The 57,102-nt window shown below is 67.5% G+C and carries 50 protein-coding genes (2 of these 50 only partly in view); 33 read left to right on the top strand and 17 right to left on the bottom strand.

Features of this window, described 5'->3' with window-relative positions; genetic code table 11:
• The 3 genes from HMPREF3113_RS00505 to HMPREF3113_RS00495 form a co-directional block, all read left to right on the top strand.
• Positions 1 to 2,689 carry the 3' portion of a translocation/assembly module TamB domain-containing protein gene (locus HMPREF3113_RS00505; protein WP_070470074.1) on the top strand. Its footprint begins 1,157 nt before the window's first position, so the window shows 2,689 of its 3,846 coding nt (coding positions 1,158-3,846); its start codon lies off the left edge, out of view; it ends in the stop codon at positions 2,687 to 2,689.
• 99 nt (positions 2,690 to 2,788) lie between these two features.
• Positions 2,789 to 4,936: a S46 family peptidase gene (locus HMPREF3113_RS00500; protein ID WP_070470071.1), complete on the top strand. Its 2,148-nt coding sequence runs from the start codon at positions 2,789 to 2,791 to the stop codon at positions 4,934 to 4,936.
• Positions 4,937 to 5,014: 78 nt separating this feature from the next.
• A complete protein-coding gene (locus HMPREF3113_RS00495) occupies positions 5,015 to 8,464 on the top strand; it encodes a hybrid sensor histidine kinase/response regulator (protein ID WP_070470069.1) in 3,450 nt (1,149 codons plus the stop codon).
• Positions 8,465 to 8,488: 24 nt separating this feature from the next.
• Here the strand turns inward: HMPREF3113_RS00495 and mntP are convergent, their stop codons facing one another.
• The 3 genes from mntP to acs form a co-directional block, all read right to left on the bottom strand.
• Positions 8,489 to 9,067: a manganese efflux pump MntP gene (gene mntP / locus HMPREF3113_RS00490; protein ID WP_046272969.1), complete on the bottom strand. Its 579-nt coding sequence runs from the start codon at positions 9,065 to 9,067 to the stop codon at positions 8,489 to 8,491.
• 365 nt (positions 9,068 to 9,432) lie between these two features.
• On the bottom strand, positions 9,433 to 10,098 hold the full coding sequence (locus HMPREF3113_RS00485; RefSeq protein WP_070470067.1) for a response regulator transcription factor: 666 nt from the start codon (positions 10,096 to 10,098) through the stop codon (positions 9,433 to 9,435).
• 184 nt (positions 10,099 to 10,282) lie between these two features.
• On the bottom strand, positions 10,283 to 12,226 hold the full coding sequence (acs, locus tag HMPREF3113_RS00480) for an acetate--CoA ligase (RefSeq protein WP_070470066.1): 1,944 nt from the start codon (positions 12,224 to 12,226) through the stop codon (positions 10,283 to 10,285).
• A gap of 382 nt (positions 12,227 to 12,608) precedes the next feature.
• On the opposite strand from acs, the gene HMPREF3113_RS00475 reads away from it, so the two are divergent.
• The 3 genes from HMPREF3113_RS00475 to HMPREF3113_RS00465 all read left to right on the top strand — a co-directional run bounded on the left by HMPREF3113_RS00475 (position 12,609) and on the right by HMPREF3113_RS00465 (position 17,348).
• Positions 12,609 to 14,036, top strand: coding sequence for a DcaP family trimeric outer membrane transporter (locus HMPREF3113_RS00475; RefSeq protein WP_070426240.1), 1,428 nt, complete (start codon positions 12,609 to 12,611; stop codon positions 14,034 to 14,036).
• 61 nt (positions 14,037 to 14,097) lie between these two features.
• Positions 14,098 to 15,753 (top strand): MFS transporter, encoded by a 1,656-nt coding sequence (locus HMPREF3113_RS00470; RefSeq protein ID WP_070470064.1) that lies wholly within the window; start codon positions 14,098 to 14,100, stop codon positions 15,751 to 15,753.
• 179 nt (positions 15,754 to 15,932) lie between these two features.
• Positions 15,933 to 17,348: a coniferyl aldehyde dehydrogenase gene (locus HMPREF3113_RS00465; RefSeq protein WP_070470063.1), complete on the top strand. Its 1,416-nt coding sequence runs from the start codon at positions 15,933 to 15,935 to the stop codon at positions 17,346 to 17,348.
• 19 nt (positions 17,349 to 17,367) lie between these two features.
• On the opposite strand, the gene HMPREF3113_RS00460 is transcribed toward HMPREF3113_RS00465, so the two are convergent.
• Complete coding sequence (locus HMPREF3113_RS00460; protein WP_070470061.1) at positions 17,368 to 17,883, bottom strand: PH domain-containing protein; 516 nt, start codon at positions 17,881 to 17,883, stop codon at positions 17,368 to 17,370.
• Between the two features lie 249 nt (positions 17,884 to 18,132).
• A complete protein-coding gene (locus HMPREF3113_RS00455; protein WP_102788713.1) occupies positions 18,133 to 18,366 on the bottom strand; it encodes a hypothetical protein in 234 nt (77 codons plus the stop codon).
• A gap of 258 nt (positions 18,367 to 18,624) precedes the next feature.
• Here HMPREF3113_RS00455 and xth point away from each other — a divergent pair, with 258 nt between their 5' ends.
• A complete protein-coding gene (gene xth / locus HMPREF3113_RS00450) occupies positions 18,625 to 19,395 on the top strand; it encodes an exodeoxyribonuclease III (RefSeq protein WP_070470057.1) in 771 nt (256 codons plus the stop codon).
• Between the two features lie 55 nt (positions 19,396 to 19,450).
• Here xth and HMPREF3113_RS00445 read toward each other — a convergent pair whose 3' ends face one another.
• Positions 19,451 to 19,702, bottom strand: a complete 252-nt coding sequence (locus HMPREF3113_RS00445) for a GlsB/YeaQ/YmgE family stress response membrane protein (protein ID WP_070426235.1) — start codon at positions 19,700 to 19,702, stop codon at positions 19,451 to 19,453.
• A gap of 90 nt (positions 19,703 to 19,792) precedes the next feature.
• Here HMPREF3113_RS00445 and HMPREF3113_RS00440 point away from each other — a divergent pair, with 90 nt between their 5' ends.
• The 13 genes from HMPREF3113_RS00440 (at position 19,793) to HMPREF3113_RS00380 (ending at position 33,579) form a co-directional block, all read left to right on the top strand.
• Positions 19,793 to 20,392 (top strand): 4'-phosphopantetheinyl transferase family protein, encoded by a 600-nt coding sequence (locus HMPREF3113_RS00440; protein WP_070470055.1) that lies wholly within the window; start codon positions 19,793 to 19,795, stop codon positions 20,390 to 20,392.
• Between the two features lie 110 nt (positions 20,393 to 20,502).
• Complete coding sequence (gene rsmG, locus HMPREF3113_RS00435) at positions 20,503 to 21,141, top strand: 16S rRNA (guanine(527)-N(7))-methyltransferase RsmG (protein ID WP_070470052.1); 639 nt, start codon at positions 20,503 to 20,505, stop codon at positions 21,139 to 21,141.
• 201 nt (positions 21,142 to 21,342) lie between these two features.
• Positions 21,343 to 22,140, top strand: a complete 798-nt coding sequence (locus tag HMPREF3113_RS00430) for a ParA family protein (RefSeq protein WP_019185613.1) — start codon at positions 21,343 to 21,345, stop codon at positions 22,138 to 22,140.
• Positions 22,140 to 23,063, top strand: a complete 924-nt coding sequence (locus tag HMPREF3113_RS00425) for a ParB/RepB/Spo0J family partition protein (RefSeq protein ID WP_019185614.1) — start codon at positions 22,140 to 22,142, stop codon at positions 23,061 to 23,063. Before HMPREF3113_RS00430 ends, HMPREF3113_RS00425 begins: the two co-directional genes overlap by 1 nt.
• A 35-nt stretch (positions 23,064 to 23,098) precedes the next feature.
• Positions 23,099 to 23,407 (top strand): helix-hairpin-helix domain-containing protein, encoded by a 309-nt coding sequence (locus tag HMPREF3113_RS00420; RefSeq protein WP_019185615.1) that lies wholly within the window; start codon positions 23,099 to 23,101, stop codon positions 23,405 to 23,407.
• Positions 23,408 to 23,494: 87 nt separating this feature from the next.
• Entirely contained in the window at positions 23,495 to 24,460 is a 966-nt protein-coding gene (locus HMPREF3113_RS00415) for an SDR family NAD(P)-dependent oxidoreductase (protein WP_070470050.1), read from the top strand.
• Between the two features lie 87 nt (positions 24,461 to 24,547).
• Positions 24,548 to 25,270, top strand: a complete 723-nt coding sequence (locus HMPREF3113_RS00410) for a glycosyltransferase family 2 protein (RefSeq protein WP_070470049.1) — start codon at positions 24,548 to 24,550, stop codon at positions 25,268 to 25,270.
• Entirely contained in the window at positions 25,270 to 25,611 is a 342-nt protein-coding gene (locus HMPREF3113_RS00405) for a lipid-A-disaccharide synthase N-terminal domain-containing protein (RefSeq protein WP_019185618.1), read from the top strand. The genes HMPREF3113_RS00410 and HMPREF3113_RS00405 overlap by 1 nt, the downstream gene beginning before the upstream one ends.
• 172 nt (positions 25,612 to 25,783) lie before the next feature.
• A complete protein-coding gene (locus tag HMPREF3113_RS00400; protein WP_070470047.1) occupies positions 25,784 to 27,571 on the top strand; it encodes a DUF885 domain-containing protein in 1,788 nt (595 codons plus the stop codon).
• 100 nt (positions 27,572 to 27,671) lie between these two features.
• Positions 27,672 to 28,049, top strand: coding sequence for a DUF2946 family protein (locus tag HMPREF3113_RS00395; RefSeq protein ID WP_070470045.1), 378 nt, complete (start codon positions 27,672 to 27,674; stop codon positions 28,047 to 28,049).
• A 54-nt stretch (positions 28,050 to 28,103) separates the two neighbouring features.
• Entirely contained in the window at positions 28,104 to 29,384 is a 1,281-nt protein-coding gene (locus HMPREF3113_RS00390; protein ID WP_070470043.1) for a TolC family protein, read from the top strand.
• On the top strand, positions 29,381 to 30,370 hold the full coding sequence (locus tag HMPREF3113_RS00385; RefSeq protein WP_083298662.1) for an efflux RND transporter periplasmic adaptor subunit: 990 nt from the start codon (positions 29,381 to 29,383) through the stop codon (positions 30,368 to 30,370). Before HMPREF3113_RS00390 ends, HMPREF3113_RS00385 begins: the two co-directional genes overlap by 4 nt.
• 35 nt (positions 30,371 to 30,405) lie before the next feature.
• Positions 30,406 to 33,579, top strand: a complete 3,174-nt coding sequence (locus HMPREF3113_RS00380; protein WP_070470041.1) for an efflux RND transporter permease subunit — start codon at positions 30,406 to 30,408, stop codon at positions 33,577 to 33,579.
• Positions 33,580 to 33,621: 42 nt separating this feature from the next.
• Here HMPREF3113_RS00380 and HMPREF3113_RS00375 read toward each other — a convergent pair whose 3' ends face one another.
• Together HMPREF3113_RS00375 and HMPREF3113_RS00370 are read right to left on the bottom strand one after the other, a co-directional pair.
• Complete coding sequence (locus tag HMPREF3113_RS00375) at positions 33,622 to 34,323, bottom strand: NYN domain-containing protein (RefSeq protein ID WP_070470039.1); 702 nt, start codon at positions 34,321 to 34,323, stop codon at positions 33,622 to 33,624.
• Positions 34,324 to 34,483: 160 nt separating this feature from the next.
• Positions 34,484 to 35,716 carry a glycosyltransferase gene (locus HMPREF3113_RS00370; RefSeq protein WP_070470037.1) on the bottom strand — a complete coding sequence of 411 codons (1,233 nt, stop codon included), beginning with the start codon at positions 35,714 to 35,716 and terminating at the stop codon, positions 34,484 to 34,486.
• Between the two features lie 320 nt (positions 35,717 to 36,036).
• Between HMPREF3113_RS00370 and rpmB the strand changes: the two genes are divergently transcribed.
• From rpmB to uvrD, 5 genes are all read left to right on the top strand, one after another.
• Positions 36,037 to 36,273, top strand: coding sequence for a 50S ribosomal protein L28 (rpmB, locus tag HMPREF3113_RS00365; protein ID WP_019185625.1), 237 nt, complete (start codon positions 36,037 to 36,039; stop codon positions 36,271 to 36,273).
• 10 nt (positions 36,274 to 36,283) lie between these two features.
• Positions 36,284 to 36,451, top strand: a complete 168-nt coding sequence (gene rpmG / locus HMPREF3113_RS00360; protein ID WP_172407465.1) for a 50S ribosomal protein L33 — start codon at positions 36,284 to 36,286, stop codon at positions 36,449 to 36,451.
• A gap of 145 nt (positions 36,452 to 36,596) precedes the next feature.
• Positions 36,597 to 38,015, top strand: a complete 1,419-nt coding sequence (gene cls, locus HMPREF3113_RS00355) for a cardiolipin synthase (protein WP_070470035.1) — start codon at positions 36,597 to 36,599, stop codon at positions 38,013 to 38,015.
• 36 nt (positions 38,016 to 38,051) lie between these two features.
• Positions 38,052 to 39,443, top strand: a complete 1,392-nt coding sequence (locus tag HMPREF3113_RS00350) for an FAD/NAD(P)-binding protein (protein ID WP_070470112.1) — start codon at positions 38,052 to 38,054, stop codon at positions 39,441 to 39,443.
• A gap of 63 nt (positions 39,444 to 39,506) precedes the next feature.
• Entirely contained in the window at positions 39,507 to 41,696 is a 2,190-nt protein-coding gene (gene uvrD, locus HMPREF3113_RS00345; protein ID WP_070470033.1) for a DNA helicase II, read from the top strand.
• A 67-nt stretch (positions 41,697 to 41,763) separates the two neighbouring features.
• Here uvrD and HMPREF3113_RS00340 read toward each other — a convergent pair whose 3' ends face one another.
• Entirely contained in the window at positions 41,764 to 42,528 is a 765-nt protein-coding gene (locus HMPREF3113_RS00340; RefSeq protein WP_254665218.1) for a hypothetical protein, read from the bottom strand.
• 81 nt (positions 42,529 to 42,609) lie between these two features.
• Between HMPREF3113_RS00340 and HMPREF3113_RS00335 the strand changes: the two genes are divergently transcribed.
• Together HMPREF3113_RS00335 and HMPREF3113_RS00330 are read left to right on the top strand one after the other, a co-directional pair.
• Entirely contained in the window at positions 42,610 to 42,936 is a 327-nt protein-coding gene (locus tag HMPREF3113_RS00335; protein WP_070470031.1) for a low molecular weight protein tyrosine phosphatase family protein, read from the top strand.
• 137 nt (positions 42,937 to 43,073) lie between these two features.
• The gene (locus HMPREF3113_RS00330; RefSeq protein ID WP_026070161.1) at positions 43,074 to 43,628 is read left to right on the top strand and encodes a hypothetical protein; all 555 of its coding nucleotides are present in this window, start codon (positions 43,074 to 43,076) and stop codon (positions 43,626 to 43,628) included.
• Between the two features lie 4 nt (positions 43,629 to 43,632).
• Here HMPREF3113_RS00330 and HMPREF3113_RS00325 read toward each other — a convergent pair whose 3' ends face one another.
• Entirely contained in the window at positions 43,633 to 44,364 is a 732-nt protein-coding gene (locus HMPREF3113_RS00325) for a ThuA domain-containing protein (protein ID WP_070470029.1), read from the bottom strand.
• Positions 44,365 to 44,578: 214 nt separating this feature from the next.
• Between HMPREF3113_RS00325 and HMPREF3113_RS00320 the strand changes: the two genes are divergently transcribed.
• From HMPREF3113_RS00320 to HMPREF3113_RS00310, 3 genes are all read left to right on the top strand, one after another.
• Positions 44,579 to 44,836 carry a hypothetical protein gene (locus HMPREF3113_RS00320; RefSeq protein WP_019185634.1) on the top strand — a complete coding sequence of 86 codons (258 nt, stop codon included), beginning with the start codon at positions 44,579 to 44,581 and terminating at the stop codon, positions 44,834 to 44,836.
• Positions 44,837 to 44,885: 49 nt separating this feature from the next.
• Positions 44,886 to 45,455 (top strand): sugar O-acetyltransferase, encoded by a 570-nt coding sequence (locus tag HMPREF3113_RS00315; protein ID WP_070426221.1) that lies wholly within the window; start codon positions 44,886 to 44,888, stop codon positions 45,453 to 45,455.
• A gap of 74 nt (positions 45,456 to 45,529) precedes the next feature.
• Positions 45,530 to 45,976, top strand: a complete 447-nt coding sequence (locus tag HMPREF3113_RS00310) for a universal stress protein (protein WP_019185636.1) — start codon at positions 45,530 to 45,532, stop codon at positions 45,974 to 45,976.
• A 112-nt stretch (positions 45,977 to 46,088) separates the two neighbouring features.
• Here the strand turns inward: HMPREF3113_RS00310 and HMPREF3113_RS00305 are convergent, their stop codons facing one another.
• A complete protein-coding gene (locus tag HMPREF3113_RS00305; RefSeq protein ID WP_019185637.1) occupies positions 46,089 to 46,328 on the bottom strand; it encodes a hypothetical protein in 240 nt (79 codons plus the stop codon).
• An 81-nt stretch (positions 46,329 to 46,409) separates the two neighbouring features.
• The gene (locus HMPREF3113_RS00300; RefSeq protein ID WP_070470027.1) at positions 46,410 to 46,691 is read right to left on the bottom strand and encodes a DUF2782 domain-containing protein; all 282 of its coding nucleotides are present in this window, start codon (positions 46,689 to 46,691) and stop codon (positions 46,410 to 46,412) included.
• Between the two features lie 97 nt (positions 46,692 to 46,788).
• Here HMPREF3113_RS00300 and polA point away from each other — a divergent pair, with 97 nt between their 5' ends.
• Both polA and HMPREF3113_RS00290 read left to right on the top strand, forming a co-directional pair.
• Positions 46,789 to 49,560: a DNA polymerase I gene (polA, locus tag HMPREF3113_RS00295; RefSeq protein ID WP_070470025.1), complete on the top strand. Its 2,772-nt coding sequence runs from the start codon at positions 46,789 to 46,791 to the stop codon at positions 49,558 to 49,560.
• Between the two features lie 375 nt (positions 49,561 to 49,935).
• On the top strand, positions 49,936 to 50,412 hold the full coding sequence (locus HMPREF3113_RS00290; protein WP_070470023.1) for a DUF421 domain-containing protein: 477 nt from the start codon (positions 49,936 to 49,938) through the stop codon (positions 50,410 to 50,412).
• 87 nt (positions 50,413 to 50,499) lie between these two features.
• Here the strand turns inward: HMPREF3113_RS00290 and hemF are convergent, their stop codons facing one another.
• Genes hemF through HMPREF3113_RS00265 form a run of 5 tightly spaced genes read right to left on the bottom strand, consistent with a single transcriptional unit; the run spans position 50,500 to position 56,572 of the window.
• Positions 50,500 to 51,396, bottom strand: a complete 897-nt coding sequence (hemF, locus tag HMPREF3113_RS00285; protein ID WP_070470021.1) for an oxygen-dependent coproporphyrinogen oxidase — start codon at positions 51,394 to 51,396, stop codon at positions 50,500 to 50,502.
• A 41-nt stretch (positions 51,397 to 51,437) separates the two neighbouring features.
• Positions 51,438 to 53,075 (bottom strand): hypothetical protein, encoded by a 1,638-nt coding sequence (locus HMPREF3113_RS00280; RefSeq protein WP_070470019.1) that lies wholly within the window; start codon positions 53,073 to 53,075, stop codon positions 51,438 to 51,440.
• Between the two features lie 51 nt (positions 53,076 to 53,126).
• Complete coding sequence (locus HMPREF3113_RS00275; protein WP_139146265.1) at positions 53,127 to 53,726, bottom strand: hypothetical protein; 600 nt, start codon at positions 53,724 to 53,726, stop codon at positions 53,127 to 53,129.
• Positions 53,727 to 53,757: 31 nt separating this feature from the next.
• Positions 53,758 to 54,177: an NUDIX hydrolase gene (locus HMPREF3113_RS00270; RefSeq protein WP_083298665.1), complete on the bottom strand. Its 420-nt coding sequence runs from the start codon at positions 54,175 to 54,177 to the stop codon at positions 53,758 to 53,760.
• A gap of 28 nt (positions 54,178 to 54,205) precedes the next feature.
• Positions 54,206 to 56,572, bottom strand: a complete 2,367-nt coding sequence (locus HMPREF3113_RS00265; RefSeq protein ID WP_070470012.1) for a S9 family peptidase — start codon at positions 56,570 to 56,572, stop codon at positions 54,206 to 54,208.
• Positions 56,573 to 56,891: 319 nt separating this feature from the next.
• Between HMPREF3113_RS00265 and HMPREF3113_RS00260 the strand changes: the two genes are divergently transcribed.
• Positions 56,892 to 57,102, top strand: the beginning of a protein-coding gene (locus HMPREF3113_RS00260) for a cytochrome ubiquinol oxidase subunit I (protein WP_070470011.1). It continues 1,187 nt past the right edge of the window; the window shows 211 of its 1,398 coding nt (coding positions 1-211); it begins with the start codon at positions 56,892 to 56,894; its stop codon lies beyond the right edge, outside the window.

Below are 57,102 nucleotides of genomic sequence, written 5' to 3'. Positions count from 1 at the left end.
CGCCGATACCACCACCCCGGGCGCCGCTGCGCCGGTGCCGGTGACGCTCAAGGAGGCGCGCATGGGCCTGGCCGGCACGCTGAAGGCCTGGGCGGCGGTTGGCCGTGCCTCGGTTGAGCGCGAGAAACAGGTCGCCGACCTGACGTTCGACGTGCGCGGCAACGACCAGGCCGCCGTGATCAAGCAGCTGCAGGCCAGCACGCCGGGCGGCTCGCTGGATGTCACCGGCCAGGTCGCCTGGGCACCGCAGCTGGATTGGGACGTGGCCGCCAAACTGGCCGGCTTCGATCCGGGCTACTTCGCGCCGGGCTGGGACGGCAAGCTGTCCGGTTCGTTCGCATCGAAGGGCCGCCAGTTGCCGCCGCCCGCGGGCAGTCCGGCCGGTACCGCCGGCAGCTACGAAGCCACCGTCGATGTACCTGGCATCAAGGGCACGCTGCGCAAGCGCGCGCTGGATGCCCAAGGCAAGTTCGCCCTGCGCGGCGAGCAGGGCGAGGGCAACCTCAGGCTCGCGCTGGGCAACAGCCGCCTGACCGCCAAGGGCTCGGTCGGTGACCGCCTGGATATCGATGCACAGCTGGAACCGGTGCAGCTGGCGGACCTGTTGCCCAACAGCACCGGCAGCCTGCGTGGGCACGTGCTGATCAAGGGCGCTCGCACCGCACCGGACATCACCGCCGATCTGGTCGGCAGTGGCCTGCGCTGGGACGACTGGAGCGCCGAGGCGATCAGCATCAAGGGCCGCCTGCCATGGCAGGGCGACAGCGGCACGCTGGCGGTGCAGGGCAGCAAGCTGCAGGTGGGCATGCTGCTGGACACGCTCAACGTGGATGCGCGCGGCAGCCTGTCAAACCTGCGCGTGGATGCGCAGACGAAAAACGAACTTGGTGCCGTTGCGCTGCAGGGCGGTGTGCGCCAGCAGGGCCAAGCCTGGCGCGGTGACCTGACTGCGCTGCGCATCGCACCGATGAAGGGCGATGCCTGGAGCCTGCGTGCACCGGCCACCTTCAGCGTGCAGGGCAGCAACGTCACCCTGAGCGATGCCTGCCTGGGCGCGGCCACCGGTGGTGCGCTGTGCGCCAGCGCGAACTGGCCGCGCGAAGGCCTGCTCGTACGTGGCGATGCATTGCCGCTGGCGCTGGTGCAGCCCTGGCTGCCGCCGCAGTCCGGCCGCCGCATCTTCCTGCGCGGTGAAGTGAATCTGGACGGGCGCATCCGCCCCCGCGGCAACGCGTGGGAAGGCAGTGCCTCGGTCACCTCGCGCGAAGGCGGCGTGCGCCTGGGCGACAACGCCCGTGGCGAACTGGTGCGCTACGACCAGTTCTCGGTGAACCTGGAGATGACCCCGCAGCAGATCAACGCCAAGCTCGGTGTCGGCTTCCAGGGCGATGGCTTCGTCGATGCCAAGGTGCAGACCGGCTGGGATGCCAACGCACCGCTGACCGGCGAGCTCTACATGAACATCGCGCGCCTGTACTGGCTCGAACTGTTCTCCCCGGACATCGTGCGCCCGACCGGGCTGATCGAAGGCCACGTCAGCCTGCGCGGCACCCGTGGCACGCCCTCGCTGGGGGGCGAGGCCACGTTGAGCAAGTTCAATGGCGAGTTCCCCGCGCTGGGCCTGACCTTCGCCGAGGGCAAGGGCAGCTTCACCGCACAGCCGGACGGCTCGGCCAAGATCACCGCCCAGGCCAACTCCGGCAAGGGCACACTGTACGTCGATGGCGGGCTGTCCTGGTTCGGTGACGCGCAGCCGCTGCAGCTGCATATCCACGGTGAGAACGTGCTGCTGGCCAATACCAGCGAACTGCGCGTGGTGGCCAACCCCAACCTGGACTTCACCCTGGCCGGCAGCGCGATGCAGCTGCGTGGCACGGTGCATGTGCCCGAAGCAGACCTGGACCTGGAGCGCCTGGATCGCGGTACCTCGGTCTCCGAAGACGTGGTGGTGCTGGACCCGGTCGATCCGGAAGAGGGCCCCAGTTCGCCGCTGGACATGGACCTGACCGTCAGCCTGGGCGACCAGGTCAAGATGGCCGGGTTCGGGTTGAAGGGCGCCCTGACCGGCAAGATGCAGGTGTGGGCGCGCCCCGGACGCGAGATGACCGCCAACGGCGGGCTCGAAGTCAGTGGCCGCTACAAGGCCTACGGCCAGGATCTGACCATCACCCGCGGCAACTTGAACTGGAACTACAACGCGGTCTCCGATCCGCGCATCAACATCCGTGCCCAGCGCACTGTCGGCGACATCACTGCCGGTATCGATGTGACCGGGCGGGCGCAGTCGCCGCGCGTGGACGTGTGGTCGGACCCGGCCATGTCGCAGTCCGAAGCACTGGCCTACCTGGTGCTGGGCCGCAGCCTCACCGGTGCCAGCAGCGACCAGGCCCAGCAGGTCAACGCGGCCTCGGCGGCGCTGTCGGCCGGCAGTGGCCTGCTCGCTTCCCAGCTGGGGGCCAAGCTCGGCCTGGACGATGCCGGCGTGAGCCAGTCGCGCGCGCTGGGCGGCTCGGTCATCGGCTACGGCAAGTACATCTCGCCCAAGCTCTACATCGGCTACGGCGTCTCGCTGGTCGGCAGTGGTTCGGTACTGACGCTGAAGTACCTGCTGCGGCGTGGCTTCGATGTGGAGCTGGAATCGAGCACGGTGGAGAACCGTGGGTCGCTGAACTGGCGGCGGGAGAAGTAAGCCGCGGCCGGTGGTTCAGGTGCCCCTGACCATCGGCCGTTGCCCTGCCGGGCCTCAGTGGCTAAGGTCTCGGGCTGTTCTGACGTACCGGAAGTGCCCATGTCTTCACGCAAACCCCTCACCGCCGCGCTGGCGCTTGGCCTGACCCTCGCCGCCGGCGCCCATGCCGACGAAGGCATGTGGATGCCGACCCAGCTGCCGGACCTGGCCAAACCGCTGAAGGCGGCCGGCTTCAAGGGCAACCCGGGCGACCTGGCCAACGTTACGGCGCCCCCGCTGAGCGCGGTGGTGCGGGCCGGGGGCGGCACTGGTTCATTCGTCTCCGACGATGGTCTGCTGCTGACCAACCACCACGTGGCCATGGGCGTGATCCAGTACAACACCTCGCCCGAGCACAACCTGATCAACGACGGTTTCATCGCCAAGGGCCGCAGCGACGAGCGCGCGGCCAATCCGGATTTCCGCGTGCTGGTCACGGTCGGGTTCGACAAGGTCACCGATGAGGTGCTGCGCGATGCGCGCGGCAAGACCGGGCGGGCGTACTTCGATGCCGTGGACCGCGCCAGCAAGCAGCTGGTGGCCGAGTGCGAGAAGGAAGGCAACATCCGCTGCAGCGTGGCGGACATGTACTACGGCACCGATTTCTACCGCATCCGCCAGCTCGAGCTGAGCGATGTGCGCCTGGTCTACGCGCCGCCGCGCGCGATCGGCAACTACGGCGACGAGATCGACAACTTCATGTGGCCGCGCCACACCGGCGATTTCACCCTGCTGCGTGCCTACGTGGGCAAGGACGGCAAGCCTGCGCCGTACAGCGTGGACAACGTGCCCTACCACCCGCCGGCGCACCTGAAGATGGCGATCGACGGCCCGAAAACCGGCGATTACGCGATGTTGGCCGGTTACCCGGGCATCACCTACCGCCATCGCACCGCCGCCGAATTCGCCAGCCAGATCGATGCGGTGCTGCCGCGCCGCGTGTCGGTGTTCCAGCAGATGATCGACACGATCGAGTCGGCCAGTGCCAAAGACGCGCAGGCGCGTACCCGGTACGCCTCGCAGCTGCAGTCGCTGAAGAACAACCGCAAGCGTGCCGCCGGCGAGCTGGAAGGCCTGCTGCGCAGCGATGCGAAGGCCCAGCGCGCCGCCGATGAAGCGGCGATGCTGCAGGCCACCGATGCGAAGTACCAGGGCGATATCCAGTCGCTGCTGACCTCGCTGTCCAGCGGTGCCTCGGTGGGCGAGCGCGACCTGCTGCTCGACCTGATGGCGGCGCAGAGCCAGCTGCTGCGCTCGGCACTGACCCTGGAGCGCCTGCGCATCGAATCGGCCAAGCCCGATGCCGAGCGCGACAGCGGCTACCAGCAGCGCGATCTGGCGCTGATCGAAGGCGTGCTCAAGCAGGTCCAGCGCCGCTACGATCCGGCCATCGAAAAAGCCCTGCTGACCACGCTGCTGACCCGTTACCAGCAGCTGCCCGACGCGCAGCGCGTGCCCGAGTTCGACGCTGCCTTCGGCCGTACCCCGGCTGCGCTGGCCAAGACCCTGGATACGCTGTACGCCAGCACCCACCTGGGCGACGAAGCCGAGCGCCTGTCGCGCTTTGCCGCGGCCAAGGAGGGCAAGGCGCTGGCGCGCGATCCGCTGATCGACCTGGCCGGCCCGCTGGTGGCCGCGCAGCTGCGCCTGGATGACGAACGCAAGACCCGCGAAGGCGAGCAGCTGCGTCTGCGCCCGGCCTACATGCAGGCGCTGTTCGCCTGGCGGGCCAAGCAGGGCCGCGCGGTGTACCCCGATGCCAACCGTACGCTGCGCATCAGCTACGGCAAGGTCGAGGCGCTCTCGCCCCGCGATGCCGTGCATTTCGACCCGGTGACCACCGTGGCCGGGATCGTGGAGAAGAACACCAACGCCTACCCGTTCGATGCGCCCAAGCCGCTGCTGGCCGCGATCGCCAAGGGCGATTTCGGCTCCACCGCCGATCCGGTGCTCGAGACCCAGACGGTCAACTTCCTGACCAACCTGGATACCACCGGCGGCAACTCCGGCTCGCCGGTGCTCAACGCCAAGGGCGAACTGATCGGCCTCAACTTCGACAGCAACTGGGAGTCGGTCAGCGCCAGCTGGTGGTTCGACCCGCGCTTCAAGCGCGCGGTGCACGTGGACATGCGCTACCTGCGCTGGCTGCTGGCCAAGGTCTACCCGGCGCCGGAGCTGTTGAAGGAAATGGGCGTCCCCGCCGAGTAAGGGACGCAGGCCCGCCCCGTAGCGCCACGACCAACGGTCGTGGCCTACACTGCGGGCTGCTCTTGCGGAAACAACCCTGTGGTTTCTAGCTGGAACCTGCTGCTGGTCTCGGTGGTCTACGCCGCGCTGCTGTTCGCCGTGGCGTGGTGGGGCGACCGCCGCCCGATGTATCCGGACCGGCCATGGCTGCGCCCGGTGGTCTACAGCCTGGCGCTGGCGGTGTACTGCTCGTCGTGGACGTTCTACGGGGCGGTCGGCACGGCGGTGCGCAACGGCATCGGCTATCTGCCGATCTACCTGGGGCCGCTGCTGCTGTGGGTGTTCGGCTGGCGCATCATCGAGCGCCTGGCACTGATCGCACGCAGCCAGAACGTGGTGTCCATCGCCGATTTCATCTCTTCGCGGTTCGGCCGCTCGCGGCGCCTGGCCGCGCTGGTGGCGGTGATCGCACTGATCGGTATCGTGCCGTACCTGGCATTGCAGTACAAAGCCGTGGCGATGAGCCTGCAGGTGCTGACCGGCAACGTCGGCCCGACCGGCTTCTTCACCGACCCGGCGCTGTACGTGGCGCTGCTGATGGCCTTGTTCGCCACGCTGTTCGGCACCCGCCAGGTGGACGCCACCGAGCACCACCACGGCATGATGCTGGCGATCGCGCTGGAATCGATGATCAAGCTGATCGCGATGGTGGCGCTGGGCCTGTTCGCCTACCTGTGGCTCAACGACCGCACCGATGCGGTGATCGAGTCCGCGCATACGCTGTTCACCGGCCTGCCACCGGTCGGCTTCATCTCGCAGACGCTGCTCAGCTTCCTGGCGATCATCTGCCTGCCGCGTCAGTTCCATGTAGCGGTGGTGGAGTGCGGCGACGTGCGCGACATCCGCCGCGCGCGCTGGATGTTCGGGGCCTACCTGGTGATCATCTCGGCGATGGTGATTCCGATCGCCACCGCCGGCGTGACCCTGTTCGGCACCGGTGGAAGTGTCGCCGACGACAGCATGGTGCTGGCCCTGCCGCTGGCCGAAGGCCGCAAGTTCCTGGCGCTGGTCGCCTATGTCGGCGGCTTCTCGGCTGCGACCGGCATGGTCATCGTGGCCTCCATCGCGCTGGCGACCATGGTCAGCAACGATCTGGTGATGCCGGTCCTGCTGCGCCGCAGTGGCGATCATCAAGAGGCGGCGGATGTCGCTTCGCGCGTGTTGTGGATTCGCCGTACCGCGATCCTGCTGCTGGCGCTGGTGGCCTACAGCTATTACCGCGGCAGCAGCAACGACAGTACTCTGGCCTCGTACGGGCTGATGGCCTTCGCCGCCGTGGCGCAGTTCGCGCCGGGCTTGATCGGCGGCCTGTACTGGCGGGGAGCGAGCCGCCGGGGCGTGGAGGTCGGCATGCTGCTCGGCTTCGCCACCTGGGTGTACACGCTGCTCTTGCCCGCGCTCACGCATGCCGGCTGGATGGACGAGGCCTGGCTGGTGCACGGGCCGTTCGGGATCGGCTGGCTGCAGCCACAGCATCTGTTCGGCATGAGCGGCTGGGACCCGTTGACCCACGGCACGTTCTGGTCGCTGCTGGTCAATGTCGCGGCGATGGTGCTGGTTTCCGTGCGCTGGCGCCCGGGCGTGGACGAACGCCTGCGTGCCGCGCCGTTCCTGGACCCGTACGCACAGCGGCCTTCGGTGGCCGGTGTGTGGCCCGGCAACGTGCATGTGGGCGATCTGCTGGCGCTGGCCTCACGGGTTGTCGGTGACCGCCATGCGCGCCGATCCTTCTTCGAGCAGGCGCAGTCGATGGATCGCGAGCTGCAGGCCTCCGCGCCGGCGGACCGGGCGTGGGTGCAGTTCACCGAGCGCCTGCTGGCGGCCTCGATCGGCGCCGCCTCCGCACGCCTGCTGCTGACCAGCCTGCTGCGCGGCTCGGGCATGGACCTGGGGGAAGTGGTGGCGGTGCTCGACGAAGCCGGGCAGGAGCTGCGCTTCAACCGCGAGATTCTTTCCACCACGCTGGAGAACATCAGTGCCGGGGTCAGCGTGGTCGACCCGGACATGCGCCTGACCGCCTGGAACCGCCGTTACCAGCAGATGTTCGGGTACCCCGACGGGATGCTCTACGTCGGCCGCCCGGTGGCCGACCTGATCCGCTACAACGCCGAGCGTGGCGAGCTGGGCGAGGGCGACATCGAGGTGCAGATCAACCGCCGCATCGGCTACATGCGCGCCGGTTCGCCGCACATCTTCGAGCGTACCCGCAGCGACGGCAAAGTGATCGAGATGCGCGGCCAGGCATTGCCCGGCGGTGGCTATGTCACCAGCTACAACGACATCACCGACTACAAACACGCCGAGCGCGCGCTGCTGGAAGCCAACGAGACGCTGGAGCAGCGCGTGGCCGAGCGCTCGCACGAGGCCGAGATGGCGCAGCAGTCCAAGACGCGCTTCCTGGCGGCGATCAGCCACGATGTGCTGCAGCCGCTCAATGCCGCGCGCCTGTTCGCCTCGGCGCTGCGTGAGAGCCACCACAACAACGAAGAGCAGCGGCACCTGGCCGAGCGCGTGGATGCCTCGCTGCGCGCGGCCGAGGAGCTGCTGGATGGCCTGCTGGATGTCTCCCGCCTGGACGCCGGCGGCCTGCACCCGGTGATCGGCGATTTCGATGTCAGCCTGCTGATGCGCGAGCTGGCGGCGCAGTACTCGCCCGTCGCCGCCGGGCGCGGCCTGCGCATGGATCTGTTCGCGCGCCCGGCCTGGGTGCGCAGCGACCGCCGCCTGCTGCGGCGCGTGCTGCAGAACTTCCTGGCCAACGCACTGCGTTACACCCGCCAGGGGCGCATCGTGCTGGCCGTGCGCCATCGCGGGCCGGAAGTGGAGCTGCAGGTCTGGGATACCGGCCCGGGCATCCCCGAGCACCACATGCAGCAGATCTTCGACGAGTTCCACCGCTACCAGCAGCCGTTCGACTGGGGCGAGCAGGGCCTGGGGCTGGGCCTGTCGATCTGCCAGCGCATCTCGCGCCTGCTCGATCACCGCCTCAACGCGCGCAGCCGGGTCGGCAGCGGCAGCATGTTCTCGATCCTGCTGCCGCTGGTGGCCGCGCCGGCCCTGCCGACGGCGACCGCGCTGCCGGCGCCGAGCCCGGTCACCCGCGCCGATTCACTGGCCGGCATGCGCGTGCTGTGCGTGGACAACGACCAGGAGATCCTGGACGGCATGCGGGCGCTGCTGGGGCGCTGGCAGGTACAGGTGATCACCGCCAGCACGGTCGACCAGGCGCTGGAGAAAGTGGTCGAGCGGCCGGATGTGATGCTGGTGGACTACCACCTGCATGACCGCCTGGACGGGCTGGACACGCTGGTGGCACTGGGCCAGAAGGCCGGGCGTGCGATTCCCGGCGCGCTGCTCACTGCCGATGGGCGCGATGAGCTCAAGCGGATGGCACGTGACCGCGGCTACCGGTTGTTGACCAAGCCGATCAAGCCGGCCTCGCTGCGCGCCTTCCTGGCTGCCTTCCACGACACCCGCGGCGATCTCTAGCCGCGGGGCCGTGGCCGCGGCCGGTCAGGCCATGGCGCCGCTGAGATGTTCGTACAGGATGGTCGAGCCGATGATGATCAGGATCAGGCCGCCGATGATCTCCGCGCGCTTGCCGACCATGCCGCCCAGCACGCGGCCGAGCATGATGCCCATCGTCACCATGGTCAGCGTGCACAGGCCGATGATCAGCGCCATCACGCCGATATGCACATCAAGGAAGGCCAGGCCGATGCCCACCGCCATCGCATCGATGCTGGTGGCGAAGCCGGTCACCGCCAGGCGCCAGAAGCCATGGTGTTTGCTGGTGTCTTCGTCCTCGGCACCGTCATCCGGGCGGAGCCCGTTGATGATCATGTGCACGCCCAGCGCACCGAGCAGGCCGAAGGCGATCCAGTGATCGAAGGCCTCCACGTACTGCAGCGCGGCGCGGCCGAGCAGCCAGCCGATCACCGGGGTGATGCCTTCGATGACACCGAAAATGAGGCCGGCGCGCAGCGCGTCGGAGAAACGGGGCTTGCGCATCGCCGCGCCTTTGCCGATCGCCGCGGCGAAGGCATCGGTGGACATGGCAAAGCCGATCAGCAGGATCGAAACAGGCGACATTGGGGTACGCGGCAGGTCGGGCGATTGCGAGCAACGGACCGCGAACGCGCCCAACCTGTCGTTGCGCACGCGGACCGCTGGTCTCGCCAACCAAGATGGCTACCCGCACCACGGCGCACTGGCCGAGTATGTTGATGCGGGCGATTCCTTCAGCAGGAATCCGGCTACTCCCCAAGGGGACGCGAAGCTTAGCACCGGGGTTGTGGCGTGGCGCGTTTACCGGCAATTGCGCAGGTCACGCTGGATTTCATAGCCCCGGCTATAAGCCGTGACGGGTAGAGCCGACCGTTGGTCGGCTGCACCGCGTGATCGGGCTCTGCAGCCGACCAACGGTCGGCTCTACGCCACCGATCCGCGTGGTGCCCTCACTCCTCTTCGGGCGGCAACACGATCTGTTCGTCATCGATGGCCAGCTTGCCGGCCATCAGCACCGCCTGGGTGCGGTTGGTGACGCCCAGCTTGCGCAGGATCGCGGTGACGTGCGCCTTGATCGTCGCTTCGGAGACGTTGAGGTCGTAGGCGATCTGCTTGTTGAGGCGGCCAGCGCCGAGCATCTGCAGCACGCGGAACTGCTGCGGGGTCAGCTCGCGCAGGCGCTGGCCGATCTCGCGCTCTTCGCGGCCGGTTGGCGGCACGTTGTGTGCCTCCGGCGGGGCCCAGGTTTCGCCATCGAGGATGGTGCCCAAGGCGTGGCCGATCGTGTCCGAATCGGCGGATTTGGGGATGAAGCCGAACGCACCATGGTCGAGCGCGCGGCGCATCACGGTCGGCTCCTCGCGCGCGGACACCACCACCACCGGCAGCTGCGGGTGCAGCGCACGCATGTGCACCAGCGCATTGAAGCCCTGCGCACCGGGCATGTTGAGGTCCATCAGGACCAGGTCGGCGTCGGTGTGCTGGTCGGCCAGCTGGTACAGCGCTTCCACGCTGTCCGCTTCGTACAGCTGCACGCCGGGGATGACGCGTTGCACGGCGCCGCGAAGGGCTTCGCGGAACAGCGGATGGTCATCGGCAATCAGGAGGGTCGTCATGGTGGGGGGCCATGTTGCGAGAGGGGTGACACGACGTAACGGAACGAGTGTATCGAGCCGGCAGCCCCCTGAGTCAGGGGGCAGCCGCATAGCGGCGGGGGTGTGGGTGATGGTGAGAAGGGGCCCACGGTCCGCTTGCGGACCGTGGGAGCGACAGCGCGAATGCGATGTGGCGACCGTTACTTCACTTCACTTTCCGCTCTTCCACCAGCGAGGCCACGACCGACGGATCGGCCAGGGTCGAAGTGTCACCGAGCTGATCCGGTGCGTTCTCGGCGATCTTGCGCAGGATGCGGCGCATGATCTTGCCCGAGCGCGTCTTGGGCAGGCCCGGCGCCCACTGCAGATGGTCGGGCGCGGCGATCGGACCGATCTCCTTGCGCACCCAGGCCACGAGCTCCTTGTGCAGTTCATCGCTCGGCGTTTCGTCGGCGATCAGGGTGACGTAGGCATAAATCCCCTGGCCCTTGATGTCGTGCGGGAAGCCGACCACGGCCGCTTCGGCCACCTTGGGATGCGAGACCAGCGCGCTTTCCACTTCGGCGGTACCGATGCGGTGGCCGGAGACGTTGATCACGTCGTCCACGCGGCCGGTGATCCAGTAGTAGCCATCCTCATCACGACGGCAGCCGTCGCCGGTGAAGTAGCTGCCCGGGTAGGTGCGGAAATACGTATCGATGAAACGCTGATGGTCACCGTAGACCGTGCGCATCTGGCCCGGCCACGAATCGCGGATGATCAGGTTGCCTTCGGTGGCCCCTTCCTGGATCTCGCCATCGGCGTTGACAAGGGCCGGCTGCACGCCGAAGAAGGGCAGGGTGGCCGAGCCCGGCTTGAGATCGACCGCGCCGGGCAGCGGCGAGATCAGGATGCCGCCGGTTTCGGTCTGCCACCAGGTATCCACGATCGGGCAGCGGCTGTCGCCGACCACCTCGTAGTACCAGCGCCAGGCTTCGGGATTAATCGGCTCGCCGACGCTGCCGAGCAGGCGCAGCGAACTGCGCGAGGTGCGCTTGACCGGTGCATCGCCTTCGCGCATCAACGCGCGGATCGCGGTCGGGGCGGTGTAGAAGATGGTGACCTGGTGTTTGTCGATCACCTCCCAGAAGCGGGACGTGTTCGGGAAGTTCGGCACGCCTTCGAACATCACCGAGGTTGCGCCATTGGCCAGCGGGCCGTACACGATGTAGCTGTGGCCGGTGACCCAGCCGACGTCGGCGGTACACCAGTAGATGTCGTCCTCGCGCAGGTCGAACACCGCTTCATGGGTGTAGGCCGCATACAGCAGGTAACCGCCGGTGGTGTGCAGCACGCCCTTGGGCTTGCCGGTGGAGCCGGAGGTGTAGAGGATGAACAGCGGATCCTCGGCATTCATGCGCTCGGGCTCGCACTGGGTCGGCTGCGGGTCCACCACATCGTGGAACCAGCGGTCGCGCGGGGCCTGCATGTCCACCGCGCCGCCGGTGTGGCGCACCACCAGCACCGTTTCCACGGTGGTGGTGCCGGGCAGCTTCAGCGCCGCATCGACGTTGGCCTTGAGCGGGATCTTCTTGCCACCGCGCAGCCCTTCATCGGCAGTGATGATCAGCTTGCTGCCGCAGTCGATGACGCGGTCGGCGATCGAGTTCGGGGCAAAGCCGCCGAACACCACCGAGTGGATCGCACCGATACGCGCGCAGGCCAGCATGGCCACGGCGGCGTCGACGATCATCGGCAGGTAGATGGTGACCCGGTCGCCTTTCTTGACGCCGAGGTTGCGCAGCGCGTTGCCGAGGCGGCAGGTGCGCTCATACAGCTCGCGGTAGGTCACGCCCTGGGCGGGTGCATCGGGGCTGTCCGGTTCGAACAGCAGGGCGACCTTGTCACCGCGTTTGTCGAGCTGCCGGTCCAGGCAGTTGACGCTGGCGTTGAGTTCGCCGTCTTCGAACCACTTGATGCGGAAATCATCGAGCTGGTAGCTGACGTTCTTGATGCGGGTCGGTTTCTTGAACCAGTCCAGGCGCTCGGCGGCCTTGCCCCAGAAGGCGTCCGGGTGCTCCACCGATTCACGGTAGCGCTGCTGGTACGTGTTCCTGTCGATCCGCGATGCCGCGGCGAACGCGGCGTCGACGGGGTAAAGATCAGCCATGGCACCCTCACTTGCACGTTGACTTGGGTTGTGCGGTCGCAGCATAAGCGGCGACCTCTCCCCCTCAGTTTGCCGCATCCACCCGCCTGCGCGTTACCGGGGTGGTTAGACCATGGTCGAACGCCGACCACCCCGATATGACATGGCCGTTGACCCCGGTAGCTCACGACCGTTGGTCGTGAGGCACTGCGTACCGACCAACGGTCGGTACCTACGCGGTGCCTGCGGCACCTGCCGGTCGCCTGCCGGCGCCCGGGTCGTACTCGCCCCTTGGGGCGAGTACGACTAATGGCCAATAGCTTCGGTGCGTCAACGCGCCGCACCCTCGGCTCGACCGTGCCCCACGCGCGGCATCACTTTGCCACCCGGGAGAGAGGGCAACATGAGCCACCGTTTGCTGAGGACGACACGCCGGCCGTTGGCCGCCGCCCTGTTCGTCGCACTGATCGCGCCAGGCATGGCGTTCGCTGAAACCGCAAAAGAGAAAGCGCTGGAAGCCCGCGTCGTCGAGCTCGAGCGCCAGGTCCAGCTGCTGCTGAACAACCAGCAGCAACAGCAGGCCCAGATCAGCCAGGCCCAGACCGATGTCACCGCCGTGCGCACGGTGCAGGCGCAGCAGCCGGTGGCAGCCACTGTGCCGGCCGGCAAGCAGCCGATCCAGGTCACCACCATCACCCCCGGCGCCGCGCCGGGCACCACGGTCAAGATCGGTGGCTTCATCAAGGCCGACTTCCTGGCCACCCAGACCGGCGATGGCCAGCTGGCCGACGACGCCACCGGTCGCGCGCTGTACCTGCCGGGCCAGACCCCGGTGGCCGGTGCCGGCGGCAGCGGCAAGCGCTCGGACGTGGACTACAACGCCCACGCCAAGTTCTCGCGCTTCAACCTTGGCATCGACAATGTCAGCGAGGCCGGCAACAAGTCCGGTGCGTTCTTCGAGATGGACTTCTTCGGCAACTCGCTGGGCAACCAGACCGCGACCAATACCTACGGTGCGACGCTGCGTCACGCCTACATGTACTGGAACAACTGGATGGCCGGCCAGACCTGGTCGAACTTCATGGACGCGGCCTCGCTGCCGGAAGCGGCCGACTTCGTCGGCCCGACCGATGGCGTGATCTTCGTGCGTCAGGCCCAGATCCGCTACACCCAGGGGGGCTTCAGTGTCGCGCTGGAAAACCCGGAAACCACGCTGCTCACCGGCACCCGCAACCCGGTCACCGGCGTGTGGACCAACGTGGCCAGCAACTCCGACCGTGGCGCACTGCCGGACCTGACGCTGCGGTATGGCTGGAAGGGTGACTGGGGCACCTTCGGGGTCGGCGGCGTGGTTCGCCAGCTCAAGGTCGACAACCAGACCACCGGTGCCGACGCGGACAAGATCGCCGGCGGCCTGACCCTCGGCGGCAAGTGGGTGATGGGCCCGACCGACACCCTGCATTACCAGGTCACCGGCGGCGAAGGCATCGCGCGCTACATCGGCCTGGGTGTCACCGCCGATACCGCGTACGACATCGCCCGTGACGAACTCAACCCGACCGGCGTGCTGGCCGGTTACGTGGGCTGGCGCCACGCCTTCACCCCGAAGCTGCGCACCAACCTGATCTACGCGCGCAGTGATTACGACAACGACGGCAGTCTCGGCCCGCTGGTCACCAAGAGCGTGCAGAGCATCCGCGGCAACGTGTTCTACACGCCGATGCCCAAGGTCGATGTCGGCGCCGAGCTGATGTACGGCGTGCGCGAGATCGAGGATGGCCGCAAGGGCGATATCAGCCGCCTGCAGTTCACTACGAAGTACAGCTTCTAAATGCGTGCCGACCAACGGTCGGCACCTACCAACAACGATTGCTTCGGAGGGGAAGCGTCCCATGTCAACAACACCTGCACCGGCGAAAGCCCAACTCACCCAGGGACACAAGAAGGTCATCTTCGCGTCCAGCCTGGGGACCGTCTTCGAGTGGTACGACTTCTTCCTGTACGGCTCGCTCGCCGCGATCATCGCCAAGCAGTTCTTCAGCGGTGTCAATGAAACCACCGGCATGATCTTCGCCCTGCTGGCGTTCGCGGCCGGCTTCTTCGTGCGCCCGTTCGGCGCGGCCTTCTTCGGCAGCCTCGGCGACCGCATCGGCCGCAAGTACACCTTCCTGGTCACGATCCTGATCATGGGTATCTCGACCTTCCTGGTCGGCGTGCTGCCCAACTACGCCTCGATCGGGTTCGCCGCCCCGGTGATCCTGATCATCCTGCGCCTGGCCCAGGGCCTGGCGATGGGTGGCGAATACGGTGGTGCCGCAACCTACGTCGCCGAGCACGCACCGGCCGACAAGCGTGGCCTGTACACCAGCTTCATCCAGTGCACCGCCACGCTCGGCCTGTTCATGTCGCTGCTGATCATCCTGGCCTGCCGCTACTTCCTGGGCAATGAAGCGTTCGAAGCCTGGGGCTGGCGTATTCCGTTCCTGGTCTCGATCGTGCTGCTGGGCATCTCGGTGTGGATCCGCCTGCAGCTGAGCGAATCCCCGCTGTTCCAGCAGATGAAGGCTGAAGGCAAGGGCTCCAAGACCCCGTTCCGTGACAGCCTCAAGGACGGCAACCTCAAGCTGATGCTGCTGGTCCTGCTCGGTGCCGCAGCCGGCCAGGCCGTGGTCTGGTACGGCGGCCAGTTCTACGCGCTGTTCTTCCTGAGCAGCATGCTCAAGGTCGACGCCACCACCTCCTACCTGCTGATCGCCGCAGCGCTGGCGCTGGGCGTGCCGTTCTTCATCTTCTTCGGCTGGCTGTCCGACCGTATCGGCCGCAAGAAGATCATCCTCGCCGGCTGTCTGCTGGCCGCGATCACCTACATCCCGATCTTCAAGGGCCTGACCCACTTCGCCAACCCGGCCATCGAAGAAGCCCGCACCAACTCGCCGGCGCTGGTCAATGCCGATCCGAACACCTGCTCGTTCCAGTTCGATCCAGTTGGCCTGCGCAAGTTCACCAGCTCCTGCGACGTGGCCACCGCGGCCCTGACCAAAGCCGGTGTGCCCTATGAAGTGAAGCCGGCACCGGCTGGTACGCTGGCGACGGTCAACGTCGGGACCACTGCGGTGACCTCCTACGAGGCTGCAGGCCTGACCAAGGAAGACCTCAAGGCCAAGGGCGATGCCTTCGGCGGCGAGCTCAAGAGTGCATTGGGTGCGGCGGGCTACCCGGCCAAGGCCGACAATGCGCGCATCAACATCCCCGGCACGATCTTCATGCTCTGGCTGCTGGTGCTGTACGTGACCATGGTCTACGGCCCGATCGCCGCCTACCTGGTCGAGCTGTTCCCGACCCGCATCCGCTACACCTCGATGTCGCTGCCGTACCACATCGGTAACGGCTGGTTCGGTGGCTTCCTGCCGGCGATCTCGTTCGCACTGGTGGCCGGTACCGGCAACCTCTACTACGGCCTGTGGTACCCGATCATCATCGCGTTGATGACGGTCGTGGTCGGTGGTCTGTTCCTGCATGAAACCAAGGACGTGGACATCACCAAGTAACGGTGATCCACACGGCAGGACGAAGGGGCCGCGATGCGAATCGCGGCCCTTTCTGTGTCCTGGGTAGTGCCGGCCGCTGGCCGGCTCTGCATGAGATTCCGGAGACGCGTGCATGGCTGCCGGCCAGCGGCCGGCGCTACCGATCCCGCCATCACGCAGCCTGCCGCTATAGTCGGCCCATGAGCGATGCCCAAACCGATCCTGCCGCGCTTCCCGCGATTCTGCAGCGCCTACGTACCGCGTGGCAGGCCAAGCGCCCGACGCTGGAACAGCGCCGCGATGACCTGCAGCGCCTGCGCGCGGCCCTCAAGGCCCGCCTGCCGGAGATGGCCACGGCGATCTCGGCCGACTTCGGCCACCGCTCCACCCACGAATCGCTGATCGCCGACGGCATGACCGTGCTCGGCGACATCGACCATCTGTGCAGCCACCTGCGCGGCTGGATGCGGCCGCGCCGGGTCGGGGTCGGCTGGCGGTTCTGGCCGGCACGCGCCCAGACCCGGCCGGTTCCTCTGGGTGTGGTCGGGGTGATCTCGCCCTGGAACTACCCGGTCAACCTGGCGTTGATTCCGCTGGCGACCGCGATCGCCGCCGGCAACCACGTGATCCTCAAGCCGTCCGAGCACACGCCGCGCACCAGCGCCTTCCTGCAGTCGCTGCTGGCGGAGGTGTTCCCCTCCGATCGCGTGGCGGTCGTGCAGGGCGATGGAGACCTTGCCAGCGCCGTGGCCGGCTCGCCGCTGGACCACCTGGTGTTCACTGGCTCCCCCGCCATCGGCCGCAAGGTCATGGCCGCGGCCGCCGAGCACCTGACCCCGCTCACGCTGGAGCTGGGGGGCAAATCTCCGGCCATCGTCTGCAGCGATTACCCGTTGGAGAAGGCGGCCGCGCGGCTGGCCACCGGCAAGTTCTTCAATGCCGGCCAGACCTGCATCGCGCCGGACTACGTGCTGATCGACGGCCATCGCCAGCGCGAACTGGTGCAGCAGCTGCAGACGCAGGTGCAGGCGCGCTATGGCGATTTCAGCGACGCCGCCGATTACACCCGGATCATCCACGACGGCCAGTACCAGCGCCTGCGTGGCTATCTCGAGGAGGCCCGCGCGCGGGGCGTGCCGGTGATCGAACTGGCGACGGTCGATCCCGAGCGTGCGCAGCGCGAGCGGCTGATTGTGCCGACCATCGTGCTCGATCCGCCGGCGGACCTGGCGCTGATGCGCGAAGAGATCTTCGGTCCGATCCTGCCGGTCTGCGCGTATCCGGATCTGGACGCCGCCATCGCAGAGGTGCAGTCCCGTGACCGCCCGTTGGCGCTGTACGTCTTCAGTCACGAACGTTCGCAGGTGGAACGGGTGCTGGCGCAGGTCGTGGCCGGCGGCGTCACCGTCAACGACACCCTGCTGCATTTCGCGGTCAATGGCCTGCCGTTCGGCGGGGTCGGCCCGAGTGGCATGGGCGCCTATCACGCGCGTGCCGGTTTCGATGCGATGAGCAAGCAGCTGCCCATCCTGTGGCAGTCGCGCTGGGCCGCCAGCGATCTGCTCAAGCCGCCGTATTCGAAGATCGCCGGGATGTTGAAGGCGATGGTGCGGTGAGGGCCGCCATGGACGCCCGCTACAGACGCCTGAGCGCGGCCAGGAACGCGTCGGGATCCTCCGGGGATACCAGCAGCGTGTAACCGGCCGTCGTCGGCAGGATCACCACCTTCGCGGGATCGGTCACTGCTGCAAATGCTTTCCCCTTGCCGGTGCGGAACCACCCCAGTGAAAGGCCCGGCATGCCGATGCCATTGGTGCGTAGACCCAACGCAGTGTCATCGCTGCCGGGCAGCCGCCGTCGTGCGCCGGCATGATCGATCTGTGCCATCGGAACGGAAACGGAATACGCGCCGCCACCGACGGTCAGGGTCGTGGCGTCCGCCGTCAGCCGGATCGCGCTGAGTTGCCAGACGCCAAGCAGGCCGATGATGACGGCCAGAGAGATGGCGCCGAGCGCGGCCAACTGGGACATCCTGTCCTGCCCGAGGAAGTAGACCGCCGCGCCGACCAACAGTAGCGGGACGACGCCGATCAGCAGCACCGCAGCGAGGGTCTTGTAATTCAACGCGTGGATCGCGAATTCAGTGGGCATGAATGCTCCTTCGGGCATATGTCGCGGTCACGGGCGACATCTCGAGAATCTTCCTCCAGTCGACAGCGATGCAAGTGGGGAAGCTCCTCGCTTTCATGTGCGAAAGCACCTACAGAACTGCGATTCATTTGCAACATTTGCAGTGTGATATTCCCTTGGCCACTGGACAACGTGTTGCGCCGCTGGCCCCGGCGCCTCCGCTAGCGAGTGGCGCTGCGGGTCAATCAGGTCATGTGGCGCAAAGCACCCTCAACCCCCCGGCTGCGGCGATCGGTCTTCGTGGAACCACGCATGGGCCGCAGCTTCCAGATCGCCTTCCTCGGCGATCACCGAACCGTCCTCGTCCAGCAGGGTGTAGTGGCGCTGGTCACCGCCCAGCGCGGCGCTGCCATCCAACCCGAGCAGCAGGGTGTAGAGGGTGTCGGTGGTGAAGACATCGAGCATCTCCCGCAACAGCTGGGTCTGCTCGGGCGACAGGTCCATCGCGGCGATCCTTGCTGCGCACGCCGTGCCTGGGGTCCATGCCATGGCGAGCAGGTTCGCTTTCTCCGCGTACCACCTTGTTACGAAGGCATCTGCGTTCATTGAATATCTGCGCTACCGGGGGTGGGCCACCGCCTAGCGGGGGACGCAGGCGTGTGGCAAAAATCTGGGTGCCCGGACGCGAGAGCCTGCCGGCCAGCAGCCGGCAGGGCGTGCGCCCACCGACCAACGGTCGGTGGCTACCGGTAGAATGCCCGCATGAAAATCGCCTCCTGGAACGTCAATTCGCTCAACGTGCGCCTGCCGCACCTGGAACAATGGCTCACGGCGTTCGCGCCGGACGTGGTCGGTATCCAGGAAACCAAGATGGAGGACCACAAGTTCCCCGACGCGGTGCTGGCCGGGCTGGGCTACCGCAGCGTGTTTGCCGGGCAGAAGACCTACAACGGCGTCGCGCTGCTCTCGCGCGAACCGGCGCAGGACGTGCAGATCGGCATTCCCGGTTTCGAGGATGAGCAGAAGCGCGCCATCGCCGGTACCGTCAACGGCGTGCGCATCATCAACCTGTACGTGGTCAACGGCCAGGACGTGGGCACCGACAAGTACGACTACAAGCTGCGCTGGCTCGAGGCCGTGCATGCCTGGGTCGAGGCCGAGCTGGCCAGGTACCCGGAGCTGGTGGTGATGGGCGACTTCAACATCGCCCCGGAAGGCCGTGACACGCACGATCCGCTGGTCTGGAACGAGAACCACATCCTGACCTCCACTGCCGAGCGCGGCGCCCTGAACAAATTGCTGCAGCTGGGCCTGCACGACGCCTTCCGCCTGCACAGCGAGGAAGAGGGCGTGTTCAGCTGGTGGGACTACCGGGCGGCCGGCTTCCGCCGCAACCTGGGCCTGCGCATCGACCTGACCCTGGTCTCCGACGCGCTCAAGGCGCGCGCGCTGGCCTCCGGCATCGACCGCGAGCCGCGCACCTGGGAGCGCCCCAGCGACCATGCGCCGGCGTGGGTGGAGCTGGCGCCGTAAACAACAAGGCCCGACAGTGCCGGGCCTTGTTGATCGAACGAAGTACGTGAGCGCGTCAGCGGACGCTTCGACGCGTAAACAGATTCACGATCGCAAGCAGAATGACTGCGCCGATCAACGAGAACAGGAACGTGCGGATGGTGATCGCTTCATTGATGCCACCGCCGAACAGCCAACCGGCCAGCAATGCGCCGACGATGCCGACCACGATGTTGAGGATGATGCCTTGCTGCGCGTCTCGCTTCATGATGATGCTGGCAAGCCAGCCCACGATGCCGCCGACGATCAACCAGATGATGATGCCCATAGCGTTGACTCCCTCTGTGCGGATGCGACCTGTGCAGTTGACGGCACACCCCGTGAAGTCGTCGTGCAGCCGGCATGGCGGGGGCGTGGCATGACCCTGCCTGCGACCTTGGACGGCCCCTGGCGCTTCGGCCCGGTCACGGTCTGGCGCCTGCCGCATGTGCCGGGCACCCGCGGCGAGCCCCAGGCCCGGGTCCTGCTGGCCGAGCAGCTGGGCGGGGCGCCGCAGGACCTGCCGCTGCAGCGTGACCCGCGTGGCCGCCCGGCGCTGCATGGCCCGTTGGCCCATGTGGGCACCGGCTGGAGTCACAGCCACGGCCTGCTGCTGGTCGCGATGGGTGAGGGGGTGCGGCTGGGCGTGGACCTGGAACCGCTGCGCCCGCGCCCGCGGATGCTGGAGATCGTGCAGCGCTTCTTCCACCCGGCCGAGATCGCCTGGCTGGAATCGCTGGACGAGAACGCCCGCAACCACTGGTTCTTCCGGGTGTGGTGCGCCAAGGAGGCGCTGCTGAAGGCGCAGGGGCAGGGCATCTCGTTTGGTCTGCACCGGCTGCAGCTGGCCCCCGGCATCGACGGAGGTCTGCACCTGGCCTGGTGCGACCCGGAACTGGGGCCGGCCGAGCGCTGGCACCTGCATGAGTGGCAGGCGGCGGATGATTTCCGCGCGGCGCTGGCCTGGCATGCGATGTGAGATCGAGGGCATGGCCAACGATTGGAGGTGCGGGCGGAGGCAGCCGGCCGACCGTCAGGTATGCGAGCAGCGGCAGCCGATCGGCTCTACCGACCTGCGATAATGGTGCCATGACTGAACACATCCTCCCCGCTGGCGTGGCCGACGCGCTTGAGCGCGGCCTGGCCGCCATGCAGCTGGACGCCGCGCTGGCACCGCCGCTGCTGACCTACCTGACCCTGCTCGACCGCTGGAACCGCACCTACAACCTCACCGCGATCCGCGACCCGCTGGAGATGGTCACCCGCCATCTGCTCGATTCGCTGGCGATGCAGCCGTACCTGGAGAGCGGCACCCTGGCGGACCTGGGCACCGGCCCCGGGCTGCCCGGCATCCCGCTGGCGATCGCGCGCCCGCAGCTGCAGGTGACCCTGGTCGAAAGCAATGGCAAGAAGGCCCGCTTCATGCGCGAGGCCGTGCGCCAGCTGGGCCTGGGCAACGCCCGCGTAGCCGAGTCGCGCGCCGAGGCGCTGGCCGAACCGGCCGCCTATGACCATCTGACCGCGCGCGCGATGGACACCCTGGCCGGGATCATCCGGGTCGGTGGGCACCTGCTGCGCCCCGGCGGCCGCCTGCTGGCGATGAAAGGCGTGTACCCGCACGACGAGATCGCGCAGCTGCCGGCCGGTTGGTCGGTCGAACAGGTGCTGCCGTTGAGCGTCCCTGGATTGACCGGCGAGCGCCATCTGGTGGTGGTCATCGGCCCGTGAGCCGGTGACTCCCGCGCCCGCATCGCCCGCCCCAGCGTCGTCCCGACGCCCTCCCGCGGTGGCCCCGTGCGGTGCCATCGGCGTGCCCGTGGGCGTCGTTGCGGCATTGCGGCGCGTGCCTGCCGCGCATCTCACAGTGCATGACACGCCCCATATACGCATAATGACCAGTCCCACTCCCTGCCGATGAGGCTCACCCGCATGGCCCGCATCATCGCCATCGCCAACCAGAAAGGTGGCGTCGGCAAGACCACGACCGCCGTCAATCTGGCCGCCTCCCTGGCTGCTGCACCCAAGCGCGTGCTTCTTGTCGACCTCGATTCCCAAGGCAATGCGACCATGGGCAGCGGCGTGGACAAGCGCGAAGTCGCCGCTTCCACCTGTGATCTGCTGCTGGGCGAAAGCACCGCAGCCGAGGTCCGGGTCAAGACGCCGGAGGGCTTCGACCTGCTCCCGGGCAACATCGACCTGACCGCCGCCGAGATCCAGCTGATGGACCAGAGCGAGCGCGAGCAGCGCCTCAAGCGCGCGCTGGCCCCGATCCGCGACGAATACGATTACATCCTGATCGACTGCCCGCCGGCGCTGTCGCTGCTGACGCTCAACGCGCTGGCCGCCGCCGATTCGGTGATCGTGCCGATGCAGTGCGAGTACTACGCGCTGGAAGGCCTGAGCGCGCTGGTGGAAACCATCGAAGCGCTGCGCGCCAACCTCAATCCCGCGCTGGAAATCGAGGGCGTGCTGCGCACCATGTTCGATGTGCGCAACAACCTGGCCAATGCCGTGTCGGCCGAGCTGACCGAGCACTTCGGCGAGCAGGTGTTCCGCACCATCGTGCCGCGCAACGTCCGCCTGGCCGAGGCGCCCAGCCATGGCCAGAGCATCGTCGGGTACGACCGTGCCTCGCGCGGTGGCGTTGCCTATCTCGGCCTGGCCGGCGAGATCATCCGTCGCAACAACCAACGCAAGAAGGCCGACAAGGCCATGGAGACCGCCTGATGAGCACCAAGCCTGCCCTCGGCAAGAAACGCGGCCTCGGCCGTGGCCTCGACGCGCTGTTGGGGCCCAAGGGGGCGGTGACACAGGTGCAGGCAGCGGCCGTGGTCGAACCGCAGCCGGGTGAACTCCTGCGCAAGCTGCCGGTGGGCCATCTGCAGCCGGGCAAATACCAGCCGCGCCGCGACATGGACGAAACCAAGCTCGCCGAGCTGGCCGAGTCGATCAAGGCCCAGGGCGTGATCCAGCCGATCCTGGTCCGCCAGCTCGGCCCGGACAGCTTCGAGATCGTGGCCGGCGAACGCCGCTGGCGCGCGTCGCAGCTGGCCGGCCTGGACGAAGTGCCGGTGGTGGTGCGCGAGCTGGAAGACCGCACGGTCATCGCGATGGCGCTGATCGAGAACATCCAGCGCGAAGACCTCAACCCGCTCGAGGAAGCCGAAGCCCTGCAGCGGCTGATCAGCGAATTCGCCCTGACCCATGCCGAGGCCGCCCAGGCCGTGGGCCGCTCGCGTGCGGCGGTGTCCAACCTGCTGCGCCTGCTGGAGCTGCCGATCGCGATCCGCCTGCTGCTGGAAACCCGCCGGCTGGAAATGGGCCATGCCCGCGCCCTGCTGACCCTGGCGCCGGAACTGGCCAGCAAGCTGGCCCAGGAAGCGGCCGACCAGGGCTGGTCGGTACGCGAAGTGGAACACCGCGCGCAGCAGTTCGCTGCCGGCAAGGTGCCCGGCGCGCTGCGCAAGAAGCCCTCCGCCGCTGCACCGCAGGCCGACATCGCCTCGCTGGAAACCGAACTGTCCGAGTCGCTGGGCGCCCGCGTGGCGATCAACCACGGCCGCGGCGGCAAGGGCAAGCTGATCATCCATTACACCGACCTGGACACGCTGGATGGCGTGCTCGACCGACTTCGCGCACAGAAGGGCTGAGTCCCCCGCAGGCGTCAGAGGATTTCCCCCCAGCAATGAACCCCACCAAGGTCGACCGCAACCATCTGTTGCGTCTGACCGACCTGCCGAATGTCGGGCCGGCCTGTGAGAAAGATCTCCGTCTGATCGGCATCCGCGTGCCAGCGCATCTGCGCGGTCGCGATGCCTATGACATGTACGCGCAGCTGTGCCTGCGCACGGGGGTGATGCACGACCCCTGCGTGATCGATGTATTCCTGTCGGTGCTGCGTTTCATGCAGGGCGAAGCGCCGCGGCCGTGGTGGGATTTCAGCAAGGAACGCAAGGCCACCCTGGCCAAGGAAGCGCCGCTCAGCCTCTGGTGAAGCGGACCACCGGGACGTGTGCAACGCCACGCGGGCGTCCCGGGAAAGCACTGTATTGATACGTGGCAAGTAGGACGGACGGACCCCATGACCATTCTCGTGACCGGCGCTGCCGGCTTCATCGGCGCCAACACCTGCAAGGCCCTGCTCGCGCGCGGTGAGCGCGTCGTCGGCCTGGACAACTACAACGACTACTACGATCCGCAGATCAAGCGCGATCGCGTGGCTGCGCTGTGCCCGCAGGCCGATATCCGCGTGCTCGACCTGACCGACCGCGACGGCCTGGCCGCGCTGTTCGACGAGGTGCAGCCGACCCGGGTCATCCACCTGGCCGCCCAGGCCGGCGTGCGGTACTCGCTGGAAAACCCGCATGCCTACGTCGACAGCAACCTGGCCGGCTTCGTCAACATGCTGGAGCTGTGCCGCCATCGCGGCGTGGCCCATCTGGTGTATGCCTCGAGCAGCTCGGTGTACGGCGATTCGGCCACCCCGCCGTTCTCCGAAGACCAGCGCATCGACAAGCCGCGCTCGCTGTACGCCGCGACCAAGGCCGCCAACGAGCTGATGGCCTACACCTACGCCCAGCTGTTCGGCCTGCATGCCACCGGGCTGCGCTTCTTCACCGTGTACGGCCCGTGGGGCCGCCCGGACATGGCGCCGCTGCTGTTCTCGCGCGCGGTCCTGGCCGGCCGTCCGATCGACGTGTTCAACGACGGAAAAATGCAGCGCGACTTCACACATGTCTCCGACATCGTGGATGGCATCCTCGGCGCGCTGGCGCATCCGTCCAGCGACACGGTGCCGCACCGGGTGTTCAACCTCGGCAACCACACGCCGATCGAACTGGAGCACTTCATCGGGGTCATCGAGTCCGCCGCCGGACGCCCGGCGCAGAAGGTCTACAAGCCGATGCAGCCCGGCGACATGGTCCGCACGATGGCCGATACCACGCGGGCGCATGACGCGTTCGGCTACGAGCCGGCGATGCCGATCGAGCGCGGTCTGCCGCCGGTGGTGGCCTGGTGCCGGGATTATTTCGGGGATCACGCCTGACACACACGCCTCGATTCATCTTCGGATAACCTCGGGTGCGGAAAATGCGCGCTCTTTTTCGATCCTGGCCATTCGCAGAGCCCGACCATGAGCCAACCCCAGTTGTCGGTCGTCGTCCCGGTCTTCAATGAACGCGACAACGTCACGCCCCTGATCAACGAGATCACCACCGCGCTGCGCGGGCAGGTCGATTTCGAAATCGTCTACATCGACGACCATTCGCGCGACGACACCCTGGCGGTCCTGCAGGCCCTGAAGGCCATCACGCCCGAGCTGCGGGTACTGCACCACGTCACCCAGAGCGGGCAGAGCACCGCGGTGCGCAACGGCGTCAAGCACGCCCGCGCGCCGTGGATCGCCACCCTGGACGGTGACGGCCAGAACGATCCGGCCGACATCCCGAAGCTGCTCGCCGCGCGCGCGGCGGCCGCTACCGAGGTCAAGCTGTTCGCCGGGTGGCGTGTGAACCGCCAGGATTCGGGCAGCAAGCGCTGGGCCAGCAAGTGGGCCAATGCGATCCGCGCGCGCATGCTGCACGACGATACCCCCGATACCGGCTGCGGCATCAAGCTGTTCGAGCGTGCGGCGTTCCTGGAGCTGCCGTACTTCGACCACATGCACCGCTACCTGCCCGCGCTGATGCAGCGGGCCGGCTGGAAGACCACCAGCGTGCCGGTCAACCATCGGCACCGCACCGCGGGTGTGTCCAAGTACAACAACCTGGGCCGCGCGCTGGTCGGCATCCGCGACCTGCGCGGCGTAGCCTGGCTGATCACGCGCAGCAAGCGCACCGCCGTGGAAGAGCGCTGATGGAACTGCACTGGCTCGACCAGCCACTGACGTGGCTTTACTGGACCGGCCTGCACGTGACCGGCTGGAAGTTGATCGGCTACACCGGCGCGCTGATGTTCGGTGGCCGCTGGCTGGTCCAGTTCATCGCCTCGCGCCGTGCCGGCAAGCCGGTGATCCCGCGCCTGTTCTGGTACATGAGCGTGGTCGGCAGCCTGATGACGCTGAGCTACTTCCTGTTCTCGGCCAAGCAGGACTCGGTGGGCGTGCTGCAGAACCTGTTCCCGGCGTTCACCGCGCTGTACAGCCTGAAGCTGGATATCGACCATCGTGGGTGGAAGCGGGACAAGGCGGCGCATTGAGGGCGTGCCGACCGACCAACGGTCGGTGGCTACCTCGCGCCTTTGGCGCTGGGGTCCCAGCCTGCGGCCGGTCCCCGGTCCTGCCCGCGACGCGGGCAGGACCTTTGATCCATGCGCGGCCCCTTCGCCGGGTGCCATCATCGGGGTTTGCCGTCCCCCGGGAACCCTGATCGTGAAATCACCGCTCGTTGCTGCGCTGCTGCTCGCCCTGGCCCTTCCTGCCGGCGCCGCCCTGGCCGCGCCACCGGCTGCCCCGGCCGCTGCCCCGGCCAGCCTGGCCACCGAAAGCCCCGCCGATGCGCAGTTCCGCGCCATCTACGAGAAGGAATGGGCCTGGCGCGAAGCCGGTGGCGGTGAGGCCAGCGAAGACGGCGACGGCCCGGCCAACGCCATCCGCATGCCCGATGTCGGCGCGGCCGCGCAGCAGGGCCGGCTGAAGGTCTGGGACGACGTCCTGGCCCAGCTGGACAAGGTCGACACCCAGGCGCTCTCGGCCGAGAACCGCATCAACTACGCGATCTACCGCGACCAGGTGTTCAACCTGGCCGCCGATGTGCGCCTGCGTGCCTACGAAATGCCGTTCAACGCGGACTCCTCGTTCTGGTCCAACCTGTCCTTCATGGCCCGGCGCGAGATGAAGACCGCGCAGGACTACCGCAACTACATCGCGCGCCTGAACGATGTGCCGCGCTACTTCGACCAGCAGACCGACAACATGCGTGCCGGCCTCAAGCGTGGCTTCAGCGTGCCGCGCGCGGTGCTCGATGGCCGCGAGGTGTCCATCGCCACGGTCTCCGAACTGAAGGACCCGACCCAGTCGCCGCTGTACGCGCCGTTCAAGAAGCTGCCGGCCAGCATCCCGGCCGCCGAGCAGGCACAGCTGCAGGAGCAGGCCCGCCGGGCCATCGGCAGCAGCGTGGTGCCGGCCTTCGCCAAGCTGCGCACCTTCTTCGTCAGCGAGTACGTGCCGCAGGCGCGCACCACCCTGGCCGCCGAAGCGATGCCCGGCGGCAAGGCGTACTACAAGCAGCAGATCCACGAATACACCACGCTGGACCTGACCCCGCAGCAGATCCACGAGATCGGCCTGAAGGAAGTGGCGCGCATCCAGGCCGAGATGGACGGCATCATCAAGCAGGTCGAGTTCAAGGGCAGCTTCGCCGAGTTCCTGACCTTCCTGCGTACCGATCCGCAGTTCTACGCCAAGACCCCGGATGAGCTGCTGCATCGTGCGGCGTGGATCTCCAAGCGCGTGGATGGCGTGATCGGCAAGTACATGACGCTGCCGCGTGCGCGCTTCACCATCGTGCCGGTGCCGCCGGATATCGCCCCGTTCTGGACCGCCGGCCGCGGTGGCATGGGCACCTACTGGCTCAACACCTACAACCTGCCGGCGCGGCCGCTGTACAACCTTCCCGCGCTGACCCTGCACGAGTCAGATCCGGGCCACGCCCTGCAGGGCGCGCTGGCGGCAGAGCAGGGCGAGCAGCCCGCGTTCCGCCGCAACAACTACATCTCCGCCTACGGCGAAGGCTGGGGCCTGTACTGCGAGAAGCTCGGCGTGGAGATGGGCATCTACGAAACCCCGTACGAGGATTTCGGCCGCCTGACCTACGAAATGTGGCGCGCCGCGCGCCTGGTGATCGATACCGGCGTGCACCACAAGGGCTGGACCCGCGAGCAGGCGCTGTCCTACCTGCGCGACCACACCGCGCTGAGCGAGCACGAAGTGACCACCGAAGTGGATCGCTACATTTCCTGGCCGGGCCAGGCGCTGAGCTACAAGCTCGGCGAGATCGCGATCGTGCGCCTGCGTGCGCAGGCCGAGCAGGAGCTGGGCGACCGTTTCGACGTCAAGGCCTTCCACGACGCCGTGCTCAGCCAGGGCTCGGTGCCCCTGCCGGTGCTGGAGGAACAGATCCAGGCCTTCATCGCCCAGCGCAAGGCTGCGACCAGCTGAGATGCGCGGGGGCCGGCCATCGCGCCGGCCCCTGCCAACGTGAACCGACCTGCCGGGCTGCGATTGTGTAACGGCTTCACGCCCGGCTACCCTGCGGGCCATGTTCCGTCGTGCCCGCCTGCGTCCGTCCCTGCTGCTCCGCCTGCTGATGCTGGTGGTGGTCGGTGTGGGCGTGTTCGGCAGTTCGCTGGCCTCGGCCCTGGCCGATATCCACCTGAGCGTGCATGCCGACAGCAGCGAGCTGCATGGCAGCGATGACACCGCCGGCACCGCCTCCAGCGACGACGACGGCAACGAAGACTGGCTGCATGCCCTGGTGCATTGCGGCCACTGCCATGGCCACGGCGGCGTGCTGCCGATGGCGGCGATGGCCTGGAGCCTGCCCGTCGCCCCCAGCCACGGCGTCCCTGCCGGGTTGGTCGCGCAACTGCGCACCCAGCCGCCCGAGAACCTGCTGCGTCCTCCGATAGCGATCTGATGCCCTGCGGCCGCGTGCCGCCGTTTGCCATCTGATTGTTTTCTGGAGACTCCCATGTGGATGCGTCTGGCAGCGTTGGCTGCCATTGCGTTCGTGCCGTGCGTATACGCACAGGGCACGACACCTGCTGCACCGTTGACCCTCGACGACGCCATCGCGCGCGTTGCCCAGTACCACCCCGACCTGCGCCTGGCGCAGGCGCAGCGCCCGGTGTGGGAAGCCCGCCGTGACGCGGCCGGCCTGTCGCCCCCGCTGACCCTTGGCGTGGAGCTGGAGAACGCACTCGGCAGCGGTGACACCCGTGGCTTCGATGCCGCCGAAGTCACCGTCACCCTGGCCGGCGTGCTGGAACGCGGCGGCAAGCTGGATGCCCGCCGCGCCGTGGCCCAGGCCAATCTGGACAGCCTGGCCCCGCAGCGCGAAACCGCGCGGCTGGATCTGATGGCCGAGGTCGCCCGCCGCTACCTGGCGGTGACCGACGCGCGCCAGCAGCTGCGCATCGCCGAGACCGATATCGAACAGCGCAGGCGCGCGGTGGCCGCCGCGCGGCTGCGCCTGCAGGCCGGCGCCTCGCCCGAATCGGTGCTGATGACGGCCCAGGCGATGCTGGCCCAGGCCGAACTGGACCGCGATCGCGCTCGGCAGATGGATCAGTCCGCGCGTGCGGCACTGTCGGCGTTGTGGCGCCAGCGTGATCCTGGCTTCGATGTGGTGAGCGGCGACCCGATGCAGCTGCCCGCGCTGCAGGACTTTGCCGTGCTCGCCGACGAACTCCAGCGCACGCCGGAACTGGCGGTGCTGGCCGGTGAGCGCCGCATCCGCGAAGCGCAGGTGCAGCTGGCCCGAACTGAAGCACGGCCCGACGTCAGCTGGCAGGTGGGCGTGCGCAACAGCCGCGATACCCGCGATACCTCGCTGGTGGCTGGTTTCAGCCTGCCGCTGGGCAGCGTGCGCCGCGCCGAGCCGGAGATCCGCGCGGCCGAGGCCGAGCTGGCGCTCAACAGCGTGGAGCGCGAGGCGCGCGCGCTGCAGCTGTACGCCACGCTCGCTGAAGCGCATGGCCGCTACCTGACCTCGCGATTGGAAGTCACGCGCATGGCGCGCGACGTCCTGCCCCAGCTCAAGCGCGCCGAGAATGCCGCCGAGAAGGCCTGGCGTGCCGGCGCCATCAGCTACATGGAATGGGCCCAGCTGCAGGCGATGCGGATCGAAGCACGCCAGCGCCAGCTGGAAGCGGCCATCGCCGCACAGACCGCCCTCATTGAAATCCAGCGGCTGACCGGCCAGAGCATGGTCGCCGCCACCGACACCGTGTCCACGGAGGACCGCCGATGACCGCTTCCCTGACCCGTACCGTGCTGGCCGGCAGCCTGTTGATCGCGCTGATGGCGCTCGCCGGCTGCGGCAGCAGTGACCCCGCGGCAGCGCCGACCAAGGCCGCTGCGACGGACGCCGGCCATGGCGAGGCCGGGCATGCCGATGATCATGACGACCATGACGCCCCGGAAAGCACCACCATCGCCGCAGCGATGGCCGAACAGGCCGGCATCCGGGTGGCGCCGGTGGTGGCCGGCACCATCGCCGACGAGCACGACGTGCAGGGCCTGCTGACCCCGGTCGATGGCCGTGTCGCGCAGGTGATGGCGCGCTTCCCCGGGCCGATCCGCTCGCTGCGCGCCAATGTCGGCGACCGGGTGCGCGCCGGCCAGGGGCTGGCCAGCATCGAGAGCAACCTGAGTCTCACCACCTACACCGTGACCGCACCGATCGGTGGCGTGGTGCTCGCGCGCCAGGCCCAGGTCGGCGGCGTGGCCGGCGAGGGCACGCCCTTGTTCGAGATCGGTGATCTGTCCACGTTGTGGGTGGACCTGCATATCTTCGGCAACGACACCCAGCACATCACCGCCGGCGTCCCGGTCACGGTGTCGCGGATGACCGACGGCGTCAGCCAGGCCACCACGCTGGAGCGTGTGCTGCCCGGTACCGCCACCGCCAGCCAGAGCACGGTCGCCCGTGCCACGCTGCGCAACGATGATGGCCAATGGCGGCCCGGTGCCGCGGTCAAGGCCCGCATCGTGGTCGCCACCACCCCGGCCGCGCAGGTGGTGCCGCTGAGCGCCCTGCAGACGATGGACGGCAAGGACGTGGTGTTCGTGCGCGAAGGCGAGACCTACACCGCGCGTGCGGTCACGCTCGGTGCGCGCGATGCCGGCAAGGTGGAAGTGCTCGATGGCCTGACCCTCGGCGAAGAGGTGGTGGTCGAGCAGAGCTACGTGGTCAAGGCCGACATCGGCAAGGCGGGGGCATCGCATGAACATTGACGCCTCGCCACGCCCCGCATCCGGAGGGCGCCGTCATGCTTGAGCGCATCATCCGCGCCGCCATCGCCCATCGCTGGTTGATGATGGCCCTGACCCTGGTGCTGATCGCGCTCGGCAGCTGGAGTTTCACCAAGCTGCCGATCGACGCCACCCCGGACATCACCAACGTCCAGGTGCAGATCAACACTGCCGCGCCGGGCTACTCGCCGCTGGAGACCGAACAGCGCATCACCTATCCGGTGGAAACGGTGATGGCCGGCCTGCCGGCGATGGAGCAGGCCCGGTCGCTATCACGCTACGGCCTCTCGCAGGTGACCGTGGTGTTCAAGGACGGCACCGATATCTACTTCGCCCGGCAGCAGGTCGCCGAGCGCCTGCAGCAGGTCAAATCGCAGATCCCCGAGGGACTGGATCCGCAGCTGGGGCCGATCTCCACCGGCCTCGGCGAGATCTTCATGTACACCATCGACGCCGATCCCAAGGCGCGCAAGGCCGATGGCACGGCGTACACCGCCACCGACCTGCGCACGCTGCAGGACTGGGTGATCCGCCCGCAGCTGCGCAACGTGCCGGGCGTGACCGAGGTCAACACCATCGGTGGCTTCCAGCGCCAGGTGCACATCACCCCGGATCCGGCACGCCTGCGCGCGCTGGGCTTTACCTTGGAGGACGTGGCGCAGGCGGTGGAAACCAACAACCAGAACGTCGGCGCCGGCTACATCGAACGCAACGGCCAGCAGTTCCTGGTGCGCATCCCCGGGCAGGTCGCCAACCTGGAGGAGATCGGCAACATCGTGCTGGCCCGCCGCGAAGGCGTGCCGATCCATGTGCACGATGTGGCCCAGGTGCAGGACGGCCCGGAACTGCGCAGCGGCGCGGCCACCCAGAACGGCCATGAAGTGGTGATGGGCACGGTGGTGATGCTGATCGGCGCCAACAGCCGTGATGTCGCCCAGGCCGCGGCCGCGCGCCTGCAGCAGGCGCAGGCCAGCCTGCCCGAGGGCGTCACCGTCACCGCCAGCTACGACCGCACCGCGCTGGTCGACCGCACCATCGAGACCGTCGCCAGGAACCTGGTCGAAGGCGCCCTGCTGGTGATCGTGGTGCTGTTCCTGCTGCTCGGCAACTTCCGTGCGGCGTTGATCACCGCGGCGGTGATTCCACTGGCGATGCTGTTCACGCTGACCGGCATGGCCCGGGGCGGTGTGTCGGCCAATCTGATGAGCCTGGGCGCGCTGGACTTCGGCCTGATCGTCGATGGTGCGGTGATCATCATCGAGAACTGCCTGCGCCGCTTCGGCGAACGCCAGCACCTGCTCGGCCGCGACATGACCCGCGAAGAACGCTTCGCCGAAACCGCCAGCGCCACCGCCGAAGTGATCCGCCCGAGCCTGTTCGGGCTGGGCATCATCACCGCGGTGTATCTGCCGATCTTCGCGCTCACCGGCGTGGAAGGAAAAATGTTCCACCCGATGGCGATCACCGTGGTGCTGGCCCTGACCGGCGCGATGGTGCTGGCACTGACCTTCGTGCCGGCCGCGATCGCGCTGTTCCTCGGCGGCCGTGTGCAGGAGAAGGAAAACCGGCTGATGGCCTGGGTGCGGCGGCGCTACGAACCGATGCTGGGCTTCGCCCTGCGGCGCGGCCGCTGGATGGTGGCCGGTGCGCTGGTGCTGGTGGTCGGGTGTGGTCTGCTGGCCACGCGGCTGGGCAGCGAGTTCGTGCCGAACCTGGACGAAGGCGATGTCGCCATGCACGCCATGCGCATCCCCGGCACCAGCTTGACCCAGTCCATCGAGATGCAGAAGCAGATCGAGAACCGGCTGGTGCAGTTCGCCGAGGTGGACAAGGTGTTCTCCAAGATCGGCACGCCGGAAGTGGCCTCCGATCCGATGCCGCCGTCGGTCGCCGATACCTTCATCATGATGAAGCCGCGCAAGGCCTGGCCGGATCCGCGCAAGACACGTGCGGCGCTGCTGGCCGAACTGGAAGAAGCGGTCGAGCAGTTGCCCGGCAACAACTACGAGTTCACCCAGCCGATCCAGATGCGCACCAACGAGTTGATTTCCGGCGTGCGTGCCGACGTGGCCGTGATGCTGTTCGGCGATGATCTGGACACGCTGCTGTCGGTCGGCAAGCGCATCGCGGCGGTGGCCGACAGCGTGCCGGGTGCGGCCGACGTGCGGGTAGAAGAGACGAGCGGCCTGCCACTGCTGACCGTTACCCCCAACCGCACCGCGTTGGCCGGGTATGGCTTGAACCCGGGCCAGGTGCAGTCGACCGTGGCCACCGCGGTGGGTGGCCAGGTGGCAGGGCAGCTGTTCGAAGGTGATCGCCGCTTCGACATCGTGGTGCGCCTGCCCGAAGCGCTGCGCCAGGACCCGGCCGCGCTGGCGGACCTGCCGGTGTCGTTGGAAACCGCACTGGCGGACGCGGCCGATGAATCCAGCAGGGCGGGCAGCTGGACCAGTGGAAGTGCGCGCACGGTGCCGCTGCGTGAGCTGGCGACGCTGAGCAACAGCGAAGGGCCGAACCAGATCAACCGCGAGAACGGCAAACGCCGGATCGTGGTCACCGCCAACGTGCGTGACCGCGACCTTGGTGGATTTGTCGGTGATCTGCAGCAGGCGATCGGGCGCGATGTGCAGGTGCCCAACGGCTACTGGATCGAGTACGGCGGCAGTTTCGAGCAGCTGATCTCGGCCAGCCAGCGCCTGTCCATCGTGGTGCCGGTGACGCTGGCGATCATCTTCGCGCTGCTGTTCTGGGCGTTCGGCTCGGTCAAGGATGCGGCGATCGTGTTCAGCGGCGTGCCGCTGGCGCTTACCGGTGGCGTGCTGGCGTTGGCGCTGCGCGGCATTCCGCTGTCGATCTCGGCCGGTGTCGGCTTCATCGCACTATCCGGCGTGGCGGTACTCAACGGCCTGGTGATGATCAGCTTCGTGCGCAGCCTGCGCGAGCAGGGGATGCCATTGCCGCAGGCGGTACGCGAGGGTGCCTTGGGCCGTCTGCGCCCGGTGCTGATGACCGCATTGGTGGCCTCGCTGGGCTTCGTGCCGATGGCCTTCAACGTGGGCGCCGGCTCGGAGGTGCAGCGTCCGCTGGCGACCGTGGTGATCGGCGGCATCGTCTCGTCCACGCTGCTGACCTTGCTGGTGCTGCCGGTGCTGTATCGGTGGCTGCATCGGAAAGGATCTGGCGCGGAATGACGGGCAGGTCCGCACGTGATGCAACGTTCGGACCTGGCTGCCTTACCAATGCGCGGGTTTGTCGATGGGTTTTTTTCCAGTCTGGATCCGGTCAGGCAACTGGCAGGACGTCAACTCTTCATCGTGGATATGGCCGCGCGCCCAATGCGCATTCGCTGACAGCGAGGACATCATGTTGCGGTGGACAGCGGCACCTGCCTCGGGAGGCCGCCTCGGGGTGATCACTCCAAGGCGGATATCCGGAAAATCTTCCCTGATGGCGCGTAGCACCGGCTCCACATCACTGTCGTTTGAGCACACCACCAGCTGCGAGAATCTTCCTGACGCGGCATCGCGATACATTGCCAAGGCGATGTTCACATCCGTCTGTTTCTCCTCGAGCTTCCAGACCTTCACCCTATCTGCCCGGTTGAAGGGTTGCCCATCGACATACCGTGGCATCTTCGTACCGCTGCGATCATGCGTGTGGGTTCCCATTGTCTTCTGGAAACGGCTTCCGTGACGTACTTCGTGCCCACGCAGAAAGCTGTCCTGGGCGATCGTGGAGGCATTGCCGTGGGTCGAAAACCGGGCGAGGCAAAACGCGCTGAAGTACCTGACCAACGTCATCTGTGACGTCGGCGTCTGCTCATGCACCAAGCGTTCGAACAGCCTGACGATATCGATCCATTTGTAGGGTGTTCCCCGGATCCGGCCATAGTAGAAGTTGTAGCCATCCACGTAGACGGCGGTGGTGTCAGTCATGCGCACGTTCCTTCGGGCATGAAAAAACCGCCTTTCGGCGGTTTCTTCGTCCCAGGCCGTTTAGCCAACTGAATGACGACGGCGAGGGCGGGGTCGTGGCTCCATTACATCAGCCCATTGCCGTGGCGGTCAAATAACGGGTTCACACCTTGATGCCGCCTCATCCAATTGGCGCTGATCGATTTCCTTTCAGCCATTGTTGGATCAAATCGACCGCGTTGGCCACGCCCGCTTCCAGGCCCATTGCTTTTTCCAGCGCAGCCGCTCGCCCGCGCGTTTCGGCGTGCTCAACGAAGCTCAGCGACCGTTCCAGTGTCCCGGCGTCCAACCGCTTCGGCGACAGCGCCGCCGGTGCCACGCCCAACTGCTGCAGCCGGTCCGCCCAGAAGAACTGATCCGCGGCGAACGGCATCACCAGCGACGGCACCCCGGCCCGGCAGGCTGAGTGCGTGGTGCCGCTGCCACCGTGGTGGATGACGAGCGAGCAGCGCGGGAACAGGGCTTCGTGCGGGGTCGGCCCGAGCACGAACACGTTTGGCGGAAGCGGGGCACTGGGCAGCCCGGCCCAGCCCGGGAACAGCAGTACCCGCCGCGGCGCCAGGGCCGCCAGCAGCGCGGGCAGCACCTGGTCGCGATCGAAGCCGGTCATGCTGCCGAACCCGAGGTAGACCGGGGCGGCGCCGGCCTCCAGGAAGGCCTGCAGGGCCGGCGGCGGCAGCCAGCCGCGTTCTGGCGCGCGCCATTGGCCGCAAATTCGGTGGTTGGCGGGCCAGTCCGGTGGGGGTGGCAGCAGGCTGGGCGAGATGCCGTACAGCATCGGTAGATCCCGCCAGGGCGAGGCGCGCCCCGGCATGCCCAATGCCCGTCGCGCGGCGTTGATCGGACCGCGGAAGGTGCGCCATACCGCCTGGTTGACCAAGGTGTAGCTGAGGCGATTGAGCGCGCCGGGCAGGCGCAGCCGTGGCAGGAACGGAGAGGGGAAGCCGGCGGTCGGGGTCAGCGGAATCATCCCGGTGCCGATCACCGGCAGCCCATGGTGTTCGGCCACGGCCAGGCCCACGAACGCGGCCAGCCCGCCGGTCAGCACCGCATCGCACCCGGCGGCCGCCGCGTCGGCCTGGCGCATCCAGCCGGGCACGTGCCGTTGCGCCATCCGCGCCAAGCCCCGCGAGGCCGCAAGGCGGGCGTTGCCGCGCGACACCAGCGCCACCACCTCGTCATGGATGTCGCCCTCCAGCGCGGCATGCGGGACGCCCAGCTGGCGCGCGGTCTCCAGCGTGCCGCGCTCGGCCAGCAGCAGCACCTCATGGCCGGCGCCGATCAGCCCATGACAGAGCATCACCAGCGGGCGGGTGTCGCCTTCGGTGCCGTAGGTCAGGGCGAGCAGCTTCATGAAAGGCTGAAGGCGAAGGGCAGTAAAGGGGCTGGGGTCGTCATCGTCACATCCGCGTTGCAGGCCCGGGCAGCCTAGCGGAGCGGCTGTCACGGGGCCGGGATGGCGCGCTTGGGCCAGGCCGGCTTGCCGCAGGCCCCCGGAGCGGGCATAATGCGCGGCTCGCTGTGTCCAAAAACCTTTGGATCGGTGGCCGGGAACACGTCATCCGGCCCGCCCTCGACAGCGTAACCCTTTGATTCTCATGACGTGTGGCGGGAAACCGCCGAGGCCGCCGTCGCCCGGGCTATGGGCTGACAACTACTTTATCGAGGTGCGCAATGTCCCGCGTATGCCAAGTTTCCGGCAAGCGAGTGCAGACGGGTAACAACGTCTCGCACGCCAACAACAAGACCCGTCGTCGTTTCCTGCCCAACCTGCACGAGCGCCGCTTCTGGGTTGCCAGCGAGAACCGCTGGGTCAAGCTTCGTGTTTCCGCGCATGCCCTGCGCACCATCGACAAGAACGGCATCGACTCCGTTCTGGCTGAGCTGCGTTCGCGCGGCGAAAAGGTCTGAGGAGTAAACGATCATGGCAGGCAAGCGCGATAAGATCCGTCTGATTTCGACGGCCAACACTGGCCACTTCTACACGACGGACAAGAACAAGAAGAACACCCCCGGGAAGATGGAATTCCTGAAGTACGATCCGGTCGTGCGCAAGCACGTCCTGTACAAGGAAGGCAAGATCAAGTAATCCGCGAGGATGCTTGAGCTTCCCGAAAAAACCCGCCCCTCGTGGCGGGTTTTTTCATGGGCCGCGCCCGGGCCCGCACCCGGCATGACCGGTTGCATGCAGCGACCCATGGCAGAATGCGATTCCCCTCCCGACGGGCGACGCGATGCTGTTCGAGTGGCTGCTGGGTTCGTGGTTGTTGATGCTGGATTGGCTGATCCGGCTGGCCGCGCTGTTCTGGATTCCCAGCCGCACCACGCCCGGTGCCGCGCGCAGCTGGCTGCTGCTGGTCGGCTTCGTGCCGCTGCTCGGGCTGCCGCTGTACCTGCTGTTCGGCCACCCCTGGCTGTCGCGCCAGCGCGTGCAGCGCCAGGCCGAGGCGTCCCAGGTGATCCGCGAGGAACAGGCCCTGCAGCCGCCGCTGCGCTGGACGCCCGCGCCGGATACCGCCACCGCCGAGATCGTGCCGCTGATCGAGCGCCAGGGCGATTTCATGCCCATCCACGGCAACGCGGTGGATCTGCTCAACAACTACGACGCTTCGCTGCAGGCGCTGATCGAAGACATCGACCAGGCGCGCGAACGCGTCCACCTGCTGTACTACCTGATGTTCGACGATGCGGTCGGTGAGGCCATCGTGCAGGCACTGCAGCGCGCCGCGGCGCGTGGCGTGCACTGCCGGTTGCTGCTGGATGCTGTCGGCGCCAAGCGCGGGCTGCGCCACTATCGCCACCGCCTGCAGGCGATCGGCGTGGATGTGCGCGCGATGCTGCCCGGTGGCCTGCGCTGGCGCCGCAGTGGCCGCATGGACCTGCGCAATCACCGCAAGATCGCGGTGATCGACAACCGTGTCGGTTACATCGGCTCGCAGAACCTGGCGCGGGCGCAGTTCGTGGCCGGGTTCCCGAACAAGGAACTGGTCGCGCGCGTGCGTGGGCCCGTAGTCGCCCATCTGGAGGCCGTGTTCGCCAGCGACTGGTACATGGAAACCGGACAGCGCCTGGATGTGTTGACCGCAGTGCCGGTGTGCTCGGCCGATGTCCCGACCCAGCTGCTGCCCAGCGGCCCGGCGTATCCCTTCAGCAACGCCCGTGATGCGGTCAACGCGCTGATCCATCTGGCCCGGCGGCGGATCGTGCTGGTCACGCCCTATTTCGTGCCCGACGAAGCGACCTTGAGCGCGCTGCGCATCGCTGCGCTGTCCGGCGTGCAGGTGCAGCTGATCCTGTCGGCCAGCACCAACCAGCGGCTGACCTCCTGGGCGCAGGAGGCCTACTACGACGAGCTGCTGCGCAGTGGCGTGCGCATCGCGCTGTATGCGCCGAACTTCCTGCACGCCAAGCACCTGACCGTCGATGAAGATATCGCGCTGGTCGGCTCGATCAACCTGGACATCCGCTCGTTCGCGCTCAACGCCGAGATCGGCATGCTCTGCTACGACGCCGGCATGGTGCGGCAGTTGGCGCAGATCGAAGCAGACTATCTCGAACAGTCGCGCCCGCTGGATCTGGCGACATGGCGCCAACGGCCGGCATGGAAGCGCAGCCGCGAAGGCATCGCACGGCTGGCCGATGCCTTGATGTAGCCCGCTGTGACGCACGTGGACGGCCGGTCCACGTGCATCGCCTACAATCGGGGCATGACTGCGTCCGATACCCACCGCCAGTGTGATCTGGCCATCGTCGGCGGCGGCGCTGCCGGCGTCCTCGTCGCGCTGCAGGCCCTGCGCCATGCACAGCGGCCGTCACGTATCGTGCTGTTCGAGCCGGCCTCGGTGCTGGCTGAAGGCATCGCCTACGCCACGCCGTGGCCCGAGCATCTGCTCAACGTACCGGCCGGCAAGATGAGCGGGCTGCCGGATCAACCCGCGGATTTCCTCGATTACCTGATCGACAGCCAGGCGATTGCCGGGGTACCGCGCGAGCTGCTGGCCGACCAGTTCGTGCCGCGCCGCCACTACGCCGCGTACCTGCGCGAGCGCCTGGAGCAGGCGCGCGAGCGCAGCGTGGCGGTGCTGGAGGTGGTCGAACAGCCGGTGTTCGCGTTGGCGCCCACTGCACAGGGCGTGCAGCTGCGGCTCGACGATGAGGTGACGTGGAACGCCCAGCGCGTGGTGCTGGCATGCGGCAACAGCATGCGCCCGTTGCCGGTGCCCGGTGCCGAGGCACTGCCGCCCGCGCAGGCGGTGGAGGCCTGGGATTACGATGGTGTGCGGGTGCTGGCCGGCGATGACGATCTGGCCATCATCGGCTCGGGGCTGAGCATGGCCGACAGCGTGGTGGCCCTGGCCGCCGCCGGTCACCGTGGGCGCATTTTCGTGCTGTCGCGCCACGCGCTGCTGCCCTTGCCGCACGCGCACGGCGCAGCCGTCACGTTCGATCCGCAGCCGCTGTTGGCGATGCCGCTGCGCCAGCGCGTCCGCGAACTGCGTGGGCAGGCCCGCACGGCGGTGGCGCAGGGCATCCCCTGGCAGAGCGTGATGGACCGGATCCGGCCGATGGGGCAGGCGCTGTGGTGGAGCTTGAACGAGGCCGACCAGCGCCGTTTCCTGCGCCACGTGGTGCGCTATTGGGACGTGCACCGTCATCGTATCGCCGAATCGGTGCACGCCCAGGTGGCCGAACTGGAGCGCAGCGGCCAGCTGCAGCGTCACCGTGCCCGGCTGGACACGCTGCTGGTGCAGGAAAGCGGGCTGCAGCTGCACGGCCGCAGCCCGAACCGTGGCCTGCCGCCGCTGACCGTGGGCGCGGTGATCAACGCCACCGGGGTGGAGACGCGCGCGCTGTCCATGCGCAATCCGCTGATCCAGCAGCTGCTGGCGGACGGGCATGCCCGCCCGGGCCCGCATGGCCTGGGCCTGGATACCACGGTGGAGGAGGGCGGCCTGATCGATGGCCACGGCCAGCCGCAGCCGGCGATCCGGGTGGTCGGCAGCCTGCGCATCGGCACCCTGTGGGAAAGCCTGGCGATCCCGGAGCTGCGGGTGCAGGCCGAACAGGCGGCGCGCGGCTGAACCCGTTCGATCCGCGCGCCGGGTAACGGCCCGGAGCGACCCGCCCGAGGGTAAAATGGGGACATGGATGTTTCCCACTTGCTCGACGGGTTGAACCCCGCCCAGCGCGAAGCTGTGTCCGCCCCGCCCGGCCACCATCTGGTGCTTGCCGGTGCCGGTTCCGGCAAGACCCGCGTGCTTATCCACCGCATCGCCTGGCTCAATGAAGTCTGCGGCGTGCCGACCCATGGCATTTTTGCGGTCACCTTCACCAACAAGGCCGCCGGGGAGATGCGTCACCGCATCGACCTGCAGCTGCCGCAGGGCAGCCGCGGCGCCTGGATCGGCACCTTCCATGGCCTGGCCCACCGCCTGCTGCGCCTGCATTACCAGGACGCCAAGCTGCCCGACAGCTTCCAGGTGATGGACTCGGACGACCAGCTGCGGCTGGTCAAGCGCGTGGTCCAGCAGCTGGAGATCGACGACGGCAAGTTCCCGCCGAAGCAGATCGCCTGGTGGATCAACGAGCAGAAGGACGAGGGCCGCCGCCCACAGCACATCCAGCCCGAGCCGCATGATGCGTGGCTGGAGACCATGCGCCAGGCCTACGCGGCCTACCAGGAGCGCTGCGACCGTGCCGGCCTGGTCGATTTCGCCGAGCTGCTGCTGCGCGCGCATGAACTGCTGCGCGACAACCCTGCCCTGCTGGCCCACTACCGTTCGCGCTTCCGCGAAATCCTGGTGGACGAGTTCCAGGACACCAACGCCATCCAGTACGCTTTCGTGCGCGTGCTGGCCGGCGACAGCGGCCACGTGTTCGTGGTCGGCGACGATGACCAGGCCATCTACGGCTGGCGCGGCGCCAAGGTCGAGAACGTCCAGCGCTTCCTGAAGGATTTCCCGGGTGCGCAGACCGTGCGCCTGGAGCAGAACTACCGCTCCACCGCCAACATCCTCGGCGCAGCCAATGCGGTGATCGCGCACAACCCGGACCGCATCGGCAAGGAGTTGTGGACCGACAGCGGCGACGGTGATCCGATCGATCTGTACGCGGCCTACAACGAAATGGATGAGGCGCGTTACGTGGTCGAGCGGGCGCGCCAGTGGGTGCGCGACGGCGGCAGCTACGGCGATGTGGCCGTGCTCTACCGCAGCAACGCGCAGTCGCGTGCGTTCGAAGAATCGCTGCTCTCCGAGCAGGTGCCGTACCGCGTGTATGGCGGCATGCGCTTCTTCGAGCGTGCCGAAATCAAGGACGCGCTGGCATACCTGCGGTTGATGACCAACCGCAACGATGACGCCGCCTTCGAACGCGCGGTCAACACGCCGACGCGCGGCATCGGCGACCGCACCCTGGATGAAGTGCGCCGGTTGGCGCGCGCCCAGGCGATCTCGCTGTGGGAAGCGACCATGCTGACCACCCAGGGAGATGCGCTGGCCGCACGCGCACGCAACGCGCTGGCCGGCTTCCTGGTGCTGGTCAATCAGCTCCAGGCCGAAGCGGACACGATGACCCTGGCCGAACGCATCGACCACGTGCTGATGCGCTCGGGCCTGCGCGAGCACTGGTCCAAGGAAAGCCGCAACGCGCTGGATTCGGAATCGCGCGCGGACAACCTGGACGAACTGGTCTCGGTGGCCTCGCGCTTCGTGCGTCGCGAAGATGACGTCGAAGAGACCCAGGACATGAGCGAGCTGGTCGCCTTCCTCGCCTACGCCTCGCTGGAGGCTGGCGAAGGCCAGGCCCAGGCCGGCGAAGAGGGCGTGCAGTTGATGACGCTGCACGCCGCCAAGGGCCTGGAATTCCCGCTGGTGTTCCTGGCCGGCATGGAAGACGGCCTGTTCCCGAGTGCACGTTCGCTGGAAGAAAGCGGCCGGCTGGAAGAAGAGCGTCGCCTGGCCTACGTGGGCATCACGCGCGCGCGCCAGAAGCTGGTGCTCTGCTACGCCGAATCGCGTCGCATCCATGGCCAGGACAACTACAACGTGCCCTCGCGTTTCCTGCGCGAGATCCCGCGTGAGCTGGTGAACGAAGTGCGCCCCAAGGTGCAGGTCTCGCGCGGCACCTCGCTGGGCGCCAACCGGGTGATGGGCCACGCCGCGCTGGAAGCACCGCCGCTCAAGCTGGGCGCGATGGTCAACCATCCCAAGTTCGGCGAAGGCATGGTCACCGACTATGAAGGCAGCGGCCAGCACGCCCGCGTGCAGGTGGAATTCATCGAAGCCGGCAGCAAGTGGCTGGTGATGGCGTATGCCAACCTGACGGTGATCTGATCACCGTCGGGGGCCGGGAATTCCTGTGGAGCCGAGCCATGCTCGGCTCCACAACAGCGGTCGGTCGTCAGCCGGTGGTGAACGTCTCCACGGCTGCCACCACCCCGGCGCGTTCCATCAGCTCTTCATGCTGACGGTTCTGGATCAGCACGTAGCGCCCTTCCTCCGGCGACAGTACTTCGATCACCTCGTCGCGATAATTGGTGATCTCGATGAAGCCATCGCTCACTCCGTTGAGGTTTTCGATCTCGGCCATCAGTGTCTCAAGACTCACGATGGCCCCGTTCTTGTCCGCTCCGCCGCCAGTCCGGGGGTTGTCGAAATACAGGCTGATCTTCGGTTGCCTGATCCTGCGCCAGTTGTTGACGTCGACGATGTGATGCGTGGACCACTTGAAATCCTCTTCTGATTCGTTGCCGCTGAACTCGCACTGGAAGATCGGCAGACACAGGAACAGGTCGGTTCGATTCGCACTGCGGTTCAGGAGCCCGTGATACGTGCTGGGAACCGCTATCGCGTGGGTGAATCCATAGATGTTTGGTGGAATAGCAAAAATCGTCGGTCTGTCACGAGACAGGTGGGACGGAGCGCTCAGCCCTACGCTGCAAGCGAACTGCGGATCATGGATGTCCTTCGAGGTGATCGCCAGATCATGCCCGTCGGCGTTTCGCAGGCAGCAATAAAGCGTGTACGTCGCAACGACGTATTTGCCAACGTAGCAACCATGGGCTTCGCCGACCTCGCCAAATTCCCTCAACAGCTCATCTCTGGTGATCATGGTTATCTGGACGGTGGGGAAGCCCATGATGGCTGTCGGAACCTTCGTCAGCAATGCAGTTTGTTTAGATTGTCCTGTGGGGTCAGATCCCTTTTCCGATGGAAAAGGAATCCGCCCCCGATTACGCTGCGAGCCATGACCCGCAACGTACTTTTCCTTTGCAGCCAGAACCGCCTGCGCAGCCCGACGGCCGAGCAGGTATTTGCCGATTGGCCCGGTATCGAGACCGCCTCGGCAGGGCTGCTGGCCGACGCCGAGGAAGTGCTCAGTCCGGAACTGTTGCAGTGGGCCGACCTGGTCTTCGTGATGCAGAAGGCGCACCGCAACCGGCTGTCCAGTCGTTACAACGCATGGCTGGGCGGCAAGCGGGTAATCTGCCTGGATATCCCCGACGACTACGAGTACATGGACCCGGTGCTGGTGGAGTTGCTCAAACGTAAGGTGGCGCCGTTCCTGCGTTGACCGCGCTGTTGTAGCGCCGAGCCATGCTCGGCCGCTTACTGCCGAAAGGCAGTCGAGCACGGCTCGACTCTACACATGGGAGCCGGCCAGCGGCCGGCACTACAATGGGCGGCATTCCTTTCGCGCAGGCCCCCGCCATGACCGATTCGCCGCTGCACGTCACCGTGAAGTTGAACGCCAAGCTTCAGCCCGAGCATCGCCACGAGCTGTTCGAAGATCCGCTGGATGCCCTGCTGGGCACTGCCGAACTGGGCGAGATCACGGGCGGTGGCACCGCGCTGACCGACGACGGCGAAGTGGACTATGGCGATATCGAGATCGCGTTGAACGATCCGGCCTCGCTGCCCGGCGTGATCGAGCTGCTGCAGCAGCTGGGTGCACCCAAGGGCTCGCTGATCCAGCGCGAAGGCGTTGCCGATCAGCCGTTCGGTGTCACCGAGGGCCTGGCGTTGTACTTGAACGGTACCGACCTGCCCGATGAGGTCTACGAGCAGTGCGATTCGAACTACGTGTTCGAGCAGATCGTCGAGCGTATCGAAGGCCACGGCGAGATCTGCAGCTGGTGGCAGGGCCCGACCGAGACGGCGCTGTATCTGTATGGCGCCTCGTTCGACACGATGCACGAGCGTATCGCCGATCTGCTGGCGAGCTATCCGCTGTGCCAGGGCGCGCGCGTGGTACGCACCGCCTGATCGATCAACACGCCGGCGCGTGGCCTGCCGCATAGCGCAGGCCACGGCGCAGCTGCGCCCGCACATTCGGGTCGCCATACACCGCCGCGTCGTGGCCCAGCCCGGTGTACCAGCTGCGGCCGCCATCGAAGGGCCGGCACCAGGCGATGGGATGATCGGCGCCCATGGTGCCGCCGTCGTAGCGCGATTCGTCCACCGTCGCGATGACCTGCACCATCCCACGGGGATTGCGCCGGTAGTTGTAGAGCTCATCGCGGATCGGCCAGGCCACTCCGGAAGCCTTCCCGTCCCGTTCGGGCTGCACCAACGTGTCCTGCAGACCTTCCGGGTGTTTGTGGAACCACGCGCCCACCAGCTCGCCATACCACGGCCAGTCGTATTCGGTGTCCGCGGCAGCGTGCACGCCCATGAAACCGCCGCCGTTGCGGATGAACTGCTCCATCGCGGCCTGCTGCGTGGCATCGAGCACATCGCCGGTGGTGTTGGCGAAGACAACGGCGCGGTAGCGGGCGAGGGTGTCGGCGCGGAAGTCGCGCGGATCCTCGCTGTGATCCGCCCTCAATCCGGCCTCGGTGCTCAGCTGGCGCAGCGTCGCCACGGCCACTGGAATCGAGTCGTGGTGGAACTTGGCGGTGCGGGTGAAGATCAGGATGCGGTCGGCGCCGGGTGGGGCGGCAAGCCCGGCCATCGGGAGCAGGAGCAGCGAACACAGCAGGGCGATGAGCAGTCGGCGCATGCGCGGAGTCTGTCACGGGCCGTGGCGCCTGGCGTCCTGCGCTGCAGCACGGGCAACGCATGCGTGCGCGATCGGGCAGGGGGCGGGGCGGGCGGGCACGCTTCATCCCGGATCCTCCCCGGCTCATCCCGGATTTCACGCGCTTCGTCGCGTGCCGCTTGTCGCTTCCAAGGGCGGCGCCCAGAGTCTGCCCCTGTCCGCTGGGAGCGCACTCGTGAACAAGGGAATTCCGTATCTGCTCGCTGCACTGGTCCTGCTGACGTGGTCGGCAGGCTGGGCCGAGCCGGTGCTGGCCCTGGTCCACCACGCGCAGAGCTGCCTGGCCGGCGGCGGCGACTTCGATCTGCTGCGCCTGCGCTGCCAGCCACAGCCCAGCGTGGTGTGCATCGGCCCCGCAACGTTGTGGTTCTGGCTGAGCGGCGTCGTCTTCGCGGTGGTGGCACTGCTGGGCACGCGGCGTGGCGCACGCTGACACGCACGTGGGCAACCGGCATCATCGGGCTCTGTCTGATGGAGGCCACATGGGTCCGAGCGAAAAGGAAAAGATGCTGTCCGGGATGCCGTATCGTCCGGGCGACCCGGAACTGCAGGCCGAGATGGCGGCGGCCAAGGTCTGGATGGTCCGTTACAACGCGGCCCTGGCCGAAAGCCCGGCCGTGCGCCGCGCGCTGTTGCGCGAGCAGCTCGGTGCGGTCGGCGAAGGCGCGGTGATCCGGCCGCCGTTCCACTGCGATTACGGCAGCAACATCCGCCTGGGCCAGGGCGTATTCCTCAACTACAACTGCGTGATCCTGGACGTGGCCGAGGTCAGCATCGGCGATGGCACCCAGATCGGTCCGGCGGTGCAGATCTATGCGGCCGACCATCCGCGCGATCCGCAGGCACGCGCGCAGGGCCTGGAGTCGGCCAGGCCGGTGCGCATCGGCCGCAATGTCTGGATCGGCGGCGGCGCGATCATACTGCCCGGCGTGACCATTGGCGATGACGCGGTGGTCGGTGCCGGCAGCGTGGTCACCCGCGATGTACCGGCCGGTGCGACGGTGGTGGGCAACCCGGCACGGGGAGTGACTGCACGTACCCACGGCGATTGATCCAGCTCAAGGCACCGCGTCCACATCGGGTGTGCAATGGTGATGTTCCCATTGCCACCCCAAGGAGCTCTGCCATGTACAAGCGCATCCTGATCGCCACCGATGGTTCGGAGCTGGCTGAAAAAGGCCTGGCCAAGGGCCTGGAGCTGGCCAGGGACCTCGATGCCGAGGTCGATATCGTGACCGTCTCCGAACCGTGGGCGGTGGGCATGTACGACGCCATGGGCTGGAGCGTGGGCTACATGAACACGCCCGAGTACAAAGCCGACCGCGAAGAGACCGCGCAGAAGGTGCTGCAGCCGGCCAAGGCCGCCGCCGAGGCGCAGGGGCTGCGCACCACCACCGTGCACGTGCTTGACCGCTATGCCGCCGACGGCATCATCGATACCGCCACCGAACGCGGCAGCGACCTGATCGTGATGACCTCGCATGGCCGCCGTGGCGTCACCCGTGTACTGCTCGGCAGCCAGACCGCCGAAGTGCTGGCACGCAGCACCGTACCGGTACTGGTCATCCGATAACGGGGAAGCGGTAGTGCCGGCCGCTGGCCGGCTCCCAGGTTGGCCCGATGCAGGCGCAGCCGGCCAGCGGCCGGCACTACCTCCCCCTTCGTCGCAAAGCGTGCGCGTCCGATCAGTCGCGCAGCTTCAACGTCTGCGATTCATCCAGCGTGCCATCGGGCTGCAGCACCACATAGCGCTCGCCGTGGCGGTCGAACAGTACCGGGATCGGGTCGCGGAACAGCGGGCGGCGCACGAAGCGCAGCTGCCAGCCGAAATGCTCCAGCGTTTCCACCGCCTGGCGCTGCTCCGCCGTCAGGCCGGCGCGCAGTTCAGCCGGGTTCGGGGCAGTGCGGCGTTCGGGTGTGGTCATCGAGCGTAGGCGTGCAGGGACGGGCGTGTTGCCCCGCCACCGCGTGCGGACACGGGGCGGCCGGGCGGGCAACGCCGCGGTTCACCAGCTGTAGAGCTTCCAGTAGACCGGGGAGACGCCGTCCTTGTCACTGTCCATGCGGCCATCGCCGTTCTGGTCGTACATGTAGAACGGGGCACCGCGCGACGGGGTCACCTTGACCATCCGCAGCTGGCCGCCCACCCGGTATTCCTCGATGGTGTCGCCGTTGTCCTGCACCGTCTTGACCACATCGGCACCAGTGACATCGACCGGGGGCCTGCCGCCACCACCGGTGGCACAGCCGGCCAGCGCGAGCACGCCTGCGAGCAACAGAATCTTCATGGGCCGGGAGTCCTTGGGCGAAGAGGGCCTGATTATGCCCGATGGATCGTGAGGCCGGTGCCGACGACGGTCAGGGCCGGGCGCGTAGAATCTCCCCATGAGCCGATTAGTCCTGATTGACGGGTCCAGTTACCTGTATCGCGCGTTCCACGCGCTTCCGCCGCTGACCAACGCACACGGTGAACCCACCGGCGCACTGTTCGGTGTGGTCAACATGCTGCGCGCCACCCTGAAGGAGCGCCCCGAGTACGTCGCTTTCGTGGTCGATGCGCCGGGCAAGACCTTCCGTGACGACCTGTATGCCGACTACAAGGCCAACCGCCTGCCGATGCCCGACGACCTGCGCCCGCAGATCGAGCCGATGTGCCGCATCGTCGAAGCGCTGGGCCTGAGCATCCTGCGCATCCCCGGCGTGGAAGCCGATGATGTGATCGGCACGCTGGCCCTGCAGGGCCACCGCGATGGCCTGCAGGTCACCATTTCCACCGGTGACAAGGACTTCGCCCAGTTGGTCCGCCCGGGCATCGAGCTGGTCAACACCATGACCGGCAGCCGCATGGATTCGGACGCGGCGGTGATGGAGAAGTTCGGCGTGCGTGCCGACCAGATCGTCGACCTGCTGGCGCTGATGGGCGACGCGGTGGACAACGTGCCGGGTGTGGAAAAGTGCGGCCCCAAGACCGCTGCCAAGTGGCTGGCCGAGTACCAGCACCTGGACGGCGTGATCGCCGCGGCCCCGACCATGAAGGGCAAGATCGGCGAAAACCTGCGCGCGGCGCTGGAGCGCCTGCCGCTCAACCGCGAGCTGGTCACGATCCGCACCGACGTGCCCCTGGAGGTGACGCCGCAGACGCTGCCGCTGCGCGAGCCGGATGTGCCCTCGCTGAGCGAGCTGTACCTGCGCTACGGTTTCACCCAGGCCCTCAAGGAGCTGGGCGGCCCGGTGCCGGCCCCCGCCGCCGCCAGCGATGCCCCGGTCAGCCTGCGCGGCACCGCGGCCGGCTACGCCCGCGGCACGGCGGAGGAGGCGGTGGTGCCGGTCGACCCGGCGCTCTCCGCCCCCGGTGAGTACGAGATGGTGCTGACCACTGAACAGCTGGACGCCTGGGTGCAGCGCCTGGCCACGGCCGAGCTGATCTCCTTCGATACCGAGACCGACGCGCTGGACGCCATGCGCGCCAACCTGGTCGGCATCAGCCTGGCGGTCGAGCCGGGCCGGGCGGCCTACATCCCGGTCGGCCATGATTACCCGGGTGCGCCGGCCCAGCTGCCGCGCGAGCAGGTGCTGGCAGCGCTGCGCCCTGCCCTGGAAGACCCCACCAGGAAGAAGCTTGGCCAGCACGGCAAGTACGACCTGCACGTGCTGCGCCGCCACGGCGTGAACCTGCAGGGGTACCACGACGACACCATGCTGGAGAGCTTCGTGCTCAATTCCACCGCCACGCGCCATGACATGGACTCGCTGGCGATGCGCTACCTGGGCTACACCACGATCAAGTTCGAGGAGGTGGCCGGCAAGGGTGCCAAACAGATCTCGTTCTCGCAGGTGGGCCTGGACGAAGCCTGCCGCTACGCCGCCGAAGATGCCGACGTGACCCTGCGCCTGCACCACGCCCTGCAGCCACAACTACAGGCCACGCCCTCGCTGGACAGCGTCTACCGCGACATCGAGATGCCGCTGGTGCCGGTGCTGACCCGCATCGAAGCCAATGGCGTGCACATCGACATGGCCGAACTGCGCCGGCAGAGCCAGGACCTGGGCTCGCGCATGCTGGCTGCCCAGCAGAAGGCCACCGAGCTGGCCGGGCGCACCTTCAACCTGGATTCGCCCAAGCAGCTGCAGGCCGTGCTGTTCGACGAACTGCAGCTGCCGGCACTGGTGAAGACCCCCAAGGGCCAGCCCAGCACCAACGAAGAGGCGCTGGAGGCGATCGCCGAGCAGCATGAACTGCCGCGGGTGATCCTGGAGTACCGCGGGCTGGCCAAGCTGCGCAGCACCTACACCGACAAGCTGCCGGAGATGATCAACCAGGACACCGGGCGGGTACACACCAGCTACCACCAGTCCGGCGCCGCCACCGGCCGGCTGTCCTCGTCCGACCCGAACCTGCAGAACATCCCGATCCGCACCGAGGATGGCCGCCGCATCCGCCGCGCCTTCGTGGCCCCGCCGGGCCGCAAGATCCTGGCCTGCGATTACTCGCAGATCGAACTGCGGATCATGGCCCACCTCTCCGAGGACCCCGGCCTGGTGCGGGCGTTCGAGCAGGGCGTGGACGTGCACCGGGCGACGGCGGCGGAAGTCTTCAGCCGCCGCCTGGAGGAGGTCACCTCCAACGAACGCCGGGCCGCCAAGGCGATCAACTTCGGCCTGATGTACGGCATGAGTGCGTTCGGGCTGGCCCGCAACCTGGGCATCGACCGCGGCCAGGCCCAGGATTACGTGGCGCTGTACTTCAGCCGCTACCCCGGCGTGCGTGATTTCATGGAACGGATGCGCCAGCAGGCCCGTGACCAGGGCTACGTGGAGACCCTGTTCGGCCGTCGCCTGTACCTGAACGACATCAACGCCCGCAACCAGGGCCTGCGTGCCGGGGCGGAACGCGCCGCCATCAACGCCCCCATGCAGGGCACGGCGGCCGACATCATCAAGCGCGCCATGGTGAAGGTGGACAGCTGGCTGCTCGACCACAGCGACCAAGCCAAGATGATTCTGCAGGTACACGATGAACTGGTCTTTGAAACCGAAAGCAGTTTCCTCGATACCTTGCGTTTGAAAGTCGTTGAATTGATGTCGTCAGCGGCCGAACTGCGGGTACCGCTGGTGGTGGATGCCGGCGTCGGTGATAACTGGGATGAGGCACATTGAGGCCTGAATCACAGTCAAAAGGCTGAATTGGTTCATTGCGCCGCGATAATCTGACTGTTGGATGAATGTTTCCGGGAAGAGGGGCGGATTAATTGGGCCCCTTCACGAACTATCAATGTTCGGAGTGCTTTGATAGACCTCGACAGGCGCAATGCCTGTTGTGGATCTCTCCCATCCCCTGGAGCAGATCTCGGAACGGGGGCTCCTCCCCAAGCGCCCGTTCCCCGGCCCCGCTAACCTCCCCCTGGTTGGCGGGGCTTTTTATTTGTGGGGCCGAAAACCCCGCGCGGCCCGCCGCACGAGAGACCCCGCGCTGCCGATTGCCGTTTGCCCTGCGCGCGGCCCATGCTGTGGGCTGGACCCGGGGAGAACCGCATGAGCGACCTGTTTGCATTGGCCATGCCGTGGTGGGAATTCATCCTGCGCGCGGTGGTGGTGTACGCGGTGGTACTGGGCATGGTCCGGCTCTCCGGCAAGCGCGCGCTGGGCCAGATCACCCCGTTCGATGTCTTGCTGATCGTGCTGCTCGGCAACGCGGTGCAGAACGCCCTGCTGGGCCAGGATACCTCCCTGGGCGGCGGCCTGCTGCTGGCGGCGACCCTGATCTCGATCAACTACGGCGTGGGCTGGCTCAGCACGCGCAGTCGGCGCGTGGAAACGCTGGTCGAAGGCGAGCCGATCCTGATCGCCCGTGATGGCAAGGTGCTCGATTCCGTGCTCAAGCGCGAGCTCGTGACCCCGGCCGATCTGGACGCAGCGATGCGTCAGCAGGGCTGCCTGTCCATCGACGATGTCGCCCTGGCGGTGCTGGAGATCAACGGGCACATCACCATCGTGCCGAAGAAGGCGTAGAGCCACCCATGGGGTGGCTCTACCCGACGGGTGCCACCCATGCACCGCATGCGAAATCCATGCCGGCCCATGCGGTGGCGCGCTGGGTTACACCCAGTCGCGCGGAACCAGGTAGTCGGCCAGGCGGGCTTCGTCGCTGCCGGTTTCAGGTTGGAAACCGTATTCCCAGCGCACGCGCGGGGGCAGGCTCATCAGGATGCTCTCGCTGCGCCCACCGCTCTGCAGCCCGAACAGGGTGCCGCGGTCGTAGACCAGGTTGAACTCGACATAGCGGCCGCGCCGGTACAGCTGGAACTCGCGCTCGCGCTCGCCATACGGCGTGTCCTTGCGGCGCTCGACCAGCGGCAGATAGGCGTCCATGAAGCCATCGCCGACCGCGCGCAGATACGCAAAATCGCGCTCGAAGTCGCCATGCAGGTCGTCGAAGAACAATCCGCCTACGCCCCGCGTCTCGTTGCGGTGGCGCAGGAAGAAATACTCATCGCACCAGCGCTTGTGCGCCGCATAGCGCTCTTCGCCGAAGGGCGCGCACAGATCGTGCGCAACCTGGTGCCAGTGCCGCACGTCTTCGTCGATCGGGTAGAACGGGGTGAGGTCGAAGCCCCCGCCGAACCAGGACGCCACCGCCACGCCATCGCGCTCGGCGCGGAAGTAGCGCACGTTGGCGTGCGTGGTCGGCAGATAGGGATTGGCCGGATGGAACACCAGCGAGACGCCGGTCGCGCGCCATGACGCGCCGGCCAGCTCCGGCCGGTTCGCCGAGGCCGATGGCGGCAGGCGGGTACCGGCCACATCGGAGAACCCGATCCCGGCCTGCTCGAACACGGCGCCATCGCGCAGGATGCGGGTACGGCCACCGCCACCCTCCGCACGCTGCCAGAGATCTTCGGCAAAGCGGGCCTGGCCGTCGGCGGTTTCGATCGCCGCACAGATGCGGTCCTGCAGGTCGGTCAGATACGCGCGGACGCGGTCGAAGTCGTTCATGGCGCTACTTTACCGCAGGCCGGTGCACGGCCTGCGTGTGCTCAGTGGCCGCTCTTGCGGTTGCGGTTGCTGCTGTCCTTTGTCGCGGCAGGGGCCTGGGCCGGCGCATCGGCATCGTCGTCCGCCTCGGCCTCGGCGGCCATGCGCTCGGCGATCTGCTCCAGCCCGGCGCTGACCTGCATCAGGCCCCAGTTGCGGGTCGCGTGCACATCGCAGGCCACGTGCGTGCCGTTTCCATCCTTGGCGCAGATCGAGGCCATCTGCTCGGGCAGCGCCTCGTCACCGGTGTGTTCGTAGACGCTGGCCAGGTTCTCGCAGCCCTCGCGTACCCCGGCGGCGCAGAGCTTGAGATAGAACGGCGCCGCCTCGGCCCAGCGGTTGCGCAGCGCCAGCTGGTGACCGGCGGCATTGCAGCCCTGCAGCTTGCCGGCCGCGCAGCACGCCTGGGCACCGCCTTCGCGGGCCAAGGTCGGGCAATCCTGCGGCAGCGGGGTTTCGACGAAGACCACCGGCGCGCTGCACTGCTGCGCCTCGCCGGTGCGCTCGTAATAGCTGAAGCGGTTCCAGCTGTCCATGCCGATCAGGTTGCCGTTGGCCAGGCGCTTGAACACGAAGTCGTCGCCCTGGTCATGGCGCACACGGATGTCGCCATCGACCAGCCGCGCGCGCAGCTTGCCGCCGAAGCCGCTGTCGAGCATGCCGCCATCGCCGAACGGCAGATGGTCCATCAGGCCCTGGCTGGCCACATAGCTGCCGCAGGGCAGGGACGTGGCCGCCACCGGGCTCAACGCCTTGGCGTCCAGCCCGGCCAGCGGGTCGGCCCGCTCACAGGCGCGCGGGTCGTGGCCACGGGTGCAGGCCCGCTGCAGTGCGTCGCGAGCGGGAACCAGGCGGCCGGCGTCCCACAGTGCTTCGGCGGCCTTGGCGCAGAACGTGCCGCCGGTCTGTGCCTGGCAGATCGCGGTGATCTCATCGAGCTGCGCGGCCGGCAGCGGCGAGGCATCAGCGGCGGCGAGGCCGCCGAGCAGGGCCTTGGCAAAGGCCTGGCCCATGGCGTCACGCGCGGCCTCCAGGCAGGCGGCCTGGTCGTACTGGGCGGAGTCGGGCTTGCAGACCGCCGGCGCGTCCCTGTCCGGGCCTTCATCCCGCGTGGCGGCCAGCGTCCTGGCTTCGTGCGCCCCGGACTGGAAGTTGGCCAGCAGGCGCTTACAGGCGGCCGGGACCTCCTCGCGGCACCACTGGCGGAGGCGGTCGTTGCTGGCGAAAAGCATGTCGTCCAGGCAGGTGCCGATCTCGGCCCGGCAGGACGCAGCGGGGAACACCGTGGCGGGGCGACAGGTGGCGGCCTTCTGCAAGCGGTACGCGTTGAAGCGGTCGCTGAGCAGGCGGCCGCCGTCCTCTACGGTCAGCGCGCCGACGCCGCCATTGTCCAGGTCGGCCAGCTTCAGCTCGTCGCCGAGGCGGCTGAGGAGGTACGGCTCGGGTGCCTGGCCCGGAATCTGCCGCACGCCTTCATTCGCACTGTGCAGGGTCAACGTGGTGCCGGTGTCCTCGGAGACGAACGTGCCGCACACCATCGCCTGGGCGGCTGCGGTCGCGGGCAGGCTGACCGCCGTGAGCAGGGTGAACAGGGTCGCGCGCCAGCCGTGGCGGCGCAGAAGCGGGAGGGAAACAGTCACACCATCATCCTTGCAGGTCGTGCAGCGCACCGTGGCGCTGCGGGAAACAGGTCAGCGGCGGAACAACGCACGTACATCAGCCGCGCACAGGCGCACGATCAGCCAGCCCTGCAGTACCGCGAAGGCCAGCGCGGTGATGCCGGCGAGGCCGCTGCAGATCACGCGCTGTACGCGCAGCTCACTGCGCAACTTGAGCAGTTCGATCGACAGGGTGTCATCGGGTATCTGCGCCAGCAGGTGGCGGAACGCATCGTCCAGCAGCCACGCGGCGACCACGTTGAGCACGGCGGTGACCGCCAGCAGCACGATGAACAGTGCCCATGCCCAGCGCCAGCGACGCAGCATGCCCCAGCATGCGGCAACGCCCAAGAGGCTCGACACGCACAGCAGCACGTTGGCCAGCACCGGGTGGGTGAGCAGCCAGCGCAGCGAGCCAGGCAGCCAGTGCAGGTCCTCATCGGCCAGCAGCGCCTGTAGCGCCTCCGAGCCTGACAGGGGGATCGCAATCAGGGCCAGTACCCCCCACATCGCGGCCGTGACCAGGCAGACCAGCAGCACGGACTTGAGCAGGGGGGCGAGAAACGCAGGCGCACCCTCCCTGCTGGGGCGGGGCGTGCAGGAAGGCAATTGCGGGGGAAGCGGGGCTGACATCCGGTGTCCTGGTTGGGCAGGCCGCAGACGTCTAGGTCCCAGCCACCGCGTTCGCGGCCGCGGGCAGGATATGGTCTGCGCTCAGCGGTGCCAAGCAAACGCCATGCGGCGGGCGCAGCGGCACCCAGGCCAGTTCGGCGATTTCCGCCTGTGCGCGGGGCGAACCGGTCACCGTCACCAGATAGGCGTGGGCCCGTACGCGGTGCCCGGCTTCGTGCACCGCCCAGGCCTCGAACCGGCCCAACAGCACGGCCCTGGCAAGGTCCACCGTGACCCCGAGTTCTTCTTCCAGCTCGCGCGCCAGCGCGGCCAAGGGTGCTTCGCCGGGCTCGGGTTTGCCGCCGGGCTGGATGAAGGTGTCCGAGCCGTGCTTGCGCACCACCAGTACGCGGCCGTCGGGATCGAAAACGACCGCGGCGACGATATCGATCGTCGCCGCGGCGTGCTGCACGTCAGTGGGCACCGACGTCATCGCTGGATTACTTCAGGTTCTCTTCGAACAGCTTGAGGATGCGCTTGTACTGGTCCAGCCAGGAATCGGCACGCACATAGCCGTGGCGTTCCAGCGGGTACGGCGCGATCGACCAGTTGTCCTTGTGCAGTTCGATCAGCTTCTGGGTGAGGTTGACCGAATCCTGGAAGAACACGTTGTCATCCATCATCCCGTGCGCGATCAGCAGGTGGTCCTGCAGCCCGTCGGCGTACTCGATCGGCGACGATTTGCGGTACGCCTCCGGGTCGATGTCCGGGGTATTGAGGATGTTGGCGGTGTAGCCGTGGTTGTACTGGTGCCAGTCGACCACCGGGCGCAGCGCGGCACCGGCCTTGAACGTGCCCGGCGAGCGGAACAGCGCCATGAAGGTCATGAAGCCGCCGTAGGAGCCGCCGTAGATGCCGGCGTGGTCGCGGTCGCCCTGCTTGGTGGCCACCAGCCAGTCCAGACCGTCCTTGTAGTCTTCCAGTTCCGGGTGGCCCATGTTGCGGTAGATCGCCGTGCGCCAGTCGCGGCCGTAGCCGGCGCTGCCGCGGTAATCCATGTCCAGCACCACGTAGCCCTTCTGCACCAGCAGGTTGTGGAACATCTGCTCACGGAAGTAGGCCGGGTACTGCTGGTGCACGTTCTGCAGATAGCCGGCGCCGTGCACGAACATGGCGATCGGGTACTGCTTGCCCGGCTCGAAGGTCTCCGGTCCGTAGTACTTGGCCCAGACCACGCCCGCGCCGTGCTTGGACGGCACCTGTACCAGCTTGGGCTGGATCCACTCGCGCGCCTTGAACTCGGCCGTGCGGGTGTCGGTCAGCACCTTGGCCTGGCCACCGGCAGCGGGCACCACGGCCAGCTGGGTCGGCAGGTAGGCGCCGGAGTAACGCACCAGCAGCTGCTGGCCATCCGGGGACAGCGAGAAGTCTTCCACGCCGTTGAGCGAGGTCAGCTCACGCACCTGCTTGCTGGCGGTGTCGACCGCGCACACTTCGTAGTCGCCCGGCGACTGCTGGTTGCACAGGAAGTAGAAGCCGCGGCCGTCGGCGCTGGGCACCGGCATCGAGCTTTCCCACTTGCCGCCGGTCAGTGCCTGAGGCTTGGCCGTGCCCTGCTGGGTATACAGGTGCGAATAGCCGGATTCTTCGGACAGCAGCCACAGCGTGCGGTTGTCGTTGGACCAGCCGAAATCGTTGAAGCTCCAGTTGATCCAGGCGCTGTCGGTCAGGCGATGACGCGTCTCCAGCTTGGCGCTGGCCGGGGTCACGCTGGCGATCCAGCGGTCCTTGTTGTCGTTGGCGCGCAGCATGATCGCGGCCTGCTGGCCATCGGCGCTCCAGCGGATGCCGGGCGCGCCGGGGCCACCGAGTACTTCTACCGGGCGGTTGCCCTTCAGGGCGTCCTTGCCGGCGGCCTTGCGCAGCGCGGCCAGCGGGTCGGTGCCGATGCCCGGCAGGCCGTCCAGCGACAGCGGCTTGACCGTGCCGGCGACGGCATCGACCAGCCACAGCGCGTTCGGCTCCGGGTCGTTGCGGCCCACGCGGGTGCGGGTCTCTTCGAATTCTTCGTAACCCGATTCGGTCACGTATTTGGGCATCTTGCCGCCGCGGCCTTCATCGAAGCTCTTCGGCTTGGTGACCACGATCAGGGTGCGCGCATCGGGCGAGAGCACGCTGTCGACGATCTCCACGTCGGCGCCCAGATACACCGGGCCCGGTGCACGGGTGCCGTCGGCACGGCGCCAGCTGGCTTCCTGCGCCTTGAGCGCCTCGCGCTGGGCGCGGTCGTTGCGCAGCGTGGCCAGGGTGCGCAGCTGCTGCTCACGCAGGGTGTCGGCCTTGGGCGCATCGTCCGGGTTCTTCTCGGCCTTCAGGCTGGCCACCTGCTGCACGCCGGCGGCGGCGGTCCAATGGAACCAGTTCTGGCCGGTACGCCAGATCACGCCGCCATCGCGGGCGAAATTGACCGCGCCGGACTTTTCCGTGCTGCGGGTCAGCTGGGTCAGCGCGCCACTGCGCAGGTCACGCACGAACACATCGCCATTGCGCACGAACGCCGAGCGCTGGCGCGCGCTGTCGTAGACCGGGCTGTCCACATCCAGGGTGCCACGCTGGTCATCGCCGACCTGCGCAGCCACGCCACCGGCGACCGGCTGGCGGAAGGTATCGCGCACCGGGCTGCCGGTGCGCTTGAGCTGGTACTCGACCTGCTGGCTGTTCCAGGACCACCACGCGCTTTCGACCGGGGGGCCGATCCAGTCCGGGTCGGCCATGGCCTGCTCGATGGTGATCGGCGTCGGCGCCGCATGGGCAGCGCCGCCAAGGGCGGCGAGCAGCAGCAGGGACAAAGGCAGCGTTCTGGGCATTGCGGGCGGCACCAATGAGGAAAACCCGCCAAGCGTAGCAGCCGCAAGGGCCGCGGGAAGGGGCCACAGGTCATGGGCGTGCGTTCATGAGCGACGGCCGGTGGGTCGGGCGCTGGGCCCCCATACCCTTGGAGGCGAAATAAAGGGGGAGGGGGCGGCCGCAGGCCGACGCCGGAGGACATTCACCGGAAAGGGTATGGGGGCCCAGCGCCTGACCCACCTGCGACAAAGTGAAGCAGCGCGTCACCGGGTCGCATGTGCCTTTCACGGATACAGGCCCAGACTGGTGCGGATTCCAGAAGCCAGTCGGAGGCGTCTCTTGGACGCGTTGTTGTTGTCCCGGATCCAGTTCGGGTTCGTCATCAGTTTCCACGTGCTGTTCCCGGCCTTCACGATCGGCACGGCCAGCTGGCTGGCCTTTGTCGAATCGCGCTGGCTGCGCACCGGCAATCCGGTCTGGCGCGAGCTGTATTTCTTCTGGCAGAAGATCTTCGCCGTGTCCTTCGGCATGGGCGTGGTCAGCGGCATCG

Source organism: Stenotrophomonas sp. HMSC10F06 (genome assembly GCF_001807865.1).
GTDB classification, from domain to species: Bacteria; Pseudomonadota; Gammaproteobacteria; order Xanthomonadales; family Xanthomonadaceae; genus Stenotrophomonas; species Stenotrophomonas bentonitica_A.
The sequence above is the reverse complement of the archived record's forward strand: the minus strand, read 5'-3'. Positions and strand labels throughout refer to the sequence as shown.

Coding starts and splice junctions, on each gene's coding strand:
- HMPREF3113_RS00300 (WP_070470027.1), bottom strand. CDS start 46,691: ATGAAGATTCTGTTGCTCGCAGGCGTGCTCGCGCTGGCCGGCTGTGCC.
- polA (WP_070470025.1), top strand. CDS start 46,789: ATGAGCCGATTAGTCCTGATTGACGGGTCCAGTTACCTGTATCGCGCG.
- HMPREF3113_RS00485 (WP_070470067.1), bottom strand. CDS start 10,098: ATGACGACCCTCCTGATTGCCGATGACCATCCGCTGTTCCGCGAAGCC.
- acs (WP_070470066.1), bottom strand. CDS start 12,226: ATGGCTGATCTTTACCCCGTCGACGCCGCGTTCGCCGCGGCATCGCGG.
- HMPREF3113_RS00370 (WP_070470037.1), bottom strand. CDS start 35,716: ATGAAGCTGCTCGCCCTGACCTACGGCACCGAAGGCGACACCCGCCCG.
- HMPREF3113_RS00275 (WP_139146265.1), bottom strand. CDS start 53,726: ATGTCAGCCCCGCTTCCCCCGCAATTGCCTTCCTGCACGCCCCGCCCC.
- rpmB (WP_019185625.1), top strand. CDS start 36,037: ATGTCCCGCGTATGCCAAGTTTCCGGCAAGCGAGTGCAGACGGGTAAC.
- uvrD (WP_070470033.1), top strand. CDS start 39,507: ATGGATGTTTCCCACTTGCTCGACGGGTTGAACCCCGCCCAGCGCGAA.
- HMPREF3113_RS00425 (WP_019185614.1), top strand. CDS start 22,140: ATGAGCACCAAGCCTGCCCTCGGCAAGAAACGCGGCCTCGGCCGTGGC.
- HMPREF3113_RS00335 (WP_070470031.1), top strand. CDS start 42,610: ATGACCCGCAACGTACTTTTCCTTTGCAGCCAGAACCGCCTGCGCAGC.
- HMPREF3113_RS00385 (WP_083298662.1), top strand. CDS start 29,381: ATGACCGCTTCCCTGACCCGTACCGTGCTGGCCGGCAGCCTGTTGATC.
- HMPREF3113_RS00375 (WP_070470039.1), bottom strand. CDS start 34,323: ATGACTGACACCACCGCCGTCTACGTGGATGGCTACAACTTCTACTAT.
- HMPREF3113_RS00395 (WP_070470045.1), top strand. CDS start 27,672: ATGTTCCGTCGTGCCCGCCTGCGTCCGTCCCTGCTGCTCCGCCTGCTG.
- HMPREF3113_RS00405 (WP_019185618.1), top strand. CDS start 25,270: ATGGAACTGCACTGGCTCGACCAGCCACTGACGTGGCTTTACTGGACC.
- HMPREF3113_RS00315 (WP_070426221.1), top strand. CDS start 44,886: ATGGGTCCGAGCGAAAAGGAAAAGATGCTGTCCGGGATGCCGTATCGT.
- HMPREF3113_RS00305 (WP_019185637.1), bottom strand. CDS start 46,328: ATGACCACACCCGAACGCCGCACTGCCCCGAACCCGGCTGAACTGCGC.
- HMPREF3113_RS00410 (WP_070470049.1), top strand. CDS start 24,548: ATGAGCCAACCCCAGTTGTCGGTCGTCGTCCCGGTCTTCAATGAACGC.
- HMPREF3113_RS00420 (WP_019185615.1), top strand. CDS start 23,099: ATGAACCCCACCAAGGTCGACCGCAACCATCTGTTGCGTCTGACCGAC.
- HMPREF3113_RS00310 (WP_019185636.1), top strand. CDS start 45,530: ATGTACAAGCGCATCCTGATCGCCACCGATGGTTCGGAGCTGGCTGAA.
- HMPREF3113_RS00445 (WP_070426235.1), bottom strand. CDS start 19,702: ATGGGCATCATCATCTGGTTGATCGTCGGCGGCATCGTGGGCTGGCTT.
- HMPREF3113_RS00440 (WP_070470055.1), top strand. CDS start 19,793: ATGACCCTGCCTGCGACCTTGGACGGCCCCTGGCGCTTCGGCCCGGTC.
- HMPREF3113_RS00330 (WP_026070161.1), top strand. CDS start 43,074: ATGACCGATTCGCCGCTGCACGTCACCGTGAAGTTGAACGCCAAGCTT.
- hemF (WP_070470021.1), bottom strand. CDS start 51,396: ATGAACGACTTCGACCGCGTCCGCGCGTATCTGACCGACCTGCAGGAC.
- HMPREF3113_RS00290 (WP_070470023.1), top strand. CDS start 49,936: ATGAGCGACCTGTTTGCATTGGCCATGCCGTGGTGGGAATTCATCCTG.
- mntP (WP_046272969.1), bottom strand. CDS start 9,067: ATGTCGCCTGTTTCGATCCTGCTGATCGGCTTTGCCATGTCCACCGAT.
- HMPREF3113_RS00415 (WP_070470050.1), top strand. CDS start 23,495: ATGACCATTCTCGTGACCGGCGCTGCCGGCTTCATCGGCGCCAACACC.
- HMPREF3113_RS00475 (WP_070426240.1), top strand. CDS start 12,609: ATGAGCCACCGTTTGCTGAGGACGACACGCCGGCCGTTGGCCGCCGCC.
- HMPREF3113_RS00430 (WP_019185613.1), top strand. CDS start 21,343: ATGGCCCGCATCATCGCCATCGCCAACCAGAAAGGTGGCGTCGGCAAG.
- HMPREF3113_RS00460 (WP_070470061.1), bottom strand. CDS start 17,883: ATGCCCACTGAATTCGCGATCCACGCGTTGAATTACAAGACCCTCGCT.
- HMPREF3113_RS00265 (WP_070470012.1), bottom strand. CDS start 56,572: ATGCCCAGAACGCTGCCTTTGTCCCTGCTGCTGCTCGCCGCCCTTGGC.
- HMPREF3113_RS00455 (WP_102788713.1), bottom strand. CDS start 18,366: ATGGACCTGTCGCCCGAGCAGACCCAGCTGTTGCGGGAGATGCTCGAT.
- HMPREF3113_RS00500 (WP_070470071.1), top strand. CDS start 2,789: ATGTCTTCACGCAAACCCCTCACCGCCGCGCTGGCGCTTGGCCTGACC.
- HMPREF3113_RS00380 (WP_070470041.1), top strand. CDS start 30,406: ATGCTTGAGCGCATCATCCGCGCCGCCATCGCCCATCGCTGGTTGATG.
- cls (WP_070470035.1), top strand. CDS start 36,597: ATGCTGTTCGAGTGGCTGCTGGGTTCGTGGTTGTTGATGCTGGATTGG.
- HMPREF3113_RS00325 (WP_070470029.1), bottom strand. CDS start 44,364: ATGCGCCGACTGCTCATCGCCCTGCTGTGTTCGCTGCTCCTGCTCCCG.
- HMPREF3113_RS00470 (WP_070470064.1), top strand. CDS start 14,098: ATGTCAACAACACCTGCACCGGCGAAAGCCCAACTCACCCAGGGACAC.
- xth (WP_070470057.1), top strand. CDS start 18,625: ATGAAAATCGCCTCCTGGAACGTCAATTCGCTCAACGTGCGCCTGCCG.
- HMPREF3113_RS00390 (WP_070470043.1), top strand. CDS start 28,104: ATGTGGATGCGTCTGGCAGCGTTGGCTGCCATTGCGTTCGTGCCGTGC.
- rsmG (WP_070470052.1), top strand. CDS start 20,503: ATGACTGAACACATCCTCCCCGCTGGCGTGGCCGACGCGCTTGAGCGC.
- HMPREF3113_RS00465 (WP_070470063.1), top strand. CDS start 15,933: ATGAGCGATGCCCAAACCGATCCTGCCGCGCTTCCCGCGATTCTGCAG.